Source organism: Neisseria sp. P0020.S003 (assembly GCF_051957095.1).
Lineage (GTDB): Bacteria > Pseudomonadota > Gammaproteobacteria > Burkholderiales > Neisseriaceae > Neisseria > Neisseria subflava.
This window is the reverse complement of record NZ_JBQCWU010000003.1, coordinates 113722-170086: the sequence shown is the minus strand read 5'-3', so window position 1 is coordinate 170086 and position 56365 is coordinate 113722. Positions and strand designations below refer to the sequence as shown.

55 protein-coding genes, 2 tRNA genes, 1 pseudogene and 1 riboswitch (2 of these 59 running past the window's edge) are annotated in these 56365 nt (G+C 49.8%); of the genes and pseudogenes, 28 read left to right on the top strand and 30 right to left on the bottom strand.

The window, feature by feature from the left end; genetic code table 11:
* From ACTHTQ_RS03730 to glnA, 6 genes are all read right to left on the bottom strand, one after another.
* Nucleotides 1-576, bottom strand: the 5' portion of a protein-coding gene (locus ACTHTQ_RS03730; RefSeq protein WP_308111818.1) for a glutamine amidotransferase-related protein. The gene continues 159 nt to the left of window position 1, outside the view; 576 of the gene's 735 nt are visible here — the first part of the coding sequence; the start codon lies at nt 574-576; its stop codon lies beyond the left edge, outside the window.
* A 43-nt stretch (nt 577-619) separates the two neighbouring features.
* Entirely contained in the window at nt 620-859 is a 240-nt protein-coding gene (locus ACTHTQ_RS03725) for a Fis family transcriptional regulator (protein ID WP_003684241.1), read from the bottom strand.
* Nucleotides 860-912: 53 nt separating this feature from the next.
* Nucleotides 913-1917 (bottom strand): tRNA dihydrouridine synthase DusB, encoded by a 1005-nt coding sequence (dusB, locus tag ACTHTQ_RS03720; RefSeq protein WP_440363130.1) that lies wholly within the window; start codon nt 1915-1917, stop codon nt 913-915.
* A gap of 131 nt (nt 1918-2048) precedes the next feature.
* The gene (locus ACTHTQ_RS03715) at nt 2049-2699 is read right to left on the bottom strand and encodes a site-2 protease family protein (RefSeq protein WP_049351143.1); all 651 of its coding nucleotides are present in this window, start codon (nt 2697-2699) and stop codon (nt 2049-2051) included.
* 62 nt (nt 2700-2761) lie between these two features.
* Nucleotides 2762-4006, bottom strand: a complete 1245-nt coding sequence (locus ACTHTQ_RS03710) for a hypothetical protein (protein ID WP_440363129.1) — start codon at nt 4004-4006, stop codon at nt 2762-2764.
* Nucleotides 4007-4215: 209 nt separating this feature from the next.
* Entirely contained in the window at nt 4216-5634 is a 1419-nt protein-coding gene (glnA, locus tag ACTHTQ_RS03705) for a type I glutamate--ammonia ligase (protein WP_440363128.1), read from the bottom strand.
* Nucleotides 5635-5831: 197 nt separating this feature from the next.
* On the opposite strand from glnA, the gene aroE reads away from it, so the two are divergent.
* Nucleotides 5832-6641: a shikimate dehydrogenase gene (gene aroE, locus ACTHTQ_RS03700; RefSeq protein WP_440363127.1), complete on the top strand. Its 810-nt coding sequence runs from the start codon at nt 5832-5834 to the stop codon at nt 6639-6641.
* A gap of 2 nt (nt 6642-6643) precedes the next feature.
* Nucleotides 6644-7345 carry a monofunctional biosynthetic peptidoglycan transglycosylase gene (gene mtgA, locus ACTHTQ_RS03695; protein ID WP_003684244.1) on the top strand — a complete coding sequence of 234 codons (702 nt, stop codon included), beginning with the start codon at nt 6644-6646 and terminating at the stop codon, nt 7343-7345.
* 39 nt (nt 7346-7384) lie between these two features.
* Here mtgA and pncB read toward each other — a convergent pair whose 3' ends face one another.
* Both pncB and ACTHTQ_RS03685 read right to left on the bottom strand, forming a co-directional pair.
* A complete protein-coding gene (gene pncB, locus ACTHTQ_RS03690; RefSeq protein WP_440363126.1) occupies nt 7385-8605 on the bottom strand; it encodes a nicotinate phosphoribosyltransferase in 1221 nt (406 codons plus the stop codon).
* Between the two features lie 97 nt (nt 8606-8702).
* A complete protein-coding gene (locus tag ACTHTQ_RS03685; RefSeq protein WP_308887618.1) occupies nt 8703-9998 on the bottom strand; it encodes a M23 family metallopeptidase in 1296 nt (431 codons plus the stop codon).
* A 363-nt stretch (nt 9999-10361) separates the two neighbouring features.
* Between ACTHTQ_RS03685 and ACTHTQ_RS03680 the strand changes: the two genes are divergently transcribed.
* Nucleotides 10362-11342, top strand: coding sequence for a hypothetical protein (locus ACTHTQ_RS03680; RefSeq protein WP_440363125.1), 981 nt, complete (start codon nt 10362-10364; stop codon nt 11340-11342).
* Between the two features lie 6 nt (nt 11343-11348).
* Here the strand turns inward: ACTHTQ_RS03680 and rfaQ are convergent, their stop codons facing one another.
* Complete coding sequence (rfaQ, locus tag ACTHTQ_RS03675) at nt 11349-12431, bottom strand: putative lipopolysaccharide heptosyltransferase III (protein WP_440363124.1); 1083 nt, start codon at nt 12429-12431, stop codon at nt 11349-11351.
* 148 nt (nt 12432-12579) lie between these two features.
* Nucleotides 12580-12624, top strand: a riboswitch (PreQ1 riboswitch).
* A 3-nt stretch (nt 12625-12627) separates the two neighbouring features.
* On the opposite strand from rfaQ, the gene queF reads away from it, so the two are divergent.
* A complete protein-coding gene (queF, locus tag ACTHTQ_RS03670) occupies nt 12628-13101 on the top strand; it encodes a preQ(1) synthase (RefSeq protein WP_003748427.1) in 474 nt (157 codons plus the stop codon).
* Nucleotides 13102-13213: 112 nt separating this feature from the next.
* The gene (locus tag ACTHTQ_RS03665) at nt 13214-13891 is read left to right on the top strand and encodes a 7-cyano-7-deazaguanine/7-aminomethyl-7-deazaguanine transporter (RefSeq protein WP_440363123.1); all 678 of its coding nucleotides are present in this window, start codon (nt 13214-13216) and stop codon (nt 13889-13891) included.
* A gap of 67 nt (nt 13892-13958) precedes the next feature.
* Here ACTHTQ_RS03665 and ubiM read toward each other — a convergent pair whose 3' ends face one another.
* The 3 genes from ubiM to rplU all read right to left on the bottom strand — a co-directional run bounded on the left by ubiM (nt 13959) and on the right by rplU (nt 16030).
* The gene (gene ubiM / locus ACTHTQ_RS03660; protein WP_049351134.1) at nt 13959-15143 is read right to left on the bottom strand and encodes a 5-demethoxyubiquinol-8 5-hydroxylase UbiM; all 1185 of its coding nucleotides are present in this window, start codon (nt 15141-15143) and stop codon (nt 13959-13961) included.
* Nucleotides 15144-15421: 278 nt separating this feature from the next.
* Nucleotides 15422-15694: a 50S ribosomal protein L27 gene (gene rpmA, locus ACTHTQ_RS03655; RefSeq protein ID WP_002212328.1), complete on the bottom strand. Its 273-nt coding sequence runs from the start codon at nt 15692-15694 to the stop codon at nt 15422-15424.
* 27 nt (nt 15695-15721) lie between these two features.
* Nucleotides 15722-16030 carry a 50S ribosomal protein L21 gene (gene rplU, locus ACTHTQ_RS03650; protein WP_440363122.1) on the bottom strand — a complete coding sequence of 103 codons (309 nt, stop codon included), beginning with the start codon at nt 16028-16030 and terminating at the stop codon, nt 15722-15724.
* Between the two features lie 262 nt (nt 16031-16292).
* Between rplU and ispB the strand changes: the two genes are divergently transcribed.
* From ispB to ACTHTQ_RS03635, 3 genes are all read left to right on the top strand, one after another.
* A complete protein-coding gene (gene ispB / locus ACTHTQ_RS03645; RefSeq protein WP_308111807.1) occupies nt 16293-17267 on the top strand; it encodes an octaprenyl diphosphate synthase in 975 nt (324 codons plus the stop codon).
* A gap of 4 nt (nt 17268-17271) precedes the next feature.
* Complete coding sequence (locus tag ACTHTQ_RS03640; protein WP_070589384.1) at nt 17272-17718, top strand: DUF441 domain-containing protein; 447 nt, start codon at nt 17272-17274, stop codon at nt 17716-17718.
* A gap of 18 nt (nt 17719-17736) precedes the next feature.
* Nucleotides 17737-17811, top strand: a tRNA-Arg gene (locus ACTHTQ_RS03635).
* 102 nt (nt 17812-17913) lie between these two features.
* On the opposite strand, the gene ACTHTQ_RS03630 is transcribed toward ACTHTQ_RS03635, so the two are convergent.
* Together ACTHTQ_RS03630 and ACTHTQ_RS03625 are read right to left on the bottom strand one after the other, a co-directional pair.
* On the bottom strand, nt 17914-19071 hold the full coding sequence (locus tag ACTHTQ_RS03630) for an NnrS family protein (protein ID WP_003680098.1): 1158 nt from the start codon (nt 19069-19071) through the stop codon (nt 17914-17916).
* Nucleotides 19072-19157: 86 nt separating this feature from the next.
* On the bottom strand, nt 19158-19538 hold the full coding sequence (locus ACTHTQ_RS03625; protein ID WP_440363121.1) for a hemerythrin domain-containing protein: 381 nt from the start codon (nt 19536-19538) through the stop codon (nt 19158-19160).
* Between the two features lie 146 nt (nt 19539-19684).
* On the opposite strand from ACTHTQ_RS03625, the gene ACTHTQ_RS03620 reads away from it, so the two are divergent.
* On the top strand, nt 19685-20143 hold the full coding sequence (locus ACTHTQ_RS03620; protein WP_049328858.1) for an RrF2 family transcriptional regulator: 459 nt from the start codon (nt 19685-19687) through the stop codon (nt 20141-20143).
* Between the two features lie 511 nt (nt 20144-20654).
* On the opposite strand, the gene ACTHTQ_RS03615 is transcribed toward ACTHTQ_RS03620, so the two are convergent.
* From ACTHTQ_RS03615 to ACTHTQ_RS03580, 8 genes are all read right to left on the bottom strand, one after another.
* Nucleotides 20655-20730, bottom strand: a tRNA-Ile gene (locus ACTHTQ_RS03615).
* 93 nt (nt 20731-20823) lie between these two features.
* The gene (gene folP / locus ACTHTQ_RS03610; protein ID WP_440363120.1) at nt 20824-21675 is read right to left on the bottom strand and encodes a dihydropteroate synthase; all 852 of its coding nucleotides are present in this window, start codon (nt 21673-21675) and stop codon (nt 20824-20826) included.
* An 84-nt stretch (nt 21676-21759) separates the two neighbouring features.
* Nucleotides 21760-23421, bottom strand: coding sequence for an electron transfer flavoprotein-ubiquinone oxidoreductase (locus ACTHTQ_RS03605; protein ID WP_440363119.1), 1662 nt, complete (start codon nt 23419-23421; stop codon nt 21760-21762).
* 133 nt (nt 23422-23554) lie between these two features.
* The gene (locus tag ACTHTQ_RS03600) at nt 23555-23992 is read right to left on the bottom strand and encodes an ExbD/TolR family protein (protein ID WP_003686804.1); all 438 of its coding nucleotides are present in this window, start codon (nt 23990-23992) and stop codon (nt 23555-23557) included.
* A 3-nt stretch (nt 23993-23995) separates the two neighbouring features.
* The gene (locus ACTHTQ_RS03595) at nt 23996-24655 is read right to left on the bottom strand and encodes a MotA/TolQ/ExbB proton channel family protein (RefSeq protein WP_440363118.1); all 660 of its coding nucleotides are present in this window, start codon (nt 24653-24655) and stop codon (nt 23996-23998) included.
* Between the two features lie 102 nt (nt 24656-24757).
* A complete protein-coding gene (locus tag ACTHTQ_RS03590; RefSeq protein ID WP_070630610.1) occupies nt 24758-25687 on the bottom strand; it encodes an energy transducer TonB in 930 nt (309 codons plus the stop codon).
* Nucleotides 25688-26041: 354 nt separating this feature from the next.
* A complete protein-coding gene (locus tag ACTHTQ_RS03585; RefSeq protein ID WP_440363117.1) occupies nt 26042-26938 on the bottom strand; it encodes a tyrosine recombinase XerC in 897 nt (298 codons plus the stop codon).
* A gap of 1 nt (nt 26939) precedes the next feature.
* Nucleotides 26940-27368, bottom strand: a complete 429-nt coding sequence (locus ACTHTQ_RS03580) for an acyl-CoA thioesterase (RefSeq protein ID WP_440363116.1) — start codon at nt 27366-27368, stop codon at nt 26940-26942.
* Between the two features lie 150 nt (nt 27369-27518).
* Here ACTHTQ_RS03580 and fba point away from each other — a divergent pair, with 150 nt between their 5' ends.
* From fba to ACTHTQ_RS03565, 3 genes are all read left to right on the top strand, one after another.
* Nucleotides 27519-28583 carry a class II fructose-bisphosphate aldolase gene (gene fba, locus ACTHTQ_RS03575; RefSeq protein WP_003686828.1) on the top strand — a complete coding sequence of 355 codons (1065 nt, stop codon included), beginning with the start codon at nt 27519-27521 and terminating at the stop codon, nt 28581-28583.
* 138 nt (nt 28584-28721) lie between these two features.
* On the top strand, nt 28722-29444 hold the full coding sequence (locus ACTHTQ_RS03570; protein ID WP_440363115.1) for a glycosyltransferase family 2 protein: 723 nt from the start codon (nt 28722-28724) through the stop codon (nt 29442-29444).
* A complete protein-coding gene (locus tag ACTHTQ_RS03565) occupies nt 29408-29650 on the top strand; it encodes a hypothetical protein (RefSeq protein ID WP_440363114.1) in 243 nt (80 codons plus the stop codon). Before ACTHTQ_RS03570 ends, ACTHTQ_RS03565 begins: the two co-directional genes overlap by 37 nt.
* 65 nt (nt 29651-29715) lie before the next feature.
* On the opposite strand, the gene ACTHTQ_RS03560 is transcribed toward ACTHTQ_RS03565, so the two are convergent.
* Nucleotides 29716-31392, bottom strand: coding sequence for a formate--tetrahydrofolate ligase (locus ACTHTQ_RS03560; RefSeq protein ID WP_440363113.1), 1677 nt, complete (start codon nt 31390-31392; stop codon nt 29716-29718).
* Between the two features lie 178 nt (nt 31393-31570).
* Between ACTHTQ_RS03560 and ACTHTQ_RS03555 the strand changes: the two genes are divergently transcribed.
* Nucleotides 31571-32002, top strand: coding sequence for an EamA family transporter (locus ACTHTQ_RS03555; RefSeq protein ID WP_440363112.1), 432 nt, complete (start codon nt 31571-31573; stop codon nt 32000-32002).
* 70 nt (nt 32003-32072) lie between these two features.
* Here ACTHTQ_RS03555 and ACTHTQ_RS03550 read toward each other — a convergent pair whose 3' ends face one another.
* Nucleotides 32073-33224 (bottom strand): extracellular solute-binding protein, encoded by a 1152-nt coding sequence (locus ACTHTQ_RS03550; RefSeq protein WP_440363111.1) that lies wholly within the window; start codon nt 33222-33224, stop codon nt 32073-32075.
* A gap of 308 nt (nt 33225-33532) precedes the next feature.
* Between ACTHTQ_RS03550 and rpsT the strand changes: the two genes are divergently transcribed.
* From rpsT to lpxH, 6 genes are all read left to right on the top strand, one after another.
* The gene (rpsT, locus tag ACTHTQ_RS03545; protein ID WP_002212556.1) at nt 33533-33796 is read left to right on the top strand and encodes a 30S ribosomal protein S20; all 264 of its coding nucleotides are present in this window, start codon (nt 33533-33535) and stop codon (nt 33794-33796) included.
* 168 nt (nt 33797-33964) lie between these two features.
* On the top strand, nt 33965-35107 hold the full coding sequence (locus tag ACTHTQ_RS03540) for a phospholipase A (RefSeq protein ID WP_440363110.1): 1143 nt from the start codon (nt 33965-33967) through the stop codon (nt 35105-35107).
* Between the two features lie 150 nt (nt 35108-35257).
* Nucleotides 35258-35959, top strand: coding sequence for a DUF502 domain-containing protein (locus ACTHTQ_RS03535; RefSeq protein ID WP_440363109.1), 702 nt, complete (start codon nt 35258-35260; stop codon nt 35957-35959).
* A 64-nt stretch (nt 35960-36023) separates the two neighbouring features.
* Nucleotides 36024-37832 carry an aspartate--tRNA ligase gene (gene aspS, locus ACTHTQ_RS03530; protein WP_440363108.1) on the top strand — a complete coding sequence of 603 codons (1809 nt, stop codon included), beginning with the start codon at nt 36024-36026 and terminating at the stop codon, nt 37830-37832.
* 239 nt (nt 37833-38071) lie between these two features.
* Nucleotides 38072-39457 carry a PIG-L family deacetylase gene (locus tag ACTHTQ_RS03525; protein ID WP_440363107.1) on the top strand — a complete coding sequence of 462 codons (1386 nt, stop codon included), beginning with the start codon at nt 38072-38074 and terminating at the stop codon, nt 39455-39457.
* 151 nt (nt 39458-39608) lie between these two features.
* Nucleotides 39609-40319 (top strand): UDP-2,3-diacylglucosamine diphosphatase, encoded by a 711-nt coding sequence (lpxH, locus tag ACTHTQ_RS03520; protein WP_440363139.1) that lies wholly within the window; start codon nt 39609-39611, stop codon nt 40317-40319.
* 70 nt (nt 40320-40389) lie between these two features.
* On the opposite strand, the gene serB is transcribed toward lpxH, so the two are convergent.
* Nucleotides 40390-41220: a phosphoserine phosphatase SerB gene (gene serB / locus ACTHTQ_RS03515; RefSeq protein ID WP_250601279.1), complete on the bottom strand. Its 831-nt coding sequence runs from the start codon at nt 41218-41220 to the stop codon at nt 40390-40392.
* Nucleotides 41221-41780: 560 nt separating this feature from the next.
* Here serB and ACTHTQ_RS03510 point away from each other — a divergent pair.
* The 5 genes and pseudogenes from ACTHTQ_RS03510 (at nt 41781) to argC (ending at nt 48682) form a co-directional block, all read left to right on the top strand.
* Complete coding sequence (locus ACTHTQ_RS03510; RefSeq protein ID WP_440363106.1) at nt 41781-43976, top strand: TonB-dependent siderophore receptor; 2196 nt, start codon at nt 41781-41783, stop codon at nt 43974-43976.
* A 137-nt stretch (nt 43977-44113) separates the two neighbouring features.
* On the top strand, nt 44114-45835 hold the full coding sequence (locus ACTHTQ_RS03505) for an ABC transporter ATP-binding protein/permease (protein WP_440363105.1): 1722 nt from the start codon (nt 44114-44116) through the stop codon (nt 45833-45835).
* A 317-nt stretch (nt 45836-46152) separates the two neighbouring features.
* Nucleotides 46153-46335, top strand: a pseudogene (locus ACTHTQ_RS03500) (adhesin); the annotation flags it as partial.
* Between the two features lie 450 nt (nt 46336-46785).
* Entirely contained in the window at nt 46786-47457 is a 672-nt protein-coding gene (locus ACTHTQ_RS03495; protein WP_304680225.1) for a hypothetical protein, read from the top strand.
* A gap of 178 nt (nt 47458-47635) precedes the next feature.
* Nucleotides 47636-48682: an N-acetyl-gamma-glutamyl-phosphate reductase gene (gene argC / locus ACTHTQ_RS03490; RefSeq protein ID WP_440363104.1), complete on the top strand. Its 1047-nt coding sequence runs from the start codon at nt 47636-47638 to the stop codon at nt 48680-48682.
* 76 nt (nt 48683-48758) lie between these two features.
* On the opposite strand, the gene ACTHTQ_RS03485 is transcribed toward argC, so the two are convergent.
* On the bottom strand, nt 48759-49034 hold the full coding sequence (locus ACTHTQ_RS03485) for a hypothetical protein (protein WP_003748371.1): 276 nt from the start codon (nt 49032-49034) through the stop codon (nt 48759-48761).
* 261 nt (nt 49035-49295) lie between these two features.
* On the opposite strand from ACTHTQ_RS03485, the gene ACTHTQ_RS03480 reads away from it, so the two are divergent.
* The 3 genes from ACTHTQ_RS03480 to ACTHTQ_RS03470 all read left to right on the top strand — a co-directional run bounded on the left by ACTHTQ_RS03480 (nt 49296) and on the right by ACTHTQ_RS03470 (nt 51458).
* Complete coding sequence (locus ACTHTQ_RS03480; RefSeq protein ID WP_003680158.1) at nt 49296-49982, top strand: S24 family peptidase; 687 nt, start codon at nt 49296-49298, stop codon at nt 49980-49982.
* A 132-nt stretch (nt 49983-50114) separates the two neighbouring features.
* On the top strand, nt 50115-50453 hold the full coding sequence (erpA, locus tag ACTHTQ_RS03475; protein WP_003680162.1) for an iron-sulfur cluster insertion protein ErpA: 339 nt from the start codon (nt 50115-50117) through the stop codon (nt 50451-50453).
* A 330-nt stretch (nt 50454-50783) separates the two neighbouring features.
* On the top strand, nt 50784-51458 hold the full coding sequence (locus ACTHTQ_RS03470; protein ID WP_003686803.1) for a hypothetical protein: 675 nt from the start codon (nt 50784-50786) through the stop codon (nt 51456-51458).
* Nucleotides 51459-51538: 80 nt separating this feature from the next.
* On the opposite strand, the gene ACTHTQ_RS03465 is transcribed toward ACTHTQ_RS03470, so the two are convergent.
* Complete coding sequence (locus tag ACTHTQ_RS03465; protein WP_440363103.1) at nt 51539-53707, bottom strand: primosomal protein N'; 2169 nt, start codon at nt 53705-53707, stop codon at nt 51539-51541.
* 135 nt (nt 53708-53842) lie between these two features.
* Between ACTHTQ_RS03465 and ACTHTQ_RS03460 the strand changes: the two genes are divergently transcribed.
* Complete coding sequence (locus ACTHTQ_RS03460; RefSeq protein WP_004518838.1) at nt 53843-54634, top strand: DsbC family protein; 792 nt, start codon at nt 53843-53845, stop codon at nt 54632-54634.
* A 136-nt stretch (nt 54635-54770) separates the two neighbouring features.
* Here the strand turns inward: ACTHTQ_RS03460 and ACTHTQ_RS03455 are convergent, their stop codons facing one another.
* From ACTHTQ_RS03455 to ACTHTQ_RS03445, 3 genes are all read right to left on the bottom strand, one after another.
* Nucleotides 54771-55454, bottom strand: a complete 684-nt coding sequence (locus ACTHTQ_RS03455) for a 2,3-diphosphoglycerate-dependent phosphoglycerate mutase (RefSeq protein WP_003679823.1) — start codon at nt 55452-55454, stop codon at nt 54771-54773.
* Between the two features lie 102 nt (nt 55455-55556).
* A complete protein-coding gene (locus ACTHTQ_RS03450; protein WP_440363102.1) occupies nt 55557-56309 on the bottom strand; it encodes a class I SAM-dependent methyltransferase in 753 nt (250 codons plus the stop codon).
* A gap of 48 nt (nt 56310-56357) precedes the next feature.
* Nucleotides 56358-56365 carry the end of a sigma-54-dependent transcriptional regulator gene (locus tag ACTHTQ_RS03445; protein ID WP_440363101.1) on the bottom strand. It continues 1621 nt past the right edge of the window, so 8 of the gene's 1629 nt are visible here — the last part of the coding sequence; its start codon lies off the right edge, out of view — the gene reads right to left on this strand; the stop codon is at nt 56358-56360.

Genomic DNA, 56365 nt, shown 5'->3' with positions numbered 1-56365 from the left:
GGCTTCACGGTCAAACTCCAAATGGGCTTGGAAGGCATAATGTTTGGGTGCAAAACGGATAATCTGGCGCGGACAGCCTTTGCTGGTTGCCAACACAACCGCCTCATTCGTCAAACCGGGCATATCGCCGTGCCAATGGCCGGTATTCAGGGTTTTGCCCAACAGGGAAACATGGGCGTCCGCCAAACCTTCCGCCGTCAGCTCAATCGGATAAATGCCGATTTCACGCTCAGGGCTCTGCGTGTGGCGCGCACCGTAGGCAACGGATAAAAGCTGCGCCCCCAAACACACGCCGACAATATATTTATCCGCCGCCATCGCCTGACGCATCAGGCGCAGCTCGGATTGGGGGTCGTAATACGGGAATGCCTGCCTGTCTTCATCAGGCGATTGAGGCCCGCCCATTACAATCAAAAAATCTATATCGTCCACATTATCAGGCAGAGCTTCCCTTTCGTACACTTTGGTTACACTGATGTTATGTCCGCGCCATTGCGCCCATTTCAAATATGCTCCCGGCACTTCAAATGCCTCGTGCAGGATGAAATGGATATTTAATTTATTCGGATTTTGCATTGTTATTTCTCCTTCGACCGTCAGGACGGGTTGCCCTGCAGTATTACAGCATACCGTGCTGTTGTAATTTTTTACGCAAGGTATTGCGGTTCAAACCCAAAATAACGGCAGCTTTAGACTGGTTGCCGCCGCATTGCTCCATCACGCAGGCAAGCATCGGCTTTTCGACTTGGTGCAACACCATATCGTACACACCGCAAGGTTCCGTACCATCCAAGTCTTTGAAGTATTGTCGTAAGTTTTGTTCAATACATTGCGCAATGTCAGTCGTTGTTTGATTCATCGTCATGTCTTTCTTTGGATTTGTTTTTAAATGATGAGGCCGTCTGAAACCCTTCAGCCTTTCCGATAATGGCATACCCAACGGTCGGTTTTCTCTAAAAGCGTCTCAAGATAGGCGGCAAGGGTGTCGTATTGTGCCGCGGCGCTATCCAAGCGGTTGATTTCCCGGCATGTTTGTTCGCCGTCGGGCATTTCGTCGATGTACCAGCCGATGTGTTTGCGGGCAATACGTACGCCGGCCACTTCGCCATAAAATTCATGCATGGCGCGGATGTGGTTCAAAATGGTGGTATTGCATTCTGCCAAGCTCAAGGCCGGCGGCAAAACGCCGTGTTCTGCATAATGTTTTAAATCACGGAAAAGCCACGGCCTGCCTTGTGCGCCACGCCCTATCATGATGCCGTCGGCAGCGGTTTGCTTGAGGACGGCGACGGCTTTTTGTGGCGAAGTGATGTCGCCGTTGACCCAAACGGGGATGTTCAGACGGCCTTTGGTTTCGGCAATCAGTTCGTAACGCGCTTCGCCTTTGTACATCTGCGTACGGGTGCGGCCGTGGATGGCAAGGGCTACGATGCCTGATTCTTCGGCAATTTTGGCGATGGTCAGCAAGTTTTGATGTTCGTCGTGCCAGCCCAAACGGGTTTTGAGGGTAACGGGTACATCCACCGCGTTGACAACGGCTTCCAAGATTTCGCCAACCAAAGGCTCGTTTTGCATCAACGCGCTGCCTGCCTGCACATTACAGACTTTTTTGGCCGGGCAGCCCATGTTTATATCAATGACCTGCGCACCTAAGCTGACGTTGTAACGCGCAGCTTCCGCCATCTGCTGCGGATCGCTGCCGGCAATCTGCACGGCCACAACTCCGCCCTCGCCTTCAAAATCGCTGCGGCGCAAGGTCTTTTTGGTATGTCTCAGCGTTGGATCGCTAGTCAGCATTTCGCATACCGCCCACCCTGCGCCAAACTCGCGGCAAATCCGGCGGAACGGTTTGTCCGTAATGCCTGCCATGGGGGCAAGTGCGATGGGGTTGTCAATGAAATAGCCGCCGATGTGCATGATGTGTGCGCCAAGTTGAAAGGGCTGAAATTGTACAATTTTTAAGCAATTTTTCCAATCGTATTTACATGTTGCACAATGAAAAAGGCCGTCTGGAACTGAGTTTCAGACGGCCTTTTCAGCCACAATATTTAAATAAACAGCATAACAACCATCTGCACTGCGGCCTGAATCATGGCGATAATCGGCCAAATCAGTTTGGCCAGCAGGCCGGTAAACAACAGGATCAGGATAATCCATGTGCCGTATGGCTCGATTTTACGGAACTGCATGGACTGTTTGGCGTTGAGAAAGGTATCGATAAAAATACCGCCGTCCCAAGGCAAAATCGGAATCAGGCTGAATGCGACCCAAATCGAGTTCACCATCACGCCGTAACCGGCCATCTGCACCAACGGCGCTTGATAAGATTCAGGTACATACGCGGACAATACGACGACAAAGCCCCAAAAGAACGCCAAAATCAGATTGGCAATCGGACCTGAAATCGACACCCAACGCCACGCGCGGCGCGGATCGCGGAAATTGCGCGAATCGATGGGCATAGGACGCGCCCAGCCGAACAGAAAACTGCCTATCATCAGACACACCAGCGGCACGACAATCGTACCGACAGGATCGATATGCGGCAGCGGATTGAGGGTCAAACGCCCAAACTGCTCGCCGGTATGGTCGCCCCAATACCGCGCCGTATAACCGCGTGCCACTTCGCGCACGGTAATGGCCAACAACACGGGCAATACTGCCAGCAGAAATACGCCTAAATCAAAATTTGCAAACATGGTTTTCCTTATCAAACATGCCGTCTGAAAACAGAAAATATCCTTTCAGACGGCCTGAGGCTTTAATCGTCTTCTTTTTTATTCGAACTGAAAAACTCTTTCAGCTCTTTCCAAGTAATGCCCTTACCTTGCGGATTCAATTTGAAGACTGGTTTGCCGTAATTGCTGTACACACTGTCGCCGATAATATTAATGGCCTTATGTGTGCCGTTGATTTGCATATACATGCGGGAAGCCAACATGCGGCCTTTGCGGTCGAGATAATAGTCGACAACAAGATTGTTACCGAATATCCTCTGGAAGCTAAGTGGCTGGTTATCACTTATGTTGACAGACATACTGAAAAATTCCCGCGCATTTTTATAATCTTCTTCTGTTGACCCTGGTTGAGGCGTTTTCTGTAATTTCGACAATTCTTCATCAAAAGCCTTAGCCATTGCCTTCATTACGACAGAATCATACTCCGGTTTCATGACATGACGTACACGATAGCGTGCATGGTTTGCCTTACCAAAGGCATCCATTTCTTTAAATACATATGCATCGGCAGGCATAGCCTTATTGGCACTCAAAAAAGCACGTACTCCCGCCTCTGCAATATGATCAAAAGGCATGTGTTTCGAATCACCGATTTCTTTCAAACTCACTTTTAAAGGTTCTTTAATCAAACGTTTGCCGATTTTCTCATCAGTGTACACATTAACAATGGCAGACACGCTGGCAGGCAGATCAGCATAAATTTCCCATTTTTCCGCATCTAACTTCATAGGAAGTTTGATACTAAGTTTTTCATTGTGGTTGTTGATGACCAATTCAGGAATCATCTCAAATTGACGCGTTGACAAATCAACTGCCGACTCATAATTCAAATGAACCCCTTCCATGTAACTGGATATGGCAGGATATTTATCCAGATAATCAACGGCAACTTGTGCGATATTGCCATCCGGCAAGGCATCAAGCATTGCATTGCGGAACTCAGCCTCTTCTCGTTCAGAAAACTCCTGCTTCAAAGCAGCGTCGTCTTCTTGAGCAACCTTCATAGAGGATGCCGCCTCCCCCTCTTTGGCTTTGGCATCCTTTGCTTTCGCTTCGGCTTTCTTTTCCACCTTTTCATCTGTCAATACAGCTTCAGCCAATGGGCTGATATATATTCGAGAGCTGCCTGTAATGTTAAAGCTGCGGTCTTCTTTTAAAATACGGTCATTGGAAATCGACATGACCTCGTGTGCGGTTTTGTGATCTAAATTACTGCACGCGCTCAAACCAAATACCGCAGCAATGGCCAAACCAATTATCTTATTCATTTTGCCCAACCTTTTTGATTAAATGATTCCGTTAGTACAATTTAACACAAGGCAACGATTCCATAAAGGCTTCAAACGGCATGATTCATTGCTGCTCGCTATCATACCTAATTCAATCGCCCTATCTATTTCAAGCCCAAAGGCCGTCTGAAACTTCAAATCCAGTTTCAGACGGCCTTTGATTTCCTATTTAAAATGCCTTTGCTGTTTTACAGGCTGTAATACATTTCAAATTCCAGCGGATGAGGTGCCATACGGATACGGCGGACATCTTCTTCTTTGAAGGCGATGTAGCTGTCGATCCAGTCTTTGCTGAACACGCCGCCGCGCAGGAGGAATTCGTGGTCGGCTTTGAGGGCGGCCAGTGCTTCTTCCAAAGAAGTGCAAACGGTTGGCACCAATGCGTCTTCTTCCGGAGGCAGGTCATAAAGGTTTTTATCGGCAGGGTCGCCCGGATGGATTTTGTTTTGAATGCCGTCCAAACCCGCCATCAGCAGGGCGGCGAACGCCAAGTATGGGTTGGCGGTCGGGTCGGGGAAACGCGCTTCGATGCGGCGTGCCTTGCTGCTGTTCACCGACGGAATGCGGATGGACGCGGAACGGTTTTTGGCAGAGTAGGCGAGCTTGGTCGGCGCTTCGAAGTGCGGCACGAGGCGTTTGTAGGAGTTGGTGGACGGATTGGTAATCGCGTTCAGGGCTTTGGCGTGTTTGATGATGCCGCCGATGTAATAAAGGGCGGTATCGGACAAACCGGCATAGCCGTCGCCTGAGAACAGGTTTTGACCGTCTTTCCAGATGGATTGGTGAACGTGCATACCGCTGCCGTTGTCGCCCATAATCGGTTTAGGCATGAAGGTGGCGGTTTTGCCGAAGTTGTGGGCAACGTTTTGAATCACGTATTTCATGTCTTGGGTTTGGTCGGCGCGTTTAACCAAAGTGGCAAAACGGGTACCGATTTCCATTTGGCTGCCGGTACCGACTTCGGCGTGATGTACTTCCACTTCGATGCCGAGTTCTTCCAAAACATTGACCATAGCAGAACGCAGGTCTTGACCGCAGTCAATCGGCGCAACAGGTGCGTAACCGCCTTTGACGGTCGGACGGTGGCCGGTGTTTTGACCGTCCATGTGCAGGCCGCTTGACCATGCGCCGCTTTCGGAAGTAATTTCGTAACGGGTTTTGTGCATATCGGTTTCAAATTCTACGCCGTCAAAAACGAAGAATTCAGGCTCAGGGCCGAAATAGGCGGTGTCGCCGATACCGGAAGATTTCAAGTAAGCTTCGGCGCGACGTGCGATAGAGCGAGGATCGCGGTCATAGCCTTGGCCGTCAGCCGGATCGATAACGTCGCAGGTAAAGACAACGGTGGTATCGTCATAGAAAGGATCGACGAAGGCCGTAGACGCATCGGGACGCAACTGCATATCGGAAGCCTGAATACCTTTCCAACCGCCAATGGACGAACCGTCAAACGCTTGACCGTTTTCGAACCATTCTTCGGGATCGTCGAGGACAATGCGGGCGGGGATGGTAAAGTGGTGCTGCTTGCCTTTGGTATCGGTAAAGCGCAAATCTACGAAGCGGGCTTCGCTTTCTTCAATCAGTTTTACAGCGTCTTTGATGGACATCTTCAGCTCCTGAGGGAATAGGTTTAAGTTGTTATTCTACCACGGTAAGGCCGTCTGAAATACATCAGGGCACCCGTTTTTACGCAATGAAATATAGTTTCAGCCTGTTTAATTGTCAACAATTTTACATTACGCTTTCTTAACATAAAGACCGCTATAATAAGCACTCTTTTCTTTTGTTTTTTCAGACCCGTTTTATGAACAACACCCCGCGTTACGCCGTTTTCGGCAATCCCGTTGCACACAGTAAATCACCGCAAATCCATCAGCAATTCGCACTTCAAGAAGGCGCGGCCATCGAATATGGGCGCATTTGTGTCGAAATCGGCGGCTTTGCCGAGGCTGTTGCGGCGTTTCGTGCCGAGGGCGGGCAAGGTGCGAATGTAACCGTTCCGTTCAAGCAGGAAGCCTTTGCACTGGCGGACGAACATTCCGACCGCGCCTTGGCTGCCGGCGCGGTCAATACGCTGGTGTGGTTGGAAGACGGTAGAATACGCGGCGACAATACCGACGGTATCGGTTTGACCAACGACATCACGCAGGTCAAAAATATTGCCATCGAGGGCAAAACCATTTTGCTTTTGGGCGCAGGCGGCGCGGTGCGTGGCGTGATTCCGGTTTTGAAAGAACACCGCCCCGTCCGTATCGTCATTGCCAACCGTACCCATGCCAAAGCCGAGGAATTAGCGCAGCTTTTCGGCATTGAAGCCGTCACGATGGCGGATTTGAACGGCGGTTCTGATATCATCATCAACGGCACGTCCGGCGGCTTGAGCGGTCAGCTTCCTGCCGTCAATCCTGAAATTTTCCGCGACTGCCGCCTTGCCTACGATATGGTTTACGGCGAAGCGGCGCAGGCGTTTTTGAACTTTGCACAAAGCAACGGTGCGGCCGAAGTTTCAGACGGCCTGGGCATGCTGGTCGGTCAGGCTGCCGCCTCTTACCATATTTGGCGCGGATTTACGCCCAATATCCGCCCTGTTATCGAATACATGAAAGCCCTGTAACCATGTTCCGCATCATCAAATGGCTGATTGCCCTGCCCATCGGTATCTTCATTTTCTTCAACGCTTATGTGTACGGCAACATCATTACCTACCGCGCCGTCGCGCCCAGCAAAACCGCCTTCATGTCTATGCGCATGAGCCAGTTTGCAAAAGAAGGCCGCGATGTCGAGCTGGATTACCGCTGGGTGCCTTACGACCAAATTTCCGTCAACCTCAAAAAAGCCCTGATTGCTTCCGAAGACGCCAACTTTGCCGAACACAGCGGCTTTGACTGGAACGGCATCAAATACGCCATGAAACGCAATAAGCAAAGCGGCGAAGTCAAAGCTGGCGGTTCGACCATCAGCCAGCAGCTGGCGAAAAACCTGTTTCTCAACGAAAGCCGAAGCTACATCCGCAAAGGCGAAGAAGCGGCGATTACCGCGATGATGGAAGCCGTTACCGACAAAGACCGCATTTTTGAGCTGTATCTGAACTCAATCGAATGGCACTACGGCGTATTCGGCGCGGAAGCGGCATCCCAGTATTTCTACAAAAAACCTGCCTCCGCCCTCACCCGCCAACAAGCCGCCAAACTCACGGCGCGCGTTCCGGCTCCGCTGTTTTACGCAGACCACCCTAAGAGCAAACGGATGCACAACAAAACCAATATCATCTTACGCCGCATGGGTTCGGCAGAATTACCTGAAAGCGATATGGATTAATCAAAAAGGCCGTCTGAATATTTCAGACGGCCTTTGTTTTTAGGCTTTCTCTTCCGGCTCTGGTACATCAAACACTTGGCGCAGGTAAGCGAGGAAGGTGTTGTTGGTGGTCATGGTTTTGCCCGGGGAGTCGGAGAGCTTGGCAACGGATTGGCCGTTACACTCGACGAGCTTCAAGACAATGTTCAAAGGCGTGTGTCCCAAATCGTTGGTTAAGTTGGTACCGATACCGAAACTGGTTTTAAAACGGTCTTTGAAGTATTGGTGCAACGCCCATGAACGCTCAATATCGAGGCCGTCTGAAAAGGTCAGCATTTTGGTGCGGCTGTCGATTTTGAGTTTTTTGTAATGCTCGTAGGCTTTGTCGCCCCAGACATAAGGATCGCCGCTGTCGTGGCGTAGGCCGTCGAAGAGTTTGGCGAAGTACAGATCGAAGTCGCGCAAGAAGGCATCCATGCCGACCACGTCGGTCAGTGCGATACCGAGGTCGCCGCGATATTCGTGTACCCAGCTTTCCAGCGCGGCTTTTTGGAAATTGCGCAAACGTACGTCCAAGGCTTGGAAGGCTTGGAGGAACTCGTGCGCCATGGTGCCGATTGGTGTAATGCCGATTTTTTTGGCCAGATAAACATTGCTGGTACCGCGCACAATGTCGGGAGCGGCTTCTAATAAGGTGCGGATAACGTGTTCCTGCCATGCAAGGGTGTAGCGGCGGCGCGTACCGAAATCGGAAATAAGGAACGGCGGATCATTCGGATTTTGTGTAGCTGCAATTTCTTTCAGCTGTTGTGCTTTGGCCCGCAAACGGCGCTCGCCTTCTTCAATGACGGCAGGCGTTTCCAAGCGGCGGAAATAGAGTTCGTTGACGATGGCAAGAATGAAAATCTCGAAGAACATCGCCTGTATCATTGGGCCTTCGATGCGGATGTTCAGACGGCCTTGATCGTCAGGACTGACTTGAACGAAGCGGCGTTGGAGTTGGAAAAGTTCGAGATAATCGACAAAGTCGCTTTTGATAAAGCGTAGGCTGCGCAGATAGTCGAGTTCGTCATGGGTAAAGCGCAGCTGGCACAGGGAGTCAAGTTCGCGTTCCAAATCTTCTTGAATATCGGCCAGCGGATACACCATCTCTTTGTTTCGGCAGCGGAATTCATAGAGGCTGTGGGTTTGCGGGAATTGGTGCAACACGACTTGCAGCATGGTGAATTTGTACAGGTCGGTATCAAGCAGGGATTGGATAATGGGCTGATAAGCAGACATAAGTTTTCTCTGAGTAAACGCGGGCTTGATGAGGGTATCAATTTTAATTAGGAAAGGCCGTCTGAAAGAAACCTTATTCAGACGGCCTTTATCTTATTTAATCCAACTGCGCTACGGAAACCGGCAAAGAACGGATGGCAGACAACATCGTGCTGGCATCTTTTTGCTGTTTGCGGAACGCGGCCATATTGGTCGGGGTCAATTTCGGCGTCGGCAGGGCGACGGTAGTCGGGTTGACCGGCTGGCCGTTGACACGTGCTTCGTAGTGCAGGTGCGGACCGGTCGAACGGCCGGTTGTACCGACAAAACCAATCACTTCGCCGGCACGGACTCTGCCGTCGGCAGGGCTGAACGCGCTCATGTGGCCGTACAGGGTCTCCACGCCGTTGGCATGGCGAATCATCACGGTATTGCCGTAGCCTCCTTTCCAACCTTTGAAAATTACTTCGCCGTCGGCGGCAGCCTTAATCGGGGTGCCGGTCGGCGCGGCATAGTCGATACCGGTGTGCATACGGACGGTATGCAGAACTGGGTGGACACGGTAGCCAAACGGGGAAGAAATGCGCGTGTATGCAACAGGCTCGGTATTAAAGCCTGCTTTTTGTTGCAGGGACTTACCGTTTTGGTCGTAGTAGCTACCGCTTTCTTCGTCGCCTTTGCCTTGGCTGTAATAATAGGCTTGGTAGGTTTTGCCGTCTTTAACCACTTCAGCCGCCAAAATATCGCCGACCGCCATTTGCTGGCCGCGGAAATACATGCTGTTGTACAAAAGACGCACGGTATCGCCTTCGCCCAAGTCGCTCATATTGAACGAATCGGCAAAGATTTCTTTGAGCTGGATATACACTTCGGAAGGGATTTCGGCACGGAGCATATCACCGATGGCGGAAGTGCGGATTTTCACGGAACGCAGGGTCGGCATGGTTTTCATGTCGATTTCGGCATTGGAGATGCGCCATTTGCCTTTGACTTTTTCCAAAGCGACCAAGTTGCGTTCCAATTCTTCATCGGTAAAGAATTGAACGTCGGTCACTTGGCCTGAAGAGTCGATGCGGATATTGACGGATTGGTTGGTCCGCAGGTTTTTCATGTCGAGGTTGGCATTGTTTTTCGCCATGATTTGCTTGATGTCTTCTTGGTTGACACCCATGCGCGTCAAAACGTCTGCCAAAGAGTCACCGGCTTGGACAACTTCTTGCACCCAATAGCTGGATTGATAGGTATTGGTTTCCACATAAACGGCAGGCAGCTCTTCGGAAATACGCTCGACTTTGAAATCGGTATGTGCTGGTTGAGGGTCGGTAATGGCGTATGCGGTCATGATGCCTGAAGCCGGCAGCAGAAACGCTAAGAGGGTTGCTTTGAATCGAGTGGAATATTTGTTTTTAATCACGCGTTATCCTTAATGGGGCGGTCTGTTTTTTAAAGTTTGCAGAATGCCGGCACATCCGGCCTGCCGCGACCGCCTGCTGGTTTAAACAGTTTTGGGGATAAAGGACTTTGAGTCTTTTTTCCGATCTGAAAATCAAGTTTTCATTCGGAATGAATGAGGTCGTGTTTGAGATTGACGTTATTATCAGGGCTATTGTGTTGATTTACACCCTGTTTTTCTGAAATTTACGCCACGCATTCTAGCATGGCAGCCCGTTTTTTCCAAACCGGCCGTCTGAACGGCTCTTTTTCAGAGCGTGAGGGCAAGGTTCCGAAACGCATCATTTGTCGCGTAAAATAACGGTTTTCCTATCTATTTGCGCTTATGAAGTTGACCCTCGCCCTCCCCTCGCTCAACCGTTTTGCCGACGAATCCGTTCCTGCGCTTGCCTTACCTGCTTTTAACCGTCTTTTGCGTTACGGCATATTACGCAAAGAAACACTCAGGCCGTCTGAATTTTACGGCCGCCATTTGTGGAGCGGCAGCCTCATTACCCAAGTGCAACGTTTACGCCACACAAGCCAAAAACGCACGGCCGCTTTTGCCTCTCCGGTTTGGCAACAAATGGGCATGCACCATGTCAACATTATCAGCGGCGAGTTTATCGGCATCCAAAAAGAGGAGGCGCAACGGTTATGCACGGATTTGTCGGCATTTTATCAAGAGAAAGGTTGGCAATTCGAGCCGCTTTGCGAAAGCATGTGGCTGCTCAGTATGCCGAAGATTGAAGATTGGGGTGCGGAATGTGTTTTGGATGTGTGCGGGCAGCTGGAAATGGACGGTCAGGCACACGGCAAAGATGCGGTGTCTTGGTTAGCCATGCAGACGGAAATCCAAATGTTTCTCCACACGCATCCGATTAACCAAGCGCGTGAACAACAAGGATTGCCGGAAATCAACGGTTTGTGGCTGTGGAATGATGCGGACGGTACACAGTCTGCGGATATCGTCGCTTCAGACAGCGCATGGGCGCGTTTTTCGGATAAGCCCAAACTCGATGCGCCATATGATTTGAAGGCTTGGTTTGAGATGGTTCAAGAAACAGGCAACACGGTTTCAGACGGCCTTATCTTTTTGGACGACTTGGTTTCCACCTTACAAACAGGCGATGTTTGGGCATACAAAGATATTTTGGAAAGCTGGGAAAATCGTTGGTTTGCACCTTTATGGGACGCACTCGCTTCAGGCCGTCTGAAAACCGTGTGCATTGCCACAGACGGCGAAAACGGCGGCACGCTGGAAATCGGCCGCCGTTCCAAATGGGCATTTTGGCGCAAGGCTAAAACGTTTAACGGATCGTGGTAAGCGGTTTTAAGCCTCCAACGCCTCCAATTTGGCCGAAATTCTGTCCCATACATCCTGCAACGGAATCGCTTTCAACAAACGTGTCGGATCGTTGGTATCGATACTGTCGGGGTGAGGCAATTCGGCATAATCGCCGGCATAAATGACTTCGGCCTCTTCGGAATACGGACGCCATTTATCCACCCATGACGCGCCAAACAAAGCGATTTGCGATTTATCCAAAGCTGCGGCGATGTGCATCGGTGCGGAATCGACACCGACAAACAGCTTGGCGCCCTCAATGGCCGCCGCCAATTCACGCAGACTCAAGCATCCGGACAGCACATATACTTTTCTGCCTTCCGGAATATTCAGACGGCCTATAATTTCCTGAAGCATGTATTGCTCGACAGTGTTGGGAGAAGCAGTCAATACGACATTCTGTCCGCTGTTGAGCAGAAGCTGTACGATAGCGGCGTTTTTGCCGTCTTCCCAACATTTGAAATGCCAACGCGCCCCCGGGTGCAGCAACACATAATCTTCACCGCTCCAACCCTGCTCACGCAATTTCTGCCGCATGCTTTCCCTTGCATCTTGCGCCACCCAAAGGCGCACTTTGGCATCGGCTACGTCTTCCGGCTGGATAAGCGGCACAAGGATATTCAACTGGTTTTCAACGATATGATGGCTGGTATCAAGCTCATGGTTGATAAAATCATGACAGAAACGCCACCAGAAACCGTCGCGCTTGATGCAGTCCAAACCCACGCTGCAACGGGCGCACAGTTTGGCGATTATTGCCGCGCGCCATTGGTCGGACAGGTTGAAAGCCCAGTCATAATCGCGCACCTTCAGCTTAGACAAAAGATTTTTCTCACACGCCAACTGCTTGAATACACCCAGCTTCTTCCAATTTCGATCAATGGTAAAAATCTGCGCAATCTGCGGATTATCGGCAATCAGCTGCCCCGTACCGGCGTACACCAGCATATCGATTTCGCAATCGGGGAAACAGGTTTTCAGCGCATCGACCACCGGCGTGCTCAAAAGCACATCGCTATGATGGCGCAATTTGATGATCAGAATACGTTTGGGTTGGGCTAAAGACATACAAATACTTTCAGACGGCCTGTTGATTGGCTGCTATTGTAAAGCGGAAAACAGGTTTCATAAAATACAAAACAGGCCGTCTGAAACCTATCTTGCTGATTCATCGCTATAAAATCCGCACAAGCCATGCAATTTATATTACAATCCGCACCCCGTGGTTCGAAAACCTCCCACATTAAAAAACTAAGGAAACCTCATGTCCCGCAACAACGAAGAGCTGCAAGGCATCTCCCTTTTGGGCAACCAGAAAACCCAATACCCGAGCGAATACGCGCCTGAAATTTTGGAAGCGTTCGACAACAAACATCCCGACAACGACTATTTCGTCAAATTCGTCTGCCCCGAGTTCACCAGCCTCTGCCCGATGACCGGCCAGCCCGACTTTGCCACCATCTACATCCGCTACATCCCCCATATCAAAATGGTGGAAAGCAAATCCCTGAAACTCTATCTCTTCAGCTTCCGTAACCACGGCGACTTCCATGAAGACTGCGTCAACATCATCATGAAAGACCTCATCGCCCTGATGGATCCGAAATACATCGAAGTATTCGGCGAATTCACACCGCGCGGCGGCATCGCCATTCACCCGTTTGCCAACTACGGCAAAGCAGGCACAGAGTTTGAAGCTTTGGCACGCAAACGCCTGTTTGAGCACGATGCACAATAATCCTATTCAGACGGCCTAACGCCCTTTCATTACGCCCTTTCATTGCAAGATTTTCTCTATTGCACAATCTTGCAAGGCTTCATGCCGTCTGAAAAACTTCCGAAAGATTCTCATGTACAAATTTACTGCCGCACAGCAGAAGAAAGCGCTCTTCTGGCTGGTGCTTTTCCATATTTTTATTATTGCCGCCAGCAACTATCTGGTGCAGTTCCCCTTTCAAATTTTCGGTATCTTTACCACTTGGGGCGCATTTTCCTTTCCCTTTATCTTCCTCGCTACCGACCTGACCGTGCGCATTTTCGGCGCGCCGTTGGCGAGACGGATTATTTTTTGGGTGATGTTCCCTGCCCTGCTGCTCTCTTACGTCTTCTCCGTCCTCTTTCATGAGGGCAACTGGACAGGCTGGGCATCTTTAACTGAATTTAACACCTTCGTCGGCCGTATCGCATTGGCCAGCTTTTCCGCCTATGCGCTTGGGCAAATCCTCGATATTTTTGTGTTCAACAGATTACGCCGTCTGAAATCATGGTGGGTTGCCCCTACCGCTTCCACCGTAGTCGGCAACGCTTTGGACACGCTGGTGTTTTTCGCCGTTGCCTTTTATGCAAGCAACGATGAATTTATGGCGGCAAATTGGCAGGGCATCGCATTTGTCGATTATCTGTTCAAACTCGCCATCTGCACCCTCTTCTTCCTGCCTGCCTACGGCATCGTATTGAGCATCTTGACCAAAAAGCTGACTTCCTTAAACGTCTGTCAAGAAATGCCCGAATCAGTTTTAGCCAAATAAGCAGTAGATAAAAAACAAGGCCGTCTGAAACTTTAATCGTTCAGACGGCCTTTTATGTTTTAAACAATTAACCGGTCAATTGTTTGGTAATCAGTTTTTTCAGCGGTGGGAAGTTATTACTTGCACGCAATACCAAACCGCGCAGCAGTTTTGCCGGAGCAGTTTCATTGGTAAAGAGTTTCAGCAGCATATTAGTGCCGTGGTAAATCGGATGGGCATGGAACATATGCTTGGTGCTGTATTTTTCCAGCAGACTCTTCGCACCAATATCCTGACCGCGTTGCTCGGCTTCGAGAACCAATTTAGCCAAAAGATCGGCACTTGCCAGACCCAAGTTGAAACCGTGCGCAGTAACCGGATGCATACCGACTGCGGCATCGCCGATCAACGCGCTGCGTTTGCCATAGAAACGTTGGGCAATCATGCCGACCAAAGGATAATTGTGAATGGTGCTGACCAATTCCATATCGCCCAAACGGCCTTTGAGTTGCTCTTTCACGCTGGCTGCCAACTCTTCCGGCGACATATTTTTAATCGTTTCGGCTTTATCGCTGTCCACCGTAATCACGGTATTGGTCAAGTGTTCTTCCAAAGGCAGTAACGCAATGGTGCGGCCGTAGTGGAAGCATTCATATGCGGTATGCAGGTTGGACAGAGTATGCTTCATGCGGCACACAAACATGGTGCGGCTGTAATCGTGCATATCTGAAGAAATGCCCAGTTGACGGCGCGTTTGCGAGAAGCGACTATCGGCGGCCAACAACAGACGGCCGGTCAATACTTCGCCGCTTTCCAAAATAACTTGCGCCTCATTGTCAGAAGTTTTAACTTCTTTAACATTGGTGCCGGTCAGGATTTTGACGTTGTCCAATTTGGACACGACTTCATAAGCGGCTTTGCGGATATTGTGGTTGGAGATCAAATAGCCCAAGCAGTCCGCAGGCTCGCCGCGCGCCTGAGTCGGTTGCGGGAAGTGGAGCTGGTAATCGGAATGACCGTTCAACACTTTAGCATCGCGCAAAGGATAAATTTCGTCTTTTGGAATCAAATCCCACATACCCAATCGCTGCATGATTTCACGCGACAGATGCGTCAGTGCGATTTCACGGCCGTCATACGGCGGATTTTGCAACACTTCTAAAGGACTTCTTTCAATCAGGGTTATGTTCAAACCGCTTCCGGCCAACTCTGCGGCAAAACTTAATCCGGCAGGGCCTGCGCCGACGACGAGAATATCACTGTGTAAGCTCATGGGAGGAATTCCTTGTATTCAACTGATACGGATTTTTTCAGACGGCCTTAAGTTTACTGTGTTTAGCTACAGGAGGGCAAATCAAAGGCATTTGATAGATTATATAGAAAGAGTCGATAGAATAAAACAAAGGCCATCGATTGTAAGCACGTTTTTACTTTGGCCTTAATATAAATCAAGCTTCACGACATACAGATTTTATCAAACGGATAAACAGTCAAATAAACAAAAACAAAACCGCATTCCGAAAAGGAATGCGGCTTTCAATCGTAAAACGATTATTCTTCAGAACCGGTGTAAGGACGGATGCTGACGGTTTTACGGTTCAGCGCGCCTTTGGTTTTGAATTCAACGTAACCGTCGACTTTAGCAAACAAAGTGTGGTCTTTGCCCATGCCAACGTTGTCACCTGCGTGGAATTTAGTACCACGTTGACGAACGATGATAGAGCCTGCCGGAATCAGCTCGTTGCCGTAGGCTTTAACACCCAAGCGTTTGGCTTCTGAATCGCGACCGTTGCGGGTGCTACCGCCTGCTTTTTTACTTGCCATTTGTAATACTCCTGAACTTACTTGAAATTAGGCGATTGCCACGATTTCGATTTGGGTGAAATTTTGGCGATGGCCTTGGTGTTTTTGGTAGTGTTTGCGACGACGCATTTTGAAAATGCGTACTTTCTCGCCACGACCATGAGCAACGACTTTAGCTGTTACTTTTGCGCCTTCGATAAAAGGTGCGCCTACTTTTACAGATTCGCCGTCAGCAATCATCAAAACTTCAGTCAGTTCGATTTGGCTGTCGAGTTCGGCTGGTATCTGTTCTACTTTCAATTTTTCGCCAACGGAAACTTTATATTGTTTACCGCCGGTTTTTACGACCGCGTACATACTCAACTCCATGAGAATTAGGTTAACTTTCCGCACACCATGTGCGAAACGAGCTATTCTATTTCTATTTGCCTGTTTTGTCAAAATTTATTTTATTTACAAGTGAAAAGGCCGTCTGAAAGATATGTTGCATGCTTTTTAACTGATATAATCACGCGCTGGATTGCTGATATCTTTATGCAACGTTATTACCCCGACCGAATGTACGGGTTTAAACAGATTCATTGGAGCCCCGCTCCTTTTTATCAACAGAGAATGTTTTATGCTCGAAAACCTGCCTTACTTCCAACGCCACCTGCCCAATGACCTTGCCAAAGTTAATGCGGTCATCAACCAAGCTGTTCAATCCGATGTTGCACTGATTTCGCAAATCGGCACATACATCATCAGCGCGGGCGGTAAGCGCCTGCGTCCGATTATTACCATTTTGGCAGGCAAAGCAGTCGGGCATGACGATAAAAAACTGTACTCGCTGGCAGCAATGGTGGAATTCATCCATACCTCTACCCTCCTGCACGACGATGTCGTCGATGAAAGCGATTTGCGCCGCGGCCGTAAAACAGCAAACAACCTCTTCGGCAACGCGGCGGCTGTTTTGGTCGGCGACTTCCTATATACACGCGCTTTCCAACTGATGGTTGGTTCGGGCAGCATGCGTATTTTGGAAGTGATGGCAGACGCGACCAACATCATCGCCGAAGGCGAAGTCATGCAGCTGATGAACATCGGCAATACCGATATTACCGAAGAGCAATACGTCCAAGTTATCCAATACAAAACAGCAAAACTGTTTGAAGCGGCCGCGCAAGTCGGCGCAATTTTGGGCAAGGCTTCCCCCGAACACGAGCAAGCCTTGAAAGACTACGGTATGTACGTCGGTACGGCTTTCCAAATCATTGACGATGTATTGGACTACTCTGGCGAAACCGAAGAAATCGGCAAAAACGTCGGCGACGATTTGGCAGAAGGCAAACCTACCCTGCCATTGATTTACTTGATGAGAAACGGCTCCGAGCAGGCCGCAAACGATGTGCGCCACGCTTTGGAAAATGCCGATCGCAGCTATTTTGAAAAAATCCACGACTTTGTCGTCAACTCCGACGCTTTGCCGTATTCAATTTCCGAGGCAAAAAAAGCCGTTGACAAAGCCATCGCTTCATTGGACGTGTTGCCTGACAGCGAAGTCAAAGAAGCCATGATTCAACTGGCAAAAGAATCCTTGGCTCGAGTATCTTAATCCGATGAACTTCAGTTTTGTCCCTTTGTTTCTGGTTACGCTGATTTTTTTAGGCGTTGTCAGCAACAACAACTCGATTACAATTTCGGCGGCCGTCTTATTGTTGATGCAGCAAACCGCTTTGTCGCAATACATCCCCTTCGTGGAAAAACACGGCTTGCAAGTGGGCATCATTATGCTGACCATCGGCGTATTGAGTCCGCTGGTTTCAGGCAAAATACAGATTCCGCCGCTGTCTGAGTTTCTCAATTTCAAAATGATTGCCGCCGTCCTTATCGGCATCTTCGTCGCTTGGCTTGCCGGACGCGGCGTTCCATTGATGAGCGAACAGCCTGTTTTGGTAACCGGATTATTAATCGGTACTGTCATCGGTGTTGCCTTTGTCGGCGGTATTCCGGTCGGCCCTCTGATTGCCGCCGGCTTATTGTCTTTTGTTGCCGGAAAGGTTTAAAATCCCCTCCTTTAACGCCTCGCCATAGTTCAACGGATAGAACGTATGCCTCCTAAGCGTAAAATACAGGTTCGATTCCTGTTGGCGAGGCCACAGTTTCAATAAAAGCCTTTCATACTTTGAAAGGCTTTTTTTATTATCAATAAATAAGGCCGTCTGAAACTTTTCAGACGGCCTTTTCATTTTGCCAAACCGTTAACCCGGACGACCATCCGAACGCGGACGGATCAACCAAGGAATATATTTCCATGCGTACAATAGCAGAGACACGGCAAACAAAGCGGCGGAGCAACGGATACTGTGTATGTATGCCGTACCGCTCACAAAGGTAGCCAAAACACGGATAACCGTTGCGGCAATCATCAGCCAAAAGGCGACAGGAACCACTTTAGGCGGCGGATAAATAGAGTTGCCGGTATGGCCAAGCGCAGTTCGCGCCATCATACCCAAAGTCAGTACGCCGATACCGCCAACGCCGATGAGGTGCACACCCAAATTCAGGAAACTTGAAATCCAATAAGAAAGACCAACCGCGATCAAGCCCAAGCCTGTAAACAGATAGCCGGCAAACAAAATCCAAAGCATAGGCTCTTTCAGTACGGCTTTATACCACCAGCGGTACACCTGCACGGTAAAAATCACACCGGCAGCAATAGAGAACAAAGCAGCCAATTCCGGCAATATGTTATGAGCCATCATCATAGCAGTCAGCATAGGCAGCCAAAGCGATGCGTGCGCGACCCATTGAGGGCTGGGAATTTGCGGTACGTTCAAACGTTTGGACGTAAAGAACGAGATAATCCGCATACCGATCAAACCGATAAAACCGGCCACCATAATCAAACCGGATTGCAAACCGGTCATCAGCGCGATGGCATCAAACGGCTGCATTTTCATATGGAACGCGAAATGGGTGCCACCTAAAACAAAAATAGCAAATACGGCAACATAGTTGCGCTTGTTTTGAGAACGGATTACCGGCAAAGCCATACACACCGCGCCATACCAGAAAAAGATCGTACCGAATATACCGCTTGCCGTAGCACCCCAGCCGGGAATAAACGCACACAAACGCGCAAGCAGCCAAAATGCAGTCAAACCTGCCAACGCTTTACCACGTGTAGGCGGCTGGCCAGTCCAAGTTGCCACCGCGGTCAGCAAGAATGCAATGACAACCAATCCGGCGTAGCCCCAAATCATTTCATGGGCATGCCAATACAAACCCGGCAATTCAGGCGTACCCTGATAGCCGAAGCCCCAAAGCAATATAGACAATGCGCCATACAAAGCCGCCAACGAGTAAAACGGGCGGAAGGCCATTGCCCACACAGGATGTTTGAACAAATCGTTCATGGTGGTTCCTTCAATTTTTATATCATCATAAGACAGCAACAGAGGCCGTCTGAAACTTTTCAGACGGCCATCGATTCCCTTCCCTATTACACATTTTCAGGCAAAGGCAAAAAAGGTTCAATCGCAGGAAAAAGCTCACGTTCCTCAAAACGCGCATGATCGCGCAAAGTTACCGCAAAATCCTTATTCCATGATTCATTCATATATTCAGGATGAGCCATCATCGCACGCAGCTTGGCATGATCGCCTTCAAAACGCTGCCTCAACGCCGGATCAACCTTATCCCAATACGGCGCAAACATGGTTTCCTCCTCCAAAAAATGTGGCTCAAGCTCCACAAAATGAGAATCCAGCTCCGCTTGATGGTTTTGCTCCGGCGTACGCAGGAGACGGACGCACAACGACAGCGAGCCATGATGCTCACGGGAAAGTTCTATTAATGCAGGGTGGCGTTTCAAGGGTTTCATAAGTTCGTTATAATGGCAACAGTCTATCAAACTGGATTAATTCAAATGTTTCAGATATTATGAAACCCAACCCCACATAAAGTCAAACGGCCCCTCTCCAAGTACTACGCTTTTGACATATAATAAAAATATCTAAAGAGCCAGCCATGTATCTGACCCAACATACCGATTACGGATTGCGCGTATTGGTTTATACCGCCATCAATGATGACACCCTCGTCAATATCAGCACCATTGCCGAGACTTACAATATTTCCAAAAGCCATTTGATGAAAGTGGTTACCTCATTAGTCAAAGGCGGATTTCTGGTCAGCGTGCGCGGCAAAGGTGGCGGTTTGCGCTTGGCGGATGTTCCAGAAAAAATCAACATCGGCGCAGTCGTCCGCCATCTTGAGCCGATGCAGGTTGTCGAATGCATGGGCGATAACAACGAATGCCTCATTACCCCATCCTGCCGACTGACCGGCATCATTACCGGCGCCATCAAAGCCTTCTTCAACCATTTAGATCAATACTCCCTGCAAGATCTTTTGGACAAACCAACCTACGACATACTCTATACCCCGCGTATCCCGATCAACGAAATACGCAGAATGGTTGATTAAGTCTTCAGGCCGTCTGAAAAACAGTCCGGCTATATCAAAATAATCATCAGCCTCTCAATATAGAGGGTGGTATTACTCGGAAAAATAAAAAATGCCGTCTGAAATTAAGATTTTCAAACAGCATTGTTAATTTTAAAATAATAGAAAGATATCGACCAGAGCAAGCAAAAAGTAACTGCTCGCCATTTACTTATTTCCTAATTAAAAAGTACGCCAAGTATCTTCCCAATCAACGTAACGGTCTTTTTCCAATACAAAATTGGGAACGTTATATACCAATCCCGGCTCAGGCGGCTGATAATCAAAATCAAATTTACCCTCAACAACTATAAAGATGTCAATGTGATAAGCCCATTTCGGCCTAAAAAAGCATTCCCTAAATGTGCTTTAACCTTTTGTATCCATTTTATAGGTTGATTTTTATGCTGTTGTTCACATTATATTCCAACCCTTCACAAATCAATAAATACAAAAATGCCCGAAGCCAAAAGCCTCGGGCATTTTTAATATTTGGTGGGTCCGGTGGGTTTCGAACCCACGACCAAGGGATTATGAGTCCCCTGCTCTAACCCCTGAGCTACAGACCCGTCAAGAGTAGAAGCGGATTATAGCATAACTTGTTGCTTATTCAAGATGCCGGGCAAATGTTTCAGACGGCCTGTTGGTTTTCTATTCGGGCATTATGCCGATACGCCCAATGCTTCCCAAACTTTCAAAGCGTCCGATGTTGCTTTGACATCGTGAACACGGATGATTTGCGCGCCTCTAGCCACTGTGGCCAAAGCGGCTGCGACGCTGCCGTGTACGCGTTTGGCAGCATCTTGTTCGCCTGTCAGCTCGCCAATCATACGTTTGCGCGATACGCCAATCAGAAGGGGAAATCCGGTTGCGCCCATCAACTCAGGCAAATGTTTTATCAGGGTGATGTTGTGTTGCAGGTTTTTGCCGAAACCGAAGCCGGGGTCTAGCGTGATGCGTTCAGGGGCAATGCCTGCTTGAACGCATTCTGCCGCACGTGCTTTCAAATAACGCGCGACTTCTTCGACGACATCTTGATATTGCGGATTCAGCTGCATGGTTTTGGGCAAACCCTGCATGTGCATGAGGCACACGCCTGTCTTCGGCTGTTGCGCCAGCAATGCGACTGCGCCTTCATCACTCAATGCGGCAACATCGTTGATAATATCGACGCCGCCTTGCGCCAAGGCTTTTTCCATAATCGCCGTGCGGCGCGTGTCCAAGCTGACGGGAACATTCCACTTGGCGACTTCCACCAAAACTGGCTGCACCCTGGCCCATTCTTCTTCGAGAGAAACATCATCCGAACCCGGGCGCGTAGATTCTCCGCCGATATCGAGAATATCCGCACCGTCTTTCAGCAGCTGCTCGGCATGTGCCAATGCTATTTGGACATTTTGCGAATAGGTGCCGCCATCGGAAAATGAATCGGGGGTCAGATTGACGATGCCCATGATTTTCGGTTTGTCTAAGGCGATTTCAAATCGGCCTGCCTGCCAAATGTGCGTGTTCATAATGCTTCCATTGATGAAATAATAGGATAGAGGCCGTCTGAAACTTTTCAGACGGCCTTTAGGTTTTGACTTCAAAACAGTAAATTACATTCCGCCGTAATTCGGTCCGCTCGCGCCTTCGGGACAAATCCAAGTGATGTTTTGCGTCGGGTCTTTGATGTCGCACGTTTTGCAGTGAACGCAGTTGGCGGCATTGATTTGCAGACGCGGGCTGCCGTTTTCTTCGACGATTTCATATACGCCGGCCGGACAATAGCGGGTTTCGGGCGAGGCATATTCTTTGTAGTTTACGTCTATCATGACCTGAGGATTTTTCAGCACCAAATGGTCGGGCTGGTTTTCTTCGTGCGCAAGGTTGGCAAGGAAAACGCTGCTCAAACGGTCGAAGGTCAAAACGCCGTCGGGCTTCGGATAATCAATCGGCTTGCATTCGGCTGCTTTTTTGAGCTGCTCGTTGTCTTTGCCGTGATGTTTCAAAGTCCAAGGGGCTTTGCCTCTGAAAATCATTTGGTCGATGCCGGTATAGATTGAGCCGAGGTAAACGCCCCATTTGAATGACGGACGGACATTGCGCGCGGCGTAAAGCTCTTGATACAGCCAGCTTTGTTCAAACCGTTGCTGATAATCCGCCGCCTCTTTGCCGCTGTCGAAACCCTCCACTTCTTCGAGGTTTTCCAACAAAGGGAACACGGCTTCTGCGGCAAGCATGGCGGATTTCATGGCCGTATGGATGCCTTTGATGCGCGGCATATTCAGGAAACCTGCGGCATCGCCGACCAAAACGCCGCCTCTGAACGAGAGTTTCGGCAGGCTTTGCAAACCGCCTTCAATCAGCGAACGCGCACCATAAGCGATACGGCGACCGCCTTCGAAGGTTTTGCGGATTTCGGGATGGGTTTTGAAACGTTGGAACTCTTCAAACGGCGACAGATAAGGGTTTTGATAATCCAAGCCGACCACAAAGCCGACAGCGACTTTGTTTTCGTCAAAGTGATAAATAAACGAGCCACCGTAGGTTTTGCTGTCCAACGGCCAGCCTGCGCTGTGCATGACCAAACCGGGCTGATGTTTTTCAGACGGCACTTCCCAAATTTCTTTAATGCCCAAGCCGTAAGTTTGCGGCTCGCTGTTTTGGTCGAGCTTGAATTGTTCAATGACTTGCTTGGAAAGCGAGCCGCGACAGCCTTCGGCAAATATGGTTTGCTGCGCCCAAAGCTCCATGCCTAGCTGGAATGAATCGGTCGGTTTGCCGTCTTTACCCACGCCCATATTGCCGGTCGCAATGCCTTTGACCGAACCGTCTTCGTGATAAAGCACTTCGGCAGCGGCAAAGCCCGGATAAATTTCCACGCCTAAATTTTCCGCCTGCTCTGCCAACCAGCGGACAACTTCGCCCAAGCTGGCAATGTAATTCGCATGGTTGTCGAAATTAGGGGTAATCGGCAGGTTGAACGCTTTTTTCTTGGTCAGGAACACAACCCTGTCTTTCGTCACTGTGCGTGTCAGCGGCGCGCCTTTTTCTTTCCAATCAGGAATCAGCTCATTCAAAGAAATCGGATCGATGATAGCACCGGCAAGCGAGTGGGCACCGGCCTCCGAACCTTTCTCCACCACACAAACGCTGATTTCGCGTCCATTCTTTTCGGCAAGCTGCTTGAGTTTGATGGCGGCGGACAAACCCGACGGGCCTGCGCCGACAATCACGACATCGTATTGCATACTGTCGCGTTCGATGGTTTCTGTCATGGCGGTTCCTGTATTGTCGTTATTGAATTTAATCCGCTAATTATACAGCCTGGACATATAGTTACCAAATACAACAAAAGGCCGTCTGAAACTTTACTCAAATTTCAGACGGCCTTTTACTGTGTTCAAAAGATTATTGCGCTTTGGTTTCCGTTACAAAACCGATTTTGCTGATACCGGCTTCGCGCGCCGCTTGCAGGGCTTGGTTGACATAATCGTATTCAACCGCTTTATCCGCCGCAATCGCCACAATCACATCTTCGTTTTTCGCTTTAGCCTCTTTCAGCTTGGCGGTTACCGTTGCCAAATCCACTTTGGTATCCGAATCGCCGCCAACGACATAAGCACCACTGGCATCAATACTCAAACGCAAAGGATCTTTAGGCTGTTGCTTATCCTCTTTCGCCGCTTTTTCCGAAGCAGTCGGCAACTCCAAAGGAATCGAGTGGGTCAGTACCGGCATGGTAATCATAAATACAATCAGCAACACCAGCATCACGTCCACCAAAGGTGTAACGTTGATATCCGACATCGGCGCATCATCGCCGGAATTCATTGATCCGAAAGCCATGGTTTAATCCTTTTGGTTCAGAAAGCGGACATGCAGGTCATGTGCAAATGCGTCCATATCTTGCGCGATGGTTTTTGTACCGCGATTGAGGAAGTTGTACGCCAATACGGCCGGAATCGCTACAAACAGGCCGACAGCAGTCGATACCAAAGCTTCGCCAATCGGACCGGCTACCGCAGCAATGCTCATTTGGCCGCTTTCGCTGATGCCGATCAGGGCATGGTAAATACCCCAAACCGTACCCAACAGGCCGATAAACGGAGCGGTTGCACCGATAGAGGCCAAAGCGGTCATACCGTAGTCGAACTGGCGCATGGTTTGGGTCAAACTGTTACGGATGTGAACGACCAAGTATTCATTCAAAGGCAATTCGTCAATCAGCGATTTGCTTGTCGTTTGACGGTAGTTTTGGTATGCGCGCAGAGACTCATCGGCAACACGGCTCATCGGTGCTTCTACCGCTTTGGCTTTTTGTACGGCATCAGCCAGCGTAAACGCATTCAGCATCAACTCTTTTACCTGAGCATTGCCTTTTTTCGCTTTGCGGTATTTGATGCAGCGAATCACGATGACGCTCCAAGTCACCACACTCATCAACAACATCAGGACAAATACACCAATCAGTACCACATCACCTGATTTGAAAACTAAACTTAAATCCATAATTTTTCCAAGTTAAAAATAAAATTAAAATTTCTATCGGGTCATTTAAAATTATTTCCCAACAGCATATATTTTCCAATCAATCAGCTTAGGCCTAGATACTTATTCGAGCGTGAATTTGACAGGTACTTTAAATTCAGTCCAAACGCTTGCATTACAGCTACCATCTTTAACGGCTTTACGCGCTGCATTATCCAGACGACTATAACCACTTGATTTATTCACACTGATTGAATCCACTTTACCGCCGGGACCAACCAAGACTTTCAAAACAACCAAGCCCTCTTCACCATTTTCAGTGGATAGTGAAGGATACGGAGGTCTTGGAATATGGCAGGTTCCTTTTGCAGGATTGCCTTTACTGCTGCCGGCACCTGTACCGCTGCCACCACCTCCGCCACCGGTACCGGAGCCATGTTCGCCTTTCGCACCGCCGCTGCCGGATCCGCTGCCTTCGCCACGGCCGCTACCTGTACCTTTCGTACCGCCACCGTTGCCTTTTCCTTCTCCGCTCAAGGCTTTGCCTTCGCCGTTGCCTTTACCGTTTTCAGCAGTATTCGACCCGGTTTTGCTGCCTGAGTGTTCAGATGCTTTGGGAGATGGTTTAGGTTCTGCCTTCGGCTCTGGTTTTGGTTCAGGTTTTGGCTCGGGCTTCGGCTCTGGTTTAGGTTCCGGCTTAGGCTCGGGCTTAGGTTTCTCGATAGGTTTCGGTTTTTCCTTTTGCTGTACGATATCCGCTTTTTCTTTTTTCGTTACCACAGGTTTGATAACAGGTTTGGGCGGCTCGACAGGCTTAGGTTTGGGCTTCGGCTTGGGTTTTGGTTGTTCGGGGGTAGGCTCGGGGGCGGCAGGTGCGCCTTCGCCTTCAGGGCTGCCGTCGCCACCGCCGAAATCGCCCAAATCGACAAATTCAATATTCGCCATTTCGACAGGAGGCGGTTTGTGCGCGTGCCATAAAAGTGCAACCAAACCGACGTGAATCAACGCAACGGAAGTCACGACGGCTGGAGTTAAAATTCGTTTTTTATCCATAATTCCGTTATGTTAATAGCAACAATTCCCGTTTGCAAGTCGTTTTACAGTCAAAATAAGCATTAATGCTTATATAGAAAGTTTATAGACCTGCTGTTTTAAAGGCTGCATATCATAATATGATATTAGCTCTCATTACTAATATTATCAAACAAGCGGTCATCTGAAAAGATAAACGGTATTGCAGAAGCCATCGTCTCTTACAATCTTTATGCCATCCGCACATCAGACCAATATTGAAACCTCATCAGACCGATAAAAATTCAAATGGTTTCAAACCATCTACATTTTTACCATTAATAAGACATCAGGCCGTCTGAAAACATTCTTTCAGACGGCCTGACTCAAACCAAATTATTTTTTCCGTTTCGCCCTTGGGTGCGCTTCATCATAAACGCGCGCCAAATGGTCAAAGTCCAGCTTCGTATAAACTTGCGTAGCAGAAAGATTGCTGTGTCCCAACAATTCCTGCACAGCGCGGATATCGCCCGATGCCTGCAAAAGATGGGTCGCATAGCTGTGGCGCATCATGTGCGGTGAAATATGGCTGGCACTGCCCACGCGCACTGCCCACGCCTGCAGGCGTTTTTGGATTTGACGTTGCCCCAGCCTGCCGCCGTTCTTATTGGTAAACAATGCCTGCTCGCCTTCTTTGGCAATACGCACCGCCAAATAATCGCGCAATGCCGCAATGCTTTTAGCCACCAAAGGCACTTGCCGTTGCTTGCCGCCTTTACCCTTCACACTGACCCAGCCTTCGTCCAAAACAATACCGTCCAGATTCAAACCTTGTATCTCGCTCAGGCGCAAACCGCTACCATACATCAATTCAAACATGGCCTTATCGCGCACGTCCAACTCGTCATCAACAGGCGCATGGTCAAGGATATGGTTTAAAGGTTCTTGCGGCAGTGCTTTGGGCAGGCGTTCGGGCAGGCGCGGTGCTTTCATATTAAATGTCGGGTCGCTTTCCATGACTTCTATCTGCACCAGCCAACTGCAATACTGCCGCCATACCGACAATTTCCGCGCCAAGCTGCTTTCGCTCAAGCCCTTTTGCGACAGCTTTTTCAATACCGCCACAAAATCGCGGCGCGTCGGCAGGCTGTTTTCAAGATTATCGGGCAACAGGTGCATCAATTCACTCAAATCGCGCCGATAAGCGGAAACGGTATGCTCCGACTTGCCTTGTTGCAGCAAGGTTTTCAGATAGCGTTCAAGATGAAGCGCAAAATTGCTTGATTCCGCCATTTCAGACGGCCTCCAATGCCGTTTTCAATGCCGAAGGCAGACGGCAAACTCGTTGCTTGCCATAATCGAAACACACCATGCCTGTCTGCACTTTCGCCAACACAAGGCCGTCTGAAATCCTGCGGATACAGTACAGCAAAGAAAAGCCCACTCCGGCCACGCCCGCCGCCCCCATTTCTACCGACAGCTCATCGCCATGATGACCTTGCACCAAATACTGCACCGCCGCATCTGCCATAATCAGGCCTGCCCCTCCGGCATCCATTTCGCTCCAACCCAATGCCGCAAGCCAACGCATCCGCACTTCATGGCACAAACGCAACACCGCATCGTTCGCCAGATGGCCGCCATAGTTCACATCGCCCACCTGCACCGTCAAGGCCGTCTGAAACAAAGGCTTATCACACTCGGCCACCAAAATCCTATCCATTTTGCACACCCGTTTTCAATACCACGCCATTATAAACCGAGACCCTGTTCGTTAATATATAAAAACAATGTAACAGCTTGTAGTCTTTCATTTCAAAAAACATTATAATTTATCGGATAAATTTACCCTTCACTACCTCAGGAGCTCCTCATGGCACTCGTATCCATGCGCCAATTATTGGATCATGCAGCCGAAAACAGCTACGGTCTGCCCGCATTCAACGTTAACAACCTCGAACAGATGCGCGCCATCATGGAGGCGGCCGACCAAGTCAACGCCCCCGTTATCGTTCAAGCATCCGCAGGCGCACGCAAATACGCAGGTGCCCCATTCCTGCGCCATCTGATTTTGGCCGCAGTCGAAGAATTCCCGCACATCCCTGTCGTAATGCACCAAGACCACGGCGCATCTCCTGATGTGTGCCAACGCTCCATCCAACTGGGCTTCTCCTCCGTGATGATGGACGGCTCGCTGATGGAAGACGGCAAAACCCCTTCTTCTTACGAATACAACGTCAACGCCACCCGTACCGTGGTCAACTTCTCCCACGCTTGCGGCGTGTCCGTTGAAGGCGAAATCGGCGTATTGGGCAACCTGGAAACCGGCGAAGCCGGTGAGGAAGACGGCGTAGGCGCAGTGGGTAAACTTTCCCACGACCAAATGCTGACCAGCGTTGAAGATGCCGTACGTTTCGTTAAAGATACCGGCGTTGACGCCCTGGCTATTGCCGTTGGCACCAGCCACGGCGCATACAAATTTACCCGTCCGCCCACAGGCGATGTATTGCGTATCGACCGCATCAAAGAAATCCACCAAGCCCTGCCGAACACCCACATCGTGATGCACGGCTCCAGCTCCGTTCCGCAAGAATGGCTGAAAGTCATCAACGAACACGGCGGCAAAATCGGTGAAACCTACGGCGTACCGGTTGAAGAAATCGTCGAAGGCATCAAACACGGCGTGCGCAAAGTCAACATCGATACCGACTTGCGCCTCGCCTCTACCGGTGCCATCCGCCGCTTCATGGCAGAAAACCCATCCGAATTCGACCCGCGCAAATACTTGAGCAAAACCGTCGAAGCCATGAAACAAATCTGTCTTGACCGCTACCTCGCATTCGGTTGCGAAGGCCAAGCCGACAAAATCAAACCGATTTCTTTGGAAAAAATGGCAACCAAATACGCCAAAGGCGAATTGAACCAAATCGTTAAATAATCCGTATATCGGATTCACACTAAGGCCGTCTGAAACCTTATTGCCAAGTTTTCAGACGGCCTTAGCTTTTGGGAAATTTATAGTAAAATCCTCCGCCGACCACACATCAAAACACATCAAAACACATCGAAAACAAATATGAAACTCGCCGTTATTTTGCCGGCCTATTGTGCCGAAGCTTATTTGCCCGAATGCTTGGATTCGGTATTGAATCAAACATTCCGCGACTTTTTCGTCATCGCCATCAACGATGCTTCAACAGATAAAACCGGCGAAATCCTCGAAGCTTACGCAGCCAAAGATTCACGTTTGCAGGTTTTCCACCTTCCGGAAAACAAGGGCGAGCCGTTTGCCTACCAATTTGCCATGGATATGCTCAAAGACGTAGAGGTCGAATATGTGGCACGAATGGACGCGGACGATATTTGCGCCTTGGATCGTTTTGAAAAACAGATTCAGTTTTTAGACAGCCACCCCGAAATCGATATTGTCGGCAGCCAAGCCACCATCTTTTTCGACGACCAAACCGGAAGAGAACCCGTTTTAAGCGACCTCCCCCTGCTCGACAAAGATATTAAAGCCTTTCTCTCCTTTGCCGCTCAAAACATGTTCAACCCCACCACCATGTGGCGGCACGACAGCATTAAAAACCTTAAGATAAACTACACCTCAACAGAAACCGCGCCCGATTTCCATATGTGGGTGCAATGCGCCCTACATGGCAAAACCTTTGCCAACCTGCCCGAGTCTTTGTTGTCTTACAGGATACACACAGCTCAAGAAAGCAAAAAAAAGACAAAATCAACCGATCCGTCCAATACACCATGGAATTGTGGTTCAGCCACCTTTTCCCTGAATTAAACCCAGTAGAAGTCACCCTCTTAAGCCGAATCTTGCATGAAAAGCAACTGCGTTTAACCACTGAAGAGCTGAAAACCATTTTTGCCGCTTATGACAGAATCAGCAAAGACCGCAGCATTTCATTGTTTGGCGAAGACCGCAATACAATGTTCGGTATGATAGACAAGTTCTTCAATTTCTTAAAAAGCCGGTTGAAATTCACTTAAATCATAAAAGGCCGTCTGAAACCTCGGTTTCAGACGGCCTTTATCTATTTCAAAATCAATCTAAATCAGAACAAGCCGTGAATCACGCCTTCTGCGTCCACATCGATTTTCTCGGCAGCCGGAACTTTCGGCAGACCCGGCATTTTCATCATATTGCCGCACAATGCAACGATGAAGCCTGCACCGGAAGAAACGGTAATGCCGCGCACGGTAATGCGGAAGCCTTCAGGGCAGCCCAAGAGTTTGGCGTTGTCGCTCAAAGAATATTGGGTTTTCGCCATGCAGACCGGCATTTTGTCCAAGCCCAGTTTTTCCAGTGAAGCGATTTCGGCAGACGCTTCCGCGCTGAAATCGACATCTTCCGCGCCGTACACTTTTTGGGCGATGGTGCGGATTTTGTCTTTAATGCTCAACTCAACATCGTAGGCAAAATTGAAGTTGTTCGGTTGATTTTCGATAGCGTTAACGACTTTGTGCGCCAAGTCTGCGCCACCCGCGCCGCCTTTGCCCCATACTTCGGTCAGGGAAACTTCAACGCCGTGTTCCGCACAAGCTTTTTCAATCATGGCCAACTCGGCATCGGAGTCGGACACGAAGCGGTTGATGGCAACCACCACAGGCAGGCCGAACACGTTTTTCAGGTTGGAAATGTGTTTCAGCAGATTAGGCAGGCCTTTTGCCAATGCGTCGAGGTTTTCTTCGCCGAGGTTGGCACGCTCGACGCCGCCGTTGTATTTCAAAGCGCGGACAGTGGCCACGACAACAGCCGCATCAGGTTTCAAATCCGCCAGACGGCATTTGATGTCGCAGAATTTTTCCGCGCCCAAATCCGCGCCGAAACCTGCTTCGGTTACGGCGTAGTCGGCAAGGTGTTTCGCCAGACGGGTGGCGGTAACGGAGTTGCAGCCGTGGGCGATGTTGGCGAACGGGCCGCCGTGTACGAAGGCGGGCGTGCCTTCGATGGTTTGCACCAAGTTAGGCTTGATGGCGTCTTTGAGCAATGCCGCCATCGCGCCGTGGGCTTTCAAATCTTTGGCGTAAACGGGGCTGCCGTCTTTGGCGTAGGCGACGAGGATGTTGCCCAAACGCTCTTTCAAATCGCTGATGTCTTTGGCGAGGCAGAATACCGCCATGACTTCGGAGGCGACGGTGATGTCGAAGCCGTCGGGACGAATCACGCCGTCAACGGGTTTGCCCATGCCGTCGATGATGTTGCGCAACTGGCGGTCGTTCATATCGACCACGCGACGCCACAGCACGCGTTTCGGATCAATATTCAACTCGTTGCCTTGGTAGATATGGTTGTCGAGCATGGCGGCAAGCAAGTTATTCGCCGCACCGATGGCGTGAAAGTCACCGGTAAAGTGCAGGTTGATGTCTTCCATCGGCAAAACTTGGGCATAGCCGCCGCCTGCCGCACCGCCTTTAACACCAAACACCGGACCCAAAGAAGGCTCGCGCAGGGCGATCACCGAGTCTTTGCCGATGTGGCGCAACGCGTCCGCCAAACCGATGGTTACAGTGGTTTTGCCTTCGCCCGCCGGAGTCGGGTTGATGGCGGTAACCAAAATCAGACGGCCTTGTTTTTGCGGCAGTTTGAACGCCTCGGCAGGATTGATTTTAGCTTTGTAATGGCCGTAGGGTTCGATGTTGTCAACGTTCAAACCCAGCTTGGCGGCAATTTCACCAATCGGGCGCATGGTGGAAGACTGGGCAATTTCAGCATCGGTTTTGAAGCTCATGATTTTCCTTTATTGATAGAGGGAAAGGCCGTCTGAAACAATATAATAAAGACGGCTGGAAGAAAAAGAATATTAGTTCTATTATAGCGTTTTCCAAAGATAAACCGCAGTGAAAATTTCGATATTTCATCAACAAGCAGATTCATATTGTCAACAATTTGAAACAAAGGAATAAAACATGAGCAGCAACGCATGGCTGTTTTGGGCATTGGCATCGGCAGGCTTCGCCTCATTGACTGCCATTTTCGCCAAAATGGGTTTACAGGGCATAGATTCGGATTTCGCCACCTTTATCCGCACCTTGGTCATCCTCGCCGCTTTGGTACTGTTTTTAACCTACACCGGCAAATGGCAGGGCGTGAACGGCTTTACTGGTCGTAACTGGACATTCCTCATCCTATCCGGCCTCGCCACCGGCGCTTCTTGGCTCGCCTACTTCAAAGCCCTGCAACTGGGCAACGCCTCGCAAGTCGCACCCGTCGACAAATTCAGCCTGGTCTTAGTCGCCCTGATGGCCGTCGTTTTCTTAGACGAACGGCCAAGCACGCAGGAGTGGGTAGGCTTAGGCTTGGTAACCGCAGGCGTATTGACTTTGACTTTGAAACGATAAAAATTGGGACATCAAAAAAGGCCGTCTGAAAAATTTCAGACGGCCTTCGCTTCAAACAATCAGCTCAATATTAATTTGAACCGACTTTGATTTTCTGCCACAAGTTGACAGACAGTTTTTTTGCATCTGCGCTCATTTGAGGCATGACGAAACCGTCTTTCATATCTTGCTCGTTCGGGAAAATAGAACGTGTGTTCACCAGCTCGGCAGGCATTTTTTCGCGTGCAGGTTTGCTGGCCGGCGCGAAGGTTACGGCGATACCGTTTTTCGCAGCCACTTCGGGATCCAGCGTGTAGTTGATGTACTTGTGGGCATTGACGACGTTTTTCGCATCGGCCGGAATCAGCCAAGATTCAATCCAGAAGCCCATGCCTTTCGGAGTCAACACTTCGATGCCGACATTGTTTTTCACTTCTTCAGAACGCGCTTTGGCCAAGTTCAAGTCGCCGCCGTTACCTGCCGCCAAGCAGATGTCGCCGCGCGCCAATTCGTCAATGATGGAAGGGCTGAAACGTTTCACGTCAGGACGGATGGTTTTCAAAACTTCCGCCGCCGCTTTCAAATCTTCAGGATTCGAGCCTTTAGGATCTTTACCCAAGTAGTTCAACAAGATTGGGAACATTTCGCTCGGAGTATCCCACAAAGCGATACCGCAAGATTTCAGCTTATTGGTGTATTCAGGTTTAAACAGCAAATCCCAGCCGTTTTCAGGCAGCTTGCCGCCCAAAAGCTCTTTACCTTTCGCAGTAATCGCCAAAGTGTTCACACCGGAGAAATAAGGAACGGCGTATTGATTGCCCGGGTCGGCGGTTTCCAACATCTTCAGCAATTCAGGGTCGATGTTTTTGTAGTTCGGAATCAGATCCTTATTGATTTTTTGGTATGCACCTGCCTCAATTTGGCGCGGCAGGAAGGCAATACCGGGCACAACCAAGTCATAGCCGGATTTGCCGGTCAGCATTTTGGCTTCCAGCGTTTCGTTGTTTTCATACAAATCGTAAGTCAGCTTCAAATTGTTGGCTTTTTTGAAGTCTTCGACTGTGCTTTCGTCAACGTAGTTTGACCAGTTGTAAATATTCAAAGTATCGGTAGCGGCTGCCTCGGCATTGGCAGCAGGCGCGCTGCCTGCTTGAGGTTGCTCGGCTTTTTTCTCGCCACCGCCGCACGCGGCCAAAGACAATGCGGCCAATACGGCTAATACGGCTAATACAGATTTTTTCATACGGGTAGATTCCTGATGAAAGAGTGGTTAATGTCAATAAATAAGAAACCCTGCACCCCATAAACACCCCGGCGCAGAGTTAGGCTATTGTAATGGAAACGTAAGCAAACGAAAAGCAATATCCATCTGATTTTTATTGAAATAAGGCAAAGCAGCATCATCTTTTTCCCAAAAGCGTTGCACTGGCTGTCGTTTTTGGGCAAAATACGGCTGATTTGCGCGCGTTTATAGAGAAAAAGCTTGCACACAAGGAAATCTGTCTTTAAAATTGCGCGTTTACAGAATTTATTTTTCAGGAGATATTCAATATGGCAAACAGCGCACAAGCCCGCAAACGTGCCCGCCAGTCGGTTAAACAACGCGCCCACAACGCCAGCCTGCGTACTGCATTCCGTACCGCTGTGAAAAAAGTGTTGAAAGCAGTTGAAGCCGGCGACAAAGCTGCTGCTCAAGCAGTTTACCAAGAATCCGTTAAAGTCATCGACCGTATCGCTGACAAAGGCGTATTCCACAAAAACAAAGCAGCCCGTCATAAAAGCCGTCTGTCTGCTAAAGTAAAAGCTTTGGCTTAATACTGACGCGGATGCCGGAAATCCTGACAACCAAAGCAGGATAATCGAGCTGATACGATGCCCCTGAGGTCTTGCCTTTCAGGGGCATTGCCGTATTCACAATTCAAACCGACTAAATTAAACCATTTACCCTTTCATCAGGCCGTCTGAAAAACAACGGAAACTCTCATGAACAAGATGTTGAAACATTCCCTAAGTATCGGATTCATTGCCGCCGCCCCACTGGCTGCCGCCGATACTGCCGCCCTACACTGCACCACCATTCAAGACAACGCCACCCGTTTGGCGTGTTACGACAACATCTACTCGGCGCAACTTCCCCCTCAATCCCCACTGCCGCAAGCGCAAACCGAAACCGCCAAAACACCGGTTGACCTCGAACAAAGCATCCGTAAGAGCATTGAGAAAAAAGAAGCTGCCATCGTATTCGACAACCCTACCCATCCGAATATTTCAGACGACGTATTAAGCGAAACTGCCGACAGCTACACGCCCTTAAGCCTGATGTACGATTTGGATAAAAACGACACACGCGGCCTGTTGAGCGTACGCGAGCATAATCCTATGTACCTCATGCCCGTTTGGTACAACAGCAGCCCCAACTACTACCCGGAATCCCCCAGTCGCGGCGTAACCACACAGGAAAAATTCAGCGAGCAGAAACGCCTCGAAACCAAAATGCAGGTTTCCTTCAAAAGCAAGATTGCCGAAGATTTATTCAAAACCCGTGCCGACGTATGGTTTGGCTACACCCAAAAATCCGACTGGCAAATCTTCAACCAAGGCCGCAAATCCGCTCCGTTCCGCAATACCGACTACGAGCCCGAAATCTTCATTACCCAACCTGTTAAAGCAGACCTGCCTTTCGGTGGCAAACTGCGCATGGTTGGCGCAGGTTTTGTTCACCAGTCCAACGGTCAAAGCCGCCCCGAATCCCGCTCATGGAACCGCGTTTACGCCATGGCCGGCATGGAATGGGGCAAGCTGACCGTTATTCCTAGAGTTTGGATGCGCGCCTTCGACCAAAAAGGAGACGACGACGACAATCCGGACATCAACAAATACATGGGCTACGGCGACTTGAAAGTCCAATACCGCCTCAATGACAAACAAAATGTTTATTCCGTCCTGCGTTACAACCCGAAAAGCGGACGCGGTGCCGTTGAAGCTGCTTATACCTTCCCAATTAAAGGCAAACTCAAAGGCGTTGTCCGCGGTTTCCACGGCTACGGCGAAAGCCTGATTGACTACAACCACAAACAAAACGGCATCGGCTTCGGCCTGATGTTCAACGACTGGGACGGAATCTAATCCCCCCATATTGTTCAGACGGCCTGTGCAATCAAGGCGGCCGTCTGAAACAATAAAACAAAACACGCCACTCGTTTAAAATACTCGTTTCCTAGCGCCCAAACGCGTATAATGCAAAGTTTGGGCAAAACTTGCCGGAATGAAACAAAGATGACAGAAGCAGCAGCCGAAAGCGGAAAAATCGCCAAGGCTTTAAAGAAATACCTGATTACAGGCGTACTGGTTTGGTTGCCGATTGCCGTAACCATCTGGGCGATGACCTACATCATATCCGCCGCCGACAGACTGATCAGCCTATTGCCGGAAAGCTGGCAGCCCCAGCATTTCTGGGGATTCAACATACCTGGTTTGGGCATTGTTGCCGCCACCGTCGTCTTGTTCGTTACCGGCGTATTTGCCGCCAACGTTTTAGGCAGACGGATTCTCGGCGCATGGGACAGCCTTTTGGGTCGGATTCCCGTCGTCAAATCCATCTACTCCAGCGTTAAAAAAGTTTCCGAATCCCTGCTCTCCGACAGCAGCCGCTCGTTCAAAACCCCCGTACTGGTTCCCTTTCCGCAACTGGGCATTTGGACGATAGCCTTTGTTTCCGGCCATATCCCCGACAAACTCAAAGGCAGCCTGCCGCAAGATGACGACTATATTTCCGTTTACGTCCCAACCACGCCCAACCCGACCGGCGGCTATTACATCATGGTTAAAAAAAGCGACGTTCGCGAGCTGGACATGAGTGTGGATCAGGCATTGAAATATGTAATTTCGCTGGGCATGGTGATGCCGGACGACTTACCGGTTAAAGCCCTCCCCACCCAAAAACCGTCTAAAGATGGTGATACCGAACATAACAATTAAGGTCTTCTTTTTTCAGACGGCCTTTCCTTCTTTTTCAAATTGAACAATATAAAAAGGTGATTTTATGCGTACCAACTATTGCGGCCTTATCAGCGAGCAATACTTAGACCAAACCGTTACCGTCAAAGGCTGGGTACACCGCCGACGCGACCACGGCGGTGTGATTTTTATCGACCTGCGCGACCGCGAAGGCATCGTTCAAGTCGTTATCGACCCTGACACTCCGGAAGCATTTGCCGCTGCCGACTCTTCCCGCAACGAATACGTTTTGAGCATTACCGGCCGAGTGCGCAACCGTCCTGAAGGCACAACCAACGACAAAATGATTTCCGGCAAAATCGAAATCCTCGCCAAAGAAATCGAAGTGTTGAACGCCGCTGCTACGCCGCCGTTCCAAATCGACGATGAAAACATCAGCGAAAACGTGCGCCTGACCAACCGCGTTATCGACCTGCGCCGTCCGGTGATGCAGCGCAACCTGCGCCTGCGTTATCAAGTCGCTATGGGCGTTCGCCGTTATCTGGACGCGCAAGGCTTCATCGACATCGAAACCCCGATGCTGACCCGCTCCACGCCTGAAGGCGCGCGCGACTATCTCGTGCCGAGCCGCGTTCATCCGGGTGAGTTTTTCGCTCTGCCGCAATCGCCGCAATTGTTCAAACAACTGTTGATGGTGGCAGGTTTCGACCGTTACTACCAAATCACCAAGTGCTTCCGTGACGAAGACTTGCGCGCCGACCGCCAGCCCGAATTCACCCAAATCGACTTGGAAACCTCGTTCTTGAACGAGGATGAAATCATGGACATCACCGAAGGCATGGCAAAACAAGTCTTCCAAGACGCGCTGGGCGTGGACTTGGGCGATTTCCCGCGTATGCCTTACGCCGAAGCCATGTTCTACTACGGCTCCGACAAACCCGATATGCGCATCAACCTGAAATTCACCGAGCTGACCGACCTGATGAAAACGGAAGAATTCAAAGTCTTCCGTGGCGCAGCCGACATGAAAGGCGGCCGCGTGGTTGCCCTGCGCGTACCGAACGGCGCGAAATTCAGCCGCAAAGAAATCGACGAATATACCAAATTTGTCGGCATCTACGGCGCGAAAGGTTTGGCATACATCAAAGTGAACGATGTCAGCAACCTTTCCAACGGCGAAGACAGCGGTCTGCAATCTCCAATCGTGAAATTCCTGTCTGAAAACGCCCTGAAAGAAATCATTGAACGTACCGGCGCACAAAACGGCGACATCATCTTCTTCGGCGCAGACAAAGCCAAAGTCGTGAACGAAGCCATCGGCGCGCTGCGTATCAAAGTCGGTTTGGAACACGGCGCAGAAAACGGCTACTTCGTGGACGAATGGAAGCCTTTGTGGGTTGTCGACTTCCCAATGTTCGAATACGACGAAGAAGCCGACCGCTACGTTGCCGTACACCATCCGTTTACCGCGCCAAAAGAAGGTCATGAAGACCTGATGGTTTCCGACCCTGCAAACTGCTTGGCCCGTGCCTACGACATGGTATTGAACGGCTGGGAAATCGGCGGCGGCTCTATCCGTATCCACCGTGCCGACGTACAGGAAAAAGTCTTTGCCGCGCTGAAAATCAGCCCCGAAGAGCAACAGGAAAAATTCGGCTTCCTCTTGGACAACCTGAAATTTGGTGCGCCTCCGCACGGCGGTTTGGCATTCGGTCTCGACCGTCTGGTTACGCTAATGACCGGCGCCGAGTCCATCCGCGACGTGATTGCCTTCCCGAAAACCCAACGCGCCCAATGCCTGTTGACCAACGCGCCGAATGCGGTGGACGAAAAACAGTTGCGCGAATTGAGCTTGCGCCTGCGTCAGAAAGCAGTTGAAACAAAAGAAGCATAATTTACCGGCTTAACCTTTAAAATATCAAGGCCGTCTGAAAAATTTGAAATTTCTTTCAAATTTTTCAGACGGCCTTTCTACATTTTGGTCGTTTATATATATAATCAACCGCAAACTGTTTTATTTTAAACGTTTACTTTAATGACGTTAGAGTACAAAAAACAACCGTTTGTAATAAAAACAAACAAATAGTCTTCGCAAGCAATATCATAGCTGTTATACAATAAAGGAACCTGACAATGTTTCTAATACTAACGGGGCTGATACTGACTTTTTTTGTTACATTGTTTATTATTACTTCAATTATTCATAAAAAACAGTTTGCCTACAACACACACCAAGACTATAACTATCCCTCCCTCCCCTCTACCGCGCATGCTACCCTCAAGGGTGGCAGCCTGACTTTGCCCGCCACTATCCGCGGGCAAGATACCGTTATTGCCAAACTCCGTATCAAATCCACTTGGGCAGGATTGCTGGTATTGCCTTTTGTTGAAACCATTTCATCTAAGGGAAAATGGAAGCAATATTTCGAATACGGCGCAAAAGGCGTGCGCTATATCAATCTGAGTGATACCTTCTCTGACAACGACAAAACCATCCGCTTGGAAGGCAAATACCTATCCTTGCCCGATCAAGAAATCGAACTCTCTGTTTATCCGCGTGAAAACCTCGACGGCAAAAAAATCCTTGTCCTCGCGCCTCATGCTGACGATGCCGAATTAAGCGCATACGGTTTGTATGAAAAACACGCCGCCAATTCAATGATCTGCACCTTAACTGCCAGCGAAGGCGGCAGCTTCCACTATGGCAATCTTTACGGCAAATGCGACTGCGACACTCAGGCCCAATATCTGCAAAAAGGCCGGATGCGTGTTTGGAACAGCCTGACCGTCCCCCTTTTGGCCGGCGTGCCGTCTGAAAACATCCTGCAACTGGGCTACTTCGACAGCACATTGACCGCCATGCGCCAAAATCCGGAAAAAGAGATTAAATCGACCAAAATCGATACGGCTGACGTCGATATTTTCCGCCGTGCCAACACCTCCACATTGGCGCAACAACTCAAGCCCGGCTCAACCTGGAACAGCTTGGTGGACAATCTCGGCTATCTGATAGAAACATTCCAGCCGGACATTATCGTGTCGCCTTCTCCCAATATTGACACGCATCCCGACCACCAACACACAACGCTGGCCGCCATCGAAGCCCTGCGCAAAATCAATTACCGCCGCGGCAATCTATTTTTGCACACCATACATTATCTGAGCGACGACTTCCCAATTGGCAAAGTAGGCTCTTCCCTCAGCCTGCCGCCGCTTGCCGAACAGCCGTTTTATTTCCAAGGCATCTATTCCCATCCTTTGGATAAAGAAGAACAAAACCGCAAACTTCTTGCCCTGGACGCCATGAACGACATCCGCCCCAATTCAGACGGCTATATGCGTTGGAGCACCATGATATTCAAAGGCTTAAACAAACTGCGGCACCACATCCTCCATCTCGACAAAGACTTGGTCAACCGCTTTGTCCGCAGCAACGAATTCTTCTATACCATCCCCATCAGCGACTTGTACCAAGAAGAGACACTAAAACAAATCACCTATCAGGGCAAAGCCCAATAAACCACAAAGGCCGTCTGAAAAGATGTTTCAGACGGCCTTTATCACAAAATCAAAACAATAAAATCACCGCATTACAAACGAAAAACACCAAGCCCAAATCCAAACGCGACAACCCAAGTTATAATAAAACCCTTCCCATACGCCCCACATCATCATGCCGATTTACTTCATCGCCGATTTGCACCTGAGCGACTCCCATCCTCAGCTGACCGCACTCTTCCAAAAATTTATCCAAGAAAAAGCCGTTCACGCCCAAGCCGTATACATTCTTGGCGACCTTTTCGATTTTTGGATCGGCGATGACGAAAACAGCCCTTTGGTTCAAACCATCAAACAAACCATCCTCAGCCTAACCAAGCGTGGCATTGCCTGCTATTTCATCCATGGCAACCGCGACTTCCTCATCGGCAAAACCTTCGCCCGCGATACCGGCATGACCTTACTGCCCGAGTACGCCGTTATCGACCTGTTCGGCACACCCACCCTACTCTGTCACGGCGACACCCTCTGCACCGACGACCATTCTTATCAAAAATTCCGCCGTACCGTCCATCAAAAATGGCTGCAACGCCTGTTCCTACTCCTGCCGCTCACACTCCGACTGAACATCGCCACCAAAATCCGCAAGCAGAGCAAACAGGACAAACAACACAAAACCGCCGACATCATGGACGTCAATCCAGCCTTTACCCACGAAACCGTCCAACGCTTCCACACGCCCCTGCTCATCCACGGCCATACCCACCGCGAAAACATCCATCGCAACGCCGACTACACCCGCATCGTACTCGGAGACTGGCGCGACAATTACGCCTCCATTCTCGAAGTCGATGCCGAGGGCTACCGTTTTATCGCCTTATAAAACATCAGGCCGTCTGAAACCGGTTTCCCGATTGTTCAGACGGTCTGACTGACAAACATCCTCAAACGATTTACGCAAACCAACCGCGTATCCGCTCCAAACCACCAAAGCGCACACACGCATCCGCATTCGCTTCGGTTTTCGGTTTTGCCCGATAAGCAATGCCGAATCCCGCCTCCCGTATCATCGGAATATCATTCGCACCATCACCCATCGCCACCACCTGCCACGAAGCCAAACCCAGACGCTCACGGTATTCACGCAACAAATCCGTCTTAGCCTGCGCATCGATAATCCGCCCTTTCAGACGGCCTGTCAGCTTGCCGTTTTCCACTTCCAACACATTCGCAAAATGGAAATCCAAGCCCAAACGCCGTTGCAGGCGTTCCGTAAAGAACGTAAACCCGCCCGACACCAGCATAAACTTCACATCATTCCGTTTGCACTCTGCCAACAAAAATTCCGCACCCGGCGAAAGCTGCAACACATTCTCGTACACCTCTTCCAACACGCGCTCGTCCAAACCGGCCAGCAAAGCCACACGCTTACGCAAAGACTGCTCAAAGTCCAGCTCGCCACGCATCGACTGCTCCGTAATCGCTGCCACCTCATCCTTCAGCCCAACACCGGCCGCAATCTCATCTACACACTCAATCGTAATCAGCGTCGAATCCATATCGCTGACAATCAGTCCCAAATCAGCAAAAGCCACATCCGGCAACACCGCACCATCTATCTGCTGCGCAATCAACGCCGCACGCATATCGTCCGTCAATTCAAAATCATCATCAACCGGCACACGCAACACCGACTTCCCTGATGGCGCAGACACCAAACTGCCAAATGCCGACCAGTCGCAAGCGCCCAAATCCCCATGTTGCAACACCAAAACTTTCTTCATCTCATTCTCCTCATACCCTAAGACCTTTACAAACATATCGGGTACACATTCAGCCTAAAACAACGAAACCGTATTTTTGCAAAGGCCTTAAAAAACCAAAACAGCATTATAGCCGAACAACCCCGGCAATTTTCAGACGGCCTGTAAACAATTCAACTAGAGCTACCAATACCAATCCCTGCATCAACTAAACAAGTCATGACTCAAAAATTTGATTTAGGACAAGCTGTTTAAAAAACTTTGCAAGCAACAGATAACTTGTTGTTGCTTTTTCTTACAGTTTCGATATAGTTCTTTATGGCTAGTTTGGCACTACCCCTTATATCTAGCTTTCATTGCATTCCCACCTCCATTCGTTGCCAACGGCTCCCTTTCCGATGGCAACCTTTTTTTGACCCGATGGTTTGACAATATTAAAATTGAATCAAATAAAATGATTCGAGGATTTATATTTAATTTTTAAAACAAAACGGCTTATAAAAAATAACGACTCAATTTAAACAGATATTGCCACCAATATTTAAAAACAAACAGACCTTCTTTATTAAGGACCTCATCAAATGCATCATCCTAAAAAACTATTCAAACTGAGCACACTTGCCCTCTGCCTTGCCGCATTGCCCCAAGCCGCACAAGCTGCCGAAGAGGTACAACAGGTGGAATTAAAGCAGGTCAATGTGGTCGGCAAAAACCGCAGCCTGCGTACCGAAAATCGAAATGACTATACGACTTCGGCTATGAGTTCTACCACAGGACTGGCATTGACTCCGCGCGAGACGCCGCAATCCGTCAGCGTTATTACAAAAAATCAAATTAACGATCAAGGTATTACTACGCTGGCAGATGCGTTGAAAACAACGACTGGCGTAAATGTCGTTCGCCAAGGGAACCGCACCCATTTCCAAAGCCGCGGATTCTATATTGAAAAATTGGAAGAAGACGGCATGGCTACCACTATTGGTGCGCCGGGCATATTTGGCAGTCCTGCCAGAGACGGGCACAACATCACCGACCTTGCCATGTATGACCACATTGAAGTTGTGCGCGGTGCGGCCGGGCTGACCCAATCCAACAGCGCGCCCGGAGGTACGATTAATGCCGTACGCAAAAAACCGACGGTTAAAAAACAAATCAGTATGAATGGTTTAGCCGACCGTTTCGGCAAACGGCATATCGAATTGGATGCCTCGGGCACTTTAAGCTCAGAAAACCAATTCCGCGGACGTATTGTCGGCAGTTTTGATCATGACAAAACATTTCAGGATAAAGTGAAAGGGCAAAACAGCCTTCTTTACGGCGTTTTAGAAAAAGACATCGGAGAAAACAGCAAGGTTTCTGTCGGTGCGTACCGTATCGCCCAGCGCAACACCCCCAATCTCAACGGCTTACCTTTATGGGAAGACGGAAGCAGTCTGCCGCGCGACAGCTATTTCGGTGCCGATTGGAATCATGGGCGATTCATCAAAAACGGTGTTTTTGCAGAATTTGACCACTACTTCAACGACAACTGGAAATGGAACAGCAAAATCGATTGGCGAAACAGCCATTCCGACCAAAGGTATGCTTTCTTAATGGCAGACAAAAGCGGATTGAAAGCCAATCAATCCATTGGTATTGAGGATCAACAGGCTTTCCGCTATCAGCACGACAGCAAACATCTGCATATTCAAAACAACCTGCGCGGCAAGTTTGAAGCCTTGGGTCAAACCCACGACATCTTCCTGACTCATAATTATTCGAAAGAGCGCAATACCCTGCACCATACCCGTATGCAGGCAACCGGCAGCTACGATCCATTTTCTGCCGTTATCCCCCAGCCGGACTGGGCTGCCGAACCATACAGCATTATGGACAGCAACAACCATTTCTATACGCACGCCCTTGCAGCAGGTGCCCGCATCAATCCTACGGAAAAACTGCATCTATTGGTAGGCGGACGCTATACCCATTGGAAACGCGACTTCAATTACAACTGGTCCCGTTATGCAGGCGCTCCGGACAATGATGCAAAAACCTATTCGGTCAAAAACAGCAAATTCATTCCATACATCGGCATCACTTACGATTTCATGCCAGGGCAAAGCCTCTATGCAAGCTATACATCCATCTACAAACCGACTCTGAAAACAAATGCAGACAACAGCTATCTCGCGCCCGAAGTCGGTAAAAACTACGAATTGGGTTGGAAAGGCGAATGGATGCAGAGCAAACTCAATACGGCCGTTTCCCTGTTCCAAACCGATAACACCAACGTCGGCGTGCGTGTCAACGTTCCGGCCAGCGGCAACAGGAAACAGACTTTCTACTACATTCCCGCAAAAGAACGCAGCCGCGGTGTAGATGCGGAAATTTCCGGAGCAATCGGCGCAAATTGGAAACTGTTTGCCGGCTATACCTACAATATCCGCAAAACAGAAAACCATCCCAATACCGAGGGCGATTTTGCCAACTGGACCCCAAAACACATTTTCCGCGCTTACAGCAGCTATACGCCGCCGTTTGCAAACGGTAAGTTAAGTATCGGTATAGGCTTGTCCAGTCAAAGCAAAACCGGCAGTAAGCTGCCCCAAGGCGGCTATACCGTTTGGAATGCCGGTTTGCAATACCGTCCGACCGACAATTTGCAACTGGGGCTGGCAGTCAACAACCTGACCGACAAACGCTACTACGAAAACCAATACAGCCGTGCCGCCAACAGCGGCAACTTCTACGGCGAACCGCGCAATGCCGTGTTCAGCCTGAAGTGGAAGATGTAAATAGCGGCAACCCGGGAGTAGATTGCCCTCCACTCTTCAAAAGCATATAAAAACCAATCATTTCTTATAAACAAGGCCGTCTGAAAGCAAAATTCTGTTTTCAGACGGCCTATCACGCACATTCACAAGCATTCATCATGAATACGCTCAAAAAATTCTCCCGACTCGCCCGCCCTTTTTGGACGGGGGCGCACGGGCGCGTCCAATGGCTGATGCTTGCCATCCTCATCGGCTTTACCCTTTGTTCCATCACCATCAGCGTTTGGATCGCCGCGTGGGACAAACGTTTCTACGACGCGCTCGCCGCGTTTGACGGCGCATCCATGCCCGCGCTTATCGTCGAATACCTCGGCTACATGGCGATGATTATCGGCTGCATCGTTTGCGGCGACTGGCTGCAAAAACGCCTCATCTTCCGTTGGCGCACCCACCTGACCGAACAATTCCAGCAAAACTGGCTCGAAGGCCACAAACACTACCGCCTGCGCCTGACCAGCGAACCCGACAACCCCGACCAGCGCATCGCCGAAGACATCTACCTCCTTGCCGACAAAAGCATCGGGCTGTTCCGCTCCTTCATCAATAATATTGCCAAATTCAGCGCGTTCGTCGCCGTATTGTGGACGCTCTCCGGCGTGCAGACCTTCAATATCGGCGGGCGCGACATCACCATACACGGCTACCTCGTTTGGGTCGCCCTGATTTATTCCGTCATCAGCACCCTGATTGCCCACCTCGTCGGCCGCAAACTCAAAAACCTCAACATCGACCGCCAGCACCGCGAAGCCGACTACCGCGCCGCCCTCCTGCGCGTGCGCGACCATGCCGAACAAATCGCCTTCTACAACGGCGGCGAAGCCGAAACAGGTCGTCTGAAACAGCGTTACCTCCGCATCCGCGACAACTGGCGGCGGCTTACCAACTGCGAATTCCGCCAGGAAACCTTCTGGGCGACCTATGTGCGCATCAGCATCTTCATCCCCATCCTAGCCACCCTGCCCATGTACCTCGCCAAAACCATGACCTTTGGCGACATGATGCAGACCCGCACATCGTTTGCCCGCGTCCAAGACAGCTTCGGCTGGTTTACCGACTCCTACCGCCGCCTCATCGAATGGGCGGCAGTCGTCGAACGCCTCTCCGGTTTTCAGACGGCATTGGAACAAGTAGGACAAGAAGGCAGAAGCACCGCCCGCCCAGCCTCCGAACCCGCCCCGACTTTAAACAACCGCCGCCACAGCGGCATCCTCGCTCTGCAAAACCTCACCGTCCACACCCAAACCGGCAGCCCCCTGCTTACCGACATCAACCTCGAAGCCCACGCTCCCGAATGGGTATTGCTCGAAGGCAGAAGCGGCATCGGCAAATCCACCCTGCTGCGCGCCCTCGCAGGCTTGTGGCCGTATTACCACGGCAGTTTTTCCCTCGAAGGTAGCCGCCTGTTTTTCCCGCAACGCCCTTACCTGCCTGCGGACACATTGCGTCAAACTGTCAGCTATCCCTATACGGCCTGCCAAGACGACCATTTGATTCAAACCATTTTGGAACAAGTAGGCTTAAGCAGCCCCACGGGTCGGTTGCGCACGTTGATGAACGATTTGGACACTTCACACGAATGGCACGGCATCCTTTCCGGCGGAGAGCAGCAACGCCTCAGCCTCGCTCGCGCGCTGCTGCACAAACCGCAAATCCTGTTCCTCGACGAAGCCACCAACCAGCTCGATGACGAATCCGCCCTGATGTTGATGCAGACCCTCAAGCAACATTTGCCCGATACTTTGGTCATCGGTATCAGCCACCAACCCAAGATTCAAGCACTGTTTGATAGCTTTCTGAATTTGAATGAAAAAATTATTTAAATGTTAAAATGTGCAAAGCACTTGCTTTCAATCCCAATAAGAGATATAGTACAAAGTAACTAGTTCTTATTGATGAGAGCTACTCCTTGGATACTTGCCTCCGGTTCTCCAACCCGGGGGCATTTTTTTGCGTTTTTATTTTATATTTGTATGAATAGGATAAAGACGGAATATAAAAGGTTTTCAAAACACGAGGCCTAGAATATTTATAAAATACTGACTATAAATAAAAAACACCAATCTCAAATCGATAGTTAAATAAAACCGCAAACCGCGTTTTCCCAAACTTTCAGGCTGTCTGAAATCCTCTCTTCAATGCGGTAAAAGGAACAACCGTTACCTTGGCACAGGAACAACGCCTGGCCAACGGAGAGCTGATACCGAAAGGCTCTGTGGTAACGTGGTCGGACAATGCGGTGAAGGTTGTGCGGCCTGATGGGAAAAAGCGGAGATTTAATAGTCGGGATTGGGAACAGAAGGCATTGCCGAAACCTTCTCTATCATCATTAGCCAACTTAACCAGCAAAGAACAAAAAGTAATCAGATATTTAGCTAGAGATAATGGTAAAATTATTGTTAACGGCGAACAAATTCCTGTCAATCGGCTTCCGCAGGACATTAATGTCAAACCAACTCCGCCATCTCCCTTAAATGGTAGTGGAAGAACCATTGGTAAGAGCAAGTCTCAAAACCAAATTATGCAGGACGATGTGGCTTACTTACGCTCAATGGGTGCAGAAGATATTAGGATCAACCAGCAGCAGGTAAACAACCAAATGTGCCGGGTAGGGATCTGCCGCCCGGATGTCCAAGCCACCTTGCGTGATTCTAATAAACGAATTTATATCGAATACGATCGCGCCAGTTCGAACCGTGGAGCCGGACATGCATCGAGAGCATTGAGTAATGATCCGGATGCTATTGTAATTTTAAGAACCGTGGATTAAATTATGAATGTAAACAAAGATTTTTTTCTTGCAAGAGACGGCCATCCGAGCCTGAAACAGTTTTATTTTATTGGCGCGCCATTTGAAAAAGCACTGGATCTCTATTTGAAAAGATTAATGGATTTAAGCGACTTTTATCAGAATTTAAAACCGAAACTATCGTATTTGGATGAGGAATATACCCTCAGTCAGAAATTGGATTTCTTGAATCCGCTTGAGATTACCGGATCATCCAAATATTTATTGTTGGAAACGCAGTCTGATTGGTCATTGCTAATAGGTAATAACCGGAACGGCACAGACTTTTCAAGTGTGCCGTATGAAGCCTTGCTGTGGAAAATCAGATTATTGACTATGTATTTACGTCCATATTTTGGCAAAGACGAATTCGGTGCGGTCTCATTTACCCTGTATGAGGGCAGCAAACAGGTTTCCCGTCATGACTGCGAAACCAGAAATGTTATGCTGCATAAAGAAACCAGTCGTGTCGAGTTTATGGAATATGGCACGCCGCTGCCGTTTGAACAGACAGAAAAATATACCGAAAGACTCAAAAAAAACAGGCTGACTGTGGAGATGATCGAAGAATATTGCAAACATTTAGGCATTTCATTATTTGATTTGGACTTCTACCAGTCCAAAGCCGCCCTTATTGAGATATTGAGAAACAAATAACTTTCATCTCTTCAAAAAGACAGTCTGAAAAATATCCAGGCTGTCTTTTATCGTTAATCCCATATTTTAGACGGCCTGTTTAACCCTCTATTGCAAAGCTTGGCACAAGCACCGCTGACCGACGGCAATTAATTACTATATAATCAAACGCATTGTTACCCTACAAAGGAGCCACACCATGACCACAAAAATTAAAATTGGTATCGTCGGTGCAACCGGTTACACAGGCGTTGAATTGTTGCGCCTGCTCAGCAATCATCCTAACGCAGAAGTTACTGCCGTCACCAGCCGAAGCGAAGCCGGTCTTGCGGTTGCCGACTACTTCCCCAGCCTGCGCGGCATTTACGACCTTACATTCCAAACGCCCGAGGATGCCGGCCTTGACCGCTGCGACCTCGTGTTCTTCGCTACACCCAACGGCGTAGCCATGAAAGAAGCACCGGCCCTTGTGGAAAAAGGCGTACGCGTGATTGACCTGTCTGCCGACTTCCGCATCCGCGACATCCCCACATGGGAAAAATGGTACAAAATGACCCATGCCGCGCCGCAACTCGTTTCCCAAGCAGTGTACGGCTTGTGCGAACTTTACAAAGACGACATCGCCAAAACCATGCTGGTGGCCAACCCGGGCTGCTATCCTACCTGCGTTTCCCTGCCCTTATTGCCGCTGCTTCAGGCTGGCCGTCTGAAAGCCAACGCTCCTCTGATTGCCGACTGTAAATCCGGTGTTTCCGGTGCAGGCCGCAAAGCCAGCACCCACGCCCTATTGTGCGAAGCAGGCGACAACTTCAAAGCCTACGGCGTCGGTGGCCACCGCCATTTGCCTGAAATCCAACAAACCCTGTCCGGACTGCAAGACCATGTTTCAGACGGCCTGATTTTCGTACCACACCTTGTTCCGATGATACGCGGTATGCACGCCACCCTGTATCTGCACCTGCAAGAACATACCGATCCTGAAGCCTTACTGCGCGAATACTACCGCGACAGTCCTTTTGTCGATATTTTGCTTTCAGGCTCGACACCTGAAACCCGCAGCGTGCGCGGTGCCAACCTTTGCCGTATCAGCGTTCAAAAAGCGCCCGATCAAGACGATGTGTGGATTGTTCTTTCCGTCATCGACAACTTGGTTAAAGGCGCAGCCGGTCAAGCCGTGCAGAATATGAACATCATGTTCGGCCTACCCGAAACCACCGGCCTGACTAATGCACCATTGATGCCTTAAGCCATCATTATTGAAAACACAAGGCCGTCTGAAACTTTGATCGTTCAGACGGCCTTTATCGATTCATTCACAAACATTACTCATACACCACGCCGGCAAGCATTTCTTCTTCATTCAAGTTACCGTACTGTTGCTCCCAATCGTGGGTAGCCTCCACCATATCGCATTCTTTGGCAAAAGCCAGTAGCCTGCCGTCCATCTGATCCAGACTCAAGCTGCCCAAGCGTTCGCATTCCGAAGCCGTCAGATTACCGTCCGCCTCATGCGCCTCCGAAGATCCGAAAGGCAGAGCAAAAAAACCCAGTACCAACGCCAGCAGCACCCAAAAAATATTTTTACGCGAACGAGTCATTTCACACCTCTCATCATAATCATATAGCAGGTTTAAATCAGAAAAACTAAACCAAATAAAATTAAACTAAGAAAAATCGAACATAAAATTAGAAATATCGACTTATCTAAGACAAATCGAATAATACTAAGAAAAAATAGAATATGCAATACTTTTTCTTAGGTGTAGTAATTTTTTTCTTACAATTTTATAAAAACTAAGGTAAAATACACTCAAATCGTCCAAACCATATAAAAAACATACCTCCATAAAGGCATAAACATGGATACCTTTAAAGACCGCCTGGCTTTCTTATGGAAAGATGAAGCCCGCCAAGCCAAAATTGCCGCCGACATCGATATGACCATCGCCGGATTCAGCCGTATCTGGAACGAAGGCGGCCTGCCGAAATCGGAAACGCTAAAAAAAATCAAACAACTTAAAGGCTGCAGCATAGACTGGCTTTTGACAGGCGAAGGTTCTCCCTTCCCCGATTCCGAAGCCCCAAAGGCCACAGCAACCGACACACTAGGCAACCCTGTCGATATAGACGAATTTGTCTTCGTACCGCGTTACGACATCCAAGCCGCGGCCGGACACGGTCAGCTCGTCGGCGATGAGCAACCCATGTTCGCCATGGCGTTCCGACGCTATTGGATTGAAAATTATGTAACGCGCGACATCAAAAACCTTTCCGTTATCTCAGTCAAAGGCGACTCGATGGAAGGCGTGCTGAATGATGGCGACACCATCCTCATCAACCACGGCCAAACCACGCCGCGCGACGGCCTCTATGTTTTGCGCCTCAACGAAAACCTTTTGGTCAAACGCCTGCAACTGATACCCGGCGGCATCGTCAACGTCATTTCTGCCAACGAAGCCTACCCTACTTTTGAAATCGACTTGAAAAACCCAACCGACGACGTTGCCATCATCGGCCGTGTCGAATGGTTTGGCAGAAGTATCTAAATCTGACATACTGATGCTTGAAATTTCTGCCATGCCCTCCATGTAAGCTGGCAGACCCTGTCTGCACAAACTTGCCTTGACTAACGGTTTGCGCGACAATAGTAAAAATATTCATATAAAAGGAATCACATCATGTCAGACGAAAGCCCTATTATCTTTACTGACAGCTGCTGCACCAAAGTTGCCGACCTGATTGCCGAAGAGAACAATCCCGATTTGAAATTGCGCGTATTCGTCAACGGCGGCGGTTGCTCCGGCTTCCAATATGGTTTTACCTTTGATGAAATCAAAAACGACGACGATTTTGAAATCCAGAAAAACGGCCTGACGTTCTTGGTTGACCCGATGAGCTACCAATATCTGGTTGGTGCGGAAATCGACTACACTGAAAGCCTGCAAGGTTCTCAATTCGTCATCCGCAATCCGAATGCAGAGACAACTTGCGGTTGCGGTTCGTCCTTCTCCGTATAAACAGTCCGTTTTTGCCACAAAAAACAGGCCATCTGTATCTTCAGACGGCCTTTTGTGTGAATTTATTTTAAACAATTTTAGATTTACCTTATAATATCGGGCGTGAATATTTACTCTGCAATAGACATAACATTGGACATGCATATTTCCATATAAATAAAAAATTATTGTCCAGCCGATTAACGACACAAAGGCAAACCGTACTTGGTCTGCCTGAGACTGCAGCCTCTGTTCTGGCTCGTATCATAAGCCAAGACAGCTCAAACACAATAACAAAACCTTAGGCCAAACCCATTTGGTTGACGCAGTCGAAATACTCATGGGATATCAATGAGCAAACAAGAAAAATTTTTCGACGTATACGTTTCCTATCCGCCGAACACGGATAGGGAGCGCATCCATGCCTGCCTGTATGAAAACCTGCCCGAAAACGAAGTTGAGAGCCTGATTCAAGCCTTGGCCGAACGTCCACAAGCCATTGTGGCCGAGAAATGCACCCAAGACGAGCGAGAAAATGCGCAGCATTACTTCGGCTATTTGGGTTTGGACGTGATCGTCCGTCAGGCTATGGAATTGGAAGCGGTTGAAGAAGAAGCCGTATTGGCAGTCAACACTCCTGACCCTATCCAATGCCCCGTCTGCATGACGATTATTGACGAACTAGATTCACAGGAATGTAAAACCTGCCACTTTGATTTGACAGAAAAAAATGAGCTTGCCATCCAGCGCAAGCGCATTGAATGGCAGGAAAGAATCTCTTTCGAGCATAAAAAACAAACCGAAATTGCCCACAAGCTCAAATATGAACGTGAGCAGGAAGAGAAAAAACTGCGCAAAAAAATCCGTGCCGAATTGGAATCCCAATTACGCAAAGAGTTAGGCCAAAATCCTGAGCTGGCCGCACTTGCAGCGAGGAAGAAAACACGGTTTCTGCTTACAATGGCTATCGTATTCGCCGTTTTGAGCCTGCTTGCACTCGGCTATATCGCTGCAAAATTCTTCTAAACTGATTTCAAAACTTAAGGCCGTCTGAAAAACAGATTTTCAGACGGCCTTTTATTTCCTTATTGATTGAACCATTTCAATCAAGCCTCTTGCACATCCACATCCACCGACCATCGGATTTTGCCGTCGCGGTTTTGCTGCAACACCTGCACCCACAAACTCACGGCGCGGTGCAAATCCTGTCGGGACGGGGATTCGAGGAAGATTTGCGCGCGTTCGCGTTCGGCGAGGCGCACCATCAGCATGGGTGCGGCGCCGAACTGGGAGACGCTTTCGGGCAAAAGCGGGGCGAGGGTTTCTTTGGCGGCGTTGAGAAACTCCATCGCATCGGCAACGCGCGGCGCGTCGGCGCGGACGGCGATCTGGAAACCGAAGGGCGGCATGGCGAACATTTGCCGTTCGTTCAATTCGTTTTCGGCAAACACGGCGTAGTCCTGCGCTTTGACGGCGGCGAAGACGGGATGTTCGGGCAGTTGGGTCTGTATCAACACCTTGCCGGGTTTGTCGGCGCGCCCCGCCCTGCCGGATACCTGCATCAGCTCGGCAAACAGCCTTTCCGGCGCGCGAAAGTCCGCGCTGTACAGGCTGCCGTCGGCGTTCAACACGATAACGAGGTTGAGCCGCGCGAAATCATGGCCTTTGGCGAGCATCTGCGTGCCGACCAGAATGTCGATTTCGTTATCGGCGATGCGGCGGTATAAATCCGCCCAGTCGTTTTTGTGCGCGGTGCTGTCCCTGTCGACGCGGACGACGACGGCCTTGGGCAGGAAGGCGCGCAGGGTTTCTTCGACGCGCTGCGTACCATGGCCGACGGCGGTCAGGTCTTGGTTGCCGCAGTCGGGGCATTTGAACGGGATGGGTTCGCGGTGGTCGCAGTGGTGGCAGCGCAGTTGGCGGGCGCGTTGGTGCAACACCATTTTGGCGGAACAGTTCGGGCAGCCGAAGGTATGGCCGCAGTCGCCGCAAAACAGCGCGGGCGCGAAACCGCGCCGGTTGAGGTACACCAGCGACATGCCGCCTGCTTCAAAGTTCTGCTTCAAAAGTTGCAAGGCTTGCGGCGAGAAGCCGTTGTCGAGTTTCAGACGACCTACGTTGAGGATGTCCACTTGCGGCAGTTGCGCGGCGGTATGGGCGCGCTCGGTCAGTTGCAGCAGGCGGTACGCGCCGCTTTGCGCCTTGTGCCAACTCTCCAAGCTGGGCGTGGCGCTGCCCAAGACGACGGGACAGCCGCTCTGCTTCGCCCGCCACACCGCCAAATCGCGGGCATGGTAGCGCAATTCGTTGTCCTGTTTGAACGAGCCGTCGTGTTCCTCATCGACCACAATCAGCCCGACATCAGGCAAAGGCGTGAACACCGCCAGCCGCGTGCCAATCACCAGCTTCGCCTGCCCCAACATCGCGCGCAAATAATCCTGCGTGCGCCTGCCTGCCGCCATCTGGCTGTGCAACACGGCAGTCGGCACGTCGGCAAAACGGTTTTCCACCCGCTTCAAAAGCTGCGGCGTGAGATTGATTTCGGGCAACAGAAACAACACCTGCCGCCCCTGCGCCAACACTTTCGCCATCGCATCAAAATACACTTCGGTCTTGCCGCTGCCGGTGATGCCGTACAGCAGAAACGGCTGGAAGCTGCCGGAGGTCGTCTGAATTTCATCGGAAGCCTGTTGCTGGTCGGCATTCAACACAAATTCAGACGGCCTTAAAACGGGTTTCGCCGCTTCCGTCGTTTCAATCCAGCCCTGCTCCGCCCAATCTTCGATTAATTTCGCCGCCTGCGCGTTCACCTGCTTCAACGCCGCCATCGTCATCCCGCCCGACAGCAGCGCGTCCCACAAAACCGCTTTTTTGTTGAACCTTGCCGGCGGCGGCGTTTGCGCCCTGCCCGCTTCGTTCAGCGCGTAAAACAACGGCGGCTGCGGCATTTCCACCGCGCGCGTTTCCTTCAAACCCTGCGGCAGCGCGGCAAACACTGCCTGCCCGGCCGGATAGTGGTAATAACGCGACGTAAATGCCAATAAATCACGCCAACTTTGAGGCAACGGCTTTTCTTCCACAAAGGCCGTCTGAACGCTCAAAATTCGCGCCGCATCCATATCGGGCGCGATATCCGTTTCCCACACAATCCCGACAACGGTTTTATTGCGGAAAGGCACAAGCACCCGCGTTCCCGGAGGAAGCAGCTCGGAATAGGAATAAGTCAAAAGGCCGTCTGAAAGCGGCACGTTCACAGCGATGCGGTAGTAAATCATACAAACAATCAAATCATTTTTTCGTATTTTAACAGCCGAAAGCTATTTTCAGACGATAAATTGAGCCTCAATACAATGCAGGCATGACAGAGGTTTGATACAATGCCTTACTTTCAACACACGCAAGTCTCTCGCATGAAAACCAAGTTAATCAAAATCTTAACACCGTTTGCCGTCCTTCCTTTGTTGGCATGCGGTCAACCTGCCGTATCCAACGCCAACGCCGCGCCTGCGCCGGCTGCCAAAGCAGAAGCGCCTGCCGACAAATCTGTTGCCGCTTCTTTGAAAGCGCGTTTGGAAAAAGTCTATGCCGCCCAAGATTTGAAAGTTTTGAGCGTCAGTGAAACACCGATTAAAGGCATTTATGAAGTTGTCGTCAGCGGCAAACAAATCATCTATACCGACGCCAAAGGCGACTATATGCTTGTTGGCGACCTCATCAACGTCAACACGCGCCAAAGCATGACTGAAGAACGCGCCGCCGATTTGAACAAAATCGACTTCGCTTCCCTGCCTTTGGACAAAGCCATCAAAGAAGTTCGCGGCAACGGCAAACTGAAAGTCGCTGTTTTCTCCGATCCGGACTGCCCGTACTGCAAACGCTTGGAGCATGAGTTTGAAAAAATGACCGACATCACGATTTATACCTTCATGATGCCGATTCCAAGCCTGCACCCTGATGCCGCGCGCAAAGCCGAGCTGTTGTGGTGTCAGCCTAATCCGACCCAGGCATGGATCGACTGGATGCGCAAAGGCAAGCTCCCAAGCGGCAAAGCAAACTGTGAAAACCCAGTTGCGGAAACCACTTCATTGGGTGAACAATTCGGCTTCAACGGCACGCCGACCGTAGTCTTCCCTAACGGCCGCAGCCAAAGCGGTTACAGCCCTATGCCTCACCTCAAAGAAATCATCGAGAAAAACCAGTAATACAGGGTTTAATCTCCATAAAGGACGCTTTACGCGTCCTTTTTTCATGTTACCCGCCATCAACTGTCTTCAGACGGCCTAAAAACAGACAAATATAAAAAAGGACGTGTCCAACACGTCCTTTTTTCCCTTTACCTTACAGGTAGAATTTTTCAATCACTTTCAGGTTTTCATCCAATTTGTACACCAGCGGCTGACCGGTTGGGATTTCCAAGCCCATGATGTCTTCATCGGAAATGCCCTCGATGTGTTTGGCCAACGCACGCAGGGAGTTGCCGTGTGCCGCAACCAATACACGTTTGCCGCTCAAGATGGCCGGAGCGATTTGGTCTTCCCAGAAAGGCAGGACGCGCTCGAGGGTAACTTTGAGGTTTTCGCCATCAGGTACGACATCGCTAGGCAGGTTGGCATAGCGGCGGTCGTTGTGGGCGGAGTGAGGATCTTTAGGATCGAGCAGCGGAGGCAGGGTGTCGTAGCTGCGGCGCCAGATGTGGACTTGCTCGTCACCGTATTTTTCTGCGGTTTGTTTTTTATCCATACCTTGCAGCTGGCCGTAGTGGCGCTCGTTCAAGCGCCATGATTTGATTTGTGGAACAAACAGTTGGTCGGATTCTTCCAAAACGATGTTACAGGTTTTGATGGCACGGGTCAGAACGGAAGTAAAGGCGATGTCGAACTCGTAGCCCTTCTCTTTCAGCTTCTTACCTGCTGCTGCGGCTTCTGCCAAACCTTGCTCGCTCAGCTTGACGTCGCGCCAGCCGGTGAAAAGGTTTTTCGCGTTCCATTCGCTTTGTCCGTGACGGATGAATACTAATTCCATGATAGTTTGCTCCAATGAAGTTTGGGAAAGGGTATTTATATCACACTTTGTCGCCGCGCTGATAACGCCGGCTGTTTCTTTTGATATGTTGCAAGTCTGCCTCTAGTCTTCAGACGGCCTTGTCGGAAGGTAAACGTCAAAACGCGTGCTTTTGCCTGTGTATTGATAAGCAGGTTTGCGCCCATCGAGAAATTCGCCCAAGCGCGGACGTTTGACGACAATGCGCTTTTTGGCGGTATTCAACGCTGCGTCCAACAACTCGGCTTCGTCTTGTGCCGCGCCGACCAAGTCATGAAAGTAAGCCATTTCTTTTTTCACGGCGGCGGTTTTGCGGCGTTCCGGATACATTGGGTCGAGATACACCACATCGGGTCTGCCGTTTTGCGTTGCCAATTCTTGCATTAAATCAACGGCATTGCCGAAGTGCAAAGTAATGCGTTGGGCAATCTCCCGTGTTTCTTCACTTTGCCCTGCCCTGTTGAGGCCATCTGAAAGTAGACAGGCAACGGCGGGATTTTGTTCAAAAGTTTGTACATTCAAACCCAACGAGGCAAGCACAAAACTGTCGCGTCCCAGTCCGCCGGTAGCGTCCCAGACAATAGGTTGCGCAGTATGGTTGACGGCTTTGGCAATCAACTCGCCTCCGCCTTTAGTGCGCCGATAATGGGCGGCACCGCCATCAAAATCAACGCGGACACGGCCTTTTTCACCGGCGCGGCACAAACTGATGCCGCTTTCGTCAGCGATAAGGAAATTGCCTTCTTCAGACTGCCGGTCGATAACGGTCAGCCCGAAAGGCGCGGCAAGGCTGCGAAGTTCGGTAGATGAAGTTTCGTCAAAATAAATCTTGTACATAAGGCTTATGTTTCAGACGGCCTTGAAAACTCAGGCCGTCTGAACGTTTTAATTGA

What these genes read in the sequence shown, in the direction of transcription:
- ACTHTQ_RS03725 (WP_003684241.1), bottom strand. Translation starts at nt 859, where the DNA reads ATGAATCAAACAACGACTGACATTGCGCAATGTATTGAACAAAACTTA.
- dusB (WP_440363130.1), bottom strand. Translation starts at nt 1,917, where the DNA reads ATGCACATCGGCGGCTATTTCATTGACAACCCCATCGCACTTGCCCCC.
- ACTHTQ_RS03715 (WP_049351143.1), bottom strand. Translation starts at nt 2,699, where the DNA reads ATGTTTGCAAATTTTGATTTAGGCGTATTTCTGCTGGCAGTATTGCCC.
- ACTHTQ_RS03710 (WP_440363129.1), bottom strand. Translation starts at nt 4,006, where the DNA reads ATGAATAAGATAATTGGTTTGGCCATTGCTGCGGTATTTGGTTTGAGC.
- glnA (WP_440363128.1), bottom strand. Translation starts at nt 5,634, where the DNA reads ATGTCCATCAAAGACGCTGTAAAACTGATTGAAGAAAGCGAAGCCCGC.
- aroE (WP_440363127.1), top strand. Translation starts at nt 5,832, where the DNA reads ATGAACAACACCCCGCGTTACGCCGTTTTCGGCAATCCCGTTGCACAC.
- mtgA (WP_003684244.1), top strand. Translation starts at nt 6,644, where the DNA reads ATGTTCCGCATCATCAAATGGCTGATTGCCCTGCCCATCGGTATCTTC.
- pncB (WP_440363126.1), bottom strand. Translation starts at nt 8,605, where the DNA reads ATGTCTGCTTATCAGCCCATTATCCAATCCCTGCTTGATACCGACCTG.
- ACTHTQ_RS03680 (WP_440363125.1), top strand. Translation starts at nt 10,362, where the DNA reads ATGAAGTTGACCCTCGCCCTCCCCTCGCTCAACCGTTTTGCCGACGAA.
- rfaQ (WP_440363124.1), bottom strand. Translation starts at nt 12,431, where the DNA reads ATGTCTTTAGCCCAACCCAAACGTATTCTGATCATCAAATTGCGCCAT.
- queF (WP_003748427.1), top strand. Translation starts at nt 12,628, where the DNA reads ATGTCCCGCAACAACGAAGAGCTGCAAGGCATCTCCCTTTTGGGCAAC.
- ACTHTQ_RS03665 (WP_440363123.1), top strand. Translation starts at nt 13,214, where the DNA reads ATGTACAAATTTACTGCCGCACAGCAGAAGAAAGCGCTCTTCTGGCTG.
- ubiM (WP_049351134.1), bottom strand. Translation starts at nt 15,143, where the DNA reads ATGAGCTTACACAGTGATATTCTCGTCGTCGGCGCAGGCCCTGCCGGA.
- rpmA (WP_002212328.1), bottom strand. Translation starts at nt 15,694, where the DNA reads ATGGCAAGTAAAAAAGCAGGCGGTAGCACCCGCAACGGTCGCGATTCA.
- rplU (WP_440363122.1), bottom strand. Translation starts at nt 16,030, where the DNA reads ATGTACGCGGTCGTAAAAACCGGCGGTAAACAATATAAAGTTTCCGTT.
- ispB (WP_308111807.1), top strand. Translation starts at nt 16,293, where the DNA reads ATGCTCGAAAACCTGCCTTACTTCCAACGCCACCTGCCCAATGACCTT.
- ACTHTQ_RS03640 (WP_070589384.1), top strand. Translation starts at nt 17,272, where the DNA reads ATGAACTTCAGTTTTGTCCCTTTGTTTCTGGTTACGCTGATTTTTTTA.
- ACTHTQ_RS03630 (WP_003680098.1), bottom strand. Translation starts at nt 19,071, where the DNA reads ATGAACGATTTGTTCAAACATCCTGTGTGGGCAATGGCCTTCCGCCCG.
- ACTHTQ_RS03625 (WP_440363121.1), bottom strand. Translation starts at nt 19,538, where the DNA reads ATGAAACCCTTGAAACGCCACCCTGCATTAATAGAACTTTCCCGTGAG.
- ACTHTQ_RS03620 (WP_049328858.1), top strand. Translation starts at nt 19,685, where the DNA reads ATGTATCTGACCCAACATACCGATTACGGATTGCGCGTATTGGTTTAT.
- folP (WP_440363120.1), bottom strand. Translation starts at nt 21,675, where the DNA reads ATGAACACGCACATTTGGCAGGCAGGCCGATTTGAAATCGCCTTAGAC.
- ACTHTQ_RS03605 (WP_440363119.1), bottom strand. Translation starts at nt 23,421, where the DNA reads ATGACAGAAACCATCGAACGCGACAGTATGCAATACGATGTCGTGATT.
- ACTHTQ_RS03600 (WP_003686804.1), bottom strand. Translation starts at nt 23,992, where the DNA reads ATGGCTTTCGGATCAATGAATTCCGGCGATGATGCGCCGATGTCGGAT.
- ACTHTQ_RS03595 (WP_440363118.1), bottom strand. Translation starts at nt 24,655, where the DNA reads ATGGATTTAAGTTTAGTTTTCAAATCAGGTGATGTGGTACTGATTGGT.
- ACTHTQ_RS03590 (WP_070630610.1), bottom strand. Translation starts at nt 25,687, where the DNA reads ATGGATAAAAAACGAATTTTAACTCCAGCCGTCGTGACTTCCGTTGCG.
- ACTHTQ_RS03585 (WP_440363117.1), bottom strand. Translation starts at nt 26,938, where the DNA reads ATGGCGGAATCAAGCAATTTTGCGCTTCATCTTGAACGCTATCTGAAA.
- ACTHTQ_RS03580 (WP_440363116.1), bottom strand. Translation starts at nt 27,368, where the DNA reads ATGGATAGGATTTTGGTGGCCGAGTGTGATAAGCCTTTGTTTCAGACG.
- fba (WP_003686828.1), top strand. Translation starts at nt 27,519, where the DNA reads ATGGCACTCGTATCCATGCGCCAATTATTGGATCATGCAGCCGAAAAC.
- ACTHTQ_RS03570 (WP_440363115.1), top strand. Translation starts at nt 28,722, where the DNA reads ATGAAACTCGCCGTTATTTTGCCGGCCTATTGTGCCGAAGCTTATTTG.
- ACTHTQ_RS03565 (WP_440363114.1), top strand. Translation starts at nt 29,408, where the DNA reads ATGGAATTGTGGTTCAGCCACCTTTTCCCTGAATTAAACCCAGTAGAA.
- ACTHTQ_RS03560 (WP_440363113.1), bottom strand. Translation starts at nt 31,392, where the DNA reads ATGAGCTTCAAAACCGATGCTGAAATTGCCCAGTCTTCCACCATGCGC.
- ACTHTQ_RS03555 (WP_440363112.1), top strand. Translation starts at nt 31,571, where the DNA reads ATGAGCAGCAACGCATGGCTGTTTTGGGCATTGGCATCGGCAGGCTTC.
- ACTHTQ_RS03550 (WP_440363111.1), bottom strand. Translation starts at nt 33,224, where the DNA reads ATGAAAAAATCTGTATTAGCCGTATTAGCCGTATTGGCCGCATTGTCT.
- rpsT (WP_002212556.1), top strand. Translation starts at nt 33,533, where the DNA reads ATGGCAAACAGCGCACAAGCCCGCAAACGTGCCCGCCAGTCGGTTAAA.
- ACTHTQ_RS03540 (WP_440363110.1), top strand. Translation starts at nt 33,965, where the DNA reads ATGAACAAGATGTTGAAACATTCCCTAAGTATCGGATTCATTGCCGCC.
- ACTHTQ_RS03535 (WP_440363109.1), top strand. Translation starts at nt 35,258, where the DNA reads ATGACAGAAGCAGCAGCCGAAAGCGGAAAAATCGCCAAGGCTTTAAAG.
- aspS (WP_440363108.1), top strand. Translation starts at nt 36,024, where the DNA reads ATGCGTACCAACTATTGCGGCCTTATCAGCGAGCAATACTTAGACCAA.
- ACTHTQ_RS03525 (WP_440363107.1), top strand. Translation starts at nt 38,072, where the DNA reads ATGTTTCTAATACTAACGGGGCTGATACTGACTTTTTTTGTTACATTG.
- serB (WP_250601279.1), bottom strand. Translation starts at nt 41,220, where the DNA reads ATGAAGAAAGTTTTGGTGTTGCAACATGGGGATTTGGGCGCTTGCGAC.
- ACTHTQ_RS03510 (WP_440363106.1), top strand. Translation starts at nt 41,781, where the DNA reads ATGCATCATCCTAAAAAACTATTCAAACTGAGCACACTTGCCCTCTGC.
- ACTHTQ_RS03505 (WP_440363105.1), top strand. Translation starts at nt 44,114, where the DNA reads ATGAATACGCTCAAAAAATTCTCCCGACTCGCCCGCCCTTTTTGGACG.
- ACTHTQ_RS03495 (WP_304680225.1), top strand. Translation starts at nt 46,786, where the DNA reads ATGAATGTAAACAAAGATTTTTTTCTTGCAAGAGACGGCCATCCGAGC.
- argC (WP_440363104.1), top strand. Translation starts at nt 47,636, where the DNA reads ATGACCACAAAAATTAAAATTGGTATCGTCGGTGCAACCGGTTACACA.
- ACTHTQ_RS03485 (WP_003748371.1), bottom strand. Translation starts at nt 49,034, where the DNA reads ATGACTCGTTCGCGTAAAAATATTTTTTGGGTGCTGCTGGCGTTGGTA.
- ACTHTQ_RS03480 (WP_003680158.1), top strand. Translation starts at nt 49,296, where the DNA reads ATGGATACCTTTAAAGACCGCCTGGCTTTCTTATGGAAAGATGAAGCC.
- erpA (WP_003680162.1), top strand. Translation starts at nt 50,115, where the DNA reads ATGTCAGACGAAAGCCCTATTATCTTTACTGACAGCTGCTGCACCAAA.
- ACTHTQ_RS03470 (WP_003686803.1), top strand. Translation starts at nt 50,784, where the DNA reads ATGAGCAAACAAGAAAAATTTTTCGACGTATACGTTTCCTATCCGCCG.
- ACTHTQ_RS03465 (WP_440363103.1), bottom strand. Translation starts at nt 53,707, where the DNA reads ATGATTTACTACCGCATCGCTGTGAACGTGCCGCTTTCAGACGGCCTT.
- ACTHTQ_RS03460 (WP_004518838.1), top strand. Translation starts at nt 53,843, where the DNA reads ATGAAAACCAAGTTAATCAAAATCTTAACACCGTTTGCCGTCCTTCCT.
- ACTHTQ_RS03455 (WP_003679823.1), bottom strand. Translation starts at nt 55,454, where the DNA reads ATGGAATTAGTATTCATCCGTCACGGACAAAGCGAATGGAACGCGAAA.
- ACTHTQ_RS03450 (WP_440363102.1), bottom strand. Translation starts at nt 56,309, where the DNA reads ATGTACAAGATTTATTTTGACGAAACTTCATCTACCGAACTTCGCAGC.